This window comes from Pseudomonas alliivorans (assembly GCF_017826695.1).
Lineage (GTDB): Bacteria > Pseudomonadota > Gammaproteobacteria > Pseudomonadales > Pseudomonadaceae > Aquipseudomonas > Aquipseudomonas alliivorans.
In genome coordinates this window covers 285,621-343,291 of record NZ_JAFFZW010000002.1, presented here as the reverse complement: position 1 = coordinate 343,291, position 57,671 = coordinate 285,621, and the positions used below count along the sequence as shown (strand labels likewise).

Sequence of the window (57,671 nt, the reverse complement as noted above, 5' to 3'; positions counted from 1 at the left end):
TCCACCAGGTTGGCCAGCATCCGGTGTTCCACCATGACGCCCTTGGGTTGGCCGGTGGAGCCTGAGGTGTAAATCACATAGGCCAGATGGCTGCTGCGCAGCGAAACAATGTTGGGCTTGATGTTGGAACCACGGTCTTCATGGCAGTGGTCCAGCTCGATCACCGGTTGGGTCAGTGTCGGTAGACGCTCGCGCAGATTCGCCCGCGTGAGCACCACCGACGGCGCGCTGTCGCTGAGCAGATAGGCCAGTCGCTCGCGAGGATGCGCGGGATCGATGGGGACGTAAGCTGCACCGGCTTTCAGAATGGCCAACAGGCTGACCAGTGTGTCCAGTCCGCGACGCGAAACCACCGCGACCCGGTTGTCTGGCACGATGCCTGACTCGATCAAACGTCGCGCAAGGCTGTTGGCACTTCGGTTGAGTTGGCTATAAGTCAGGCGCTGTCCATCAAAAATCGCCGCCACCGCTTCCGGACAATTCCGGGCATGCTGTTCGATGCGCTGGTGAATCAGCGGTTGCCTGGCCGACACAGTGTCGGTGTCATTCCAACGGCTCATTTGTCGGCGTTCGGCAGGTGTCAGCACGTCGAACGCAATGGCCTGCAATGCAGGATTTTCCAGCGCCTGCTCGATCACTTGCAGCAGCCGCTCGCCGATTGCACGGGCTTCGGCGTCATCGAACCAGGCGCGGTGATAGACCACGTGCAGCGAGGCCTGATCGCTGAAGTGGTTGGTGCGCATGTGCAAGGCCAGAGGCGTCGGCTCATAGCCATTGGAGACTTTCACGGCCTGCGCCTGAATATCACCGAAACGGTAGTCGTGGTTGTCTTGCTCGTAGGACACCGAGACTTCGAACAGCTGTGCCCGGTCTTCACGGGACACGCCCAGGGTGCGGTTGAGTTCGCTCAACGGAAAACGCTGGTGACGGAAATCGCGCTTGAGGCTGTCACGCACTTCGGTGACCAGCGCCGAAAAATCGAGGTCTTGCGCGAAGGCCATGCGCACGGCGCTGACCTGAGCGAAATGCCCCAGTGTCGCCTTGAAGCGTGCGCCCGTGCGGTTGAGCAATGGCAAGCCGACCACCCAATCGTCGCGCTGTGCCGTGCGGGTGAGGTAGACGTGCAGCGCAGCCAGCAGCACATGAAACGCCGAGGCACCGCAGCGCTCGGCAAACTGGTTCATGCGCGTGTGCAGCGCGGCCGGGAACGCCAGTACACAACTATGAGACGGCGCCGGGTCGGTGGACCTGCGGTTGTGGTAACGGGACACCAGCAGCGGCTCCGGCAGATCCCGGTACTTGTCCAGCCAGTAGGCCTTGTCCCGTTCATAACGGCTTGAATCGTGATAGCGCGCATCATCGTTGATAAAGTCGCTGTAGGACGGTCCCTGAAGATCGAGGCTTGTGCCCTCAGCGAGCGCGGTGTACTGCTCGGCCAGCGACTTGAGCAACTGTCCGAACCCCCAGCCATCGAGAATCAGGTGATGCGCCTGAATGCCCAGCCAGTATTGACCCTCATTCGTAAGCACCAGGCAGAAGCGAAACAGCGGACTGCCATCCAGGGCATAAGGGCGCTGCATCTGCTCGCGTATCAACGTCTCTGCGGCAGTGGTTCGAGGATCGTCGCGAAGGTCGTGTAGCGGCAGGGACACAGGGATGAAGTCGGCGTAGCGCTGCATCGGCAAACCGTCGGCACCGGCCCCCGGCAACAGGACCGTACGCAAGCCCTCATGCGCCGCCATAAGCTGCTCGAACGCACGCTGCAACAGGGTCAGATCGACATGGCCGACCAGCTTGACGTAGCCGCCAACGTTATACAGAGGCGAGTCGCCACGGCTGATCTGGTCCAGCCAGATGTCACGCTGGGCAGCGGTCAGAGGGAACAAATCAGTGGCCGACATGTCTCAAGGTCCTTCCTGGAAATTTAGTCGGGAATTGAAGCACTGGCCTGTTGACACTGTATGTCCCGCTTAACCCGGACGCTGGCTTATAGCCACCACCGAACCTCCCAACGTAGACGCCCCGGCCCCTGCGCGGCATGATGCTGTGTCCATCGATTCGTGACCTTGTCTGCCCCGTGTGCGAAATGGGGTGGCGAGCCTGTCCCTGTTTTCTGCTACAGACGTCGGATGGATCCTTCGGTTGAATACGCCGAATCATCCGCTGTATCTGCCGTCACCCTGTCGGAGGTCAATCGCAGGGCGGCGCTGATGCACGGACAGAGTCAAGGAGGCTAAAAGATGAAATCGACACGCTCGCCGAATGCCAGCCACGACCCGCGCTTCTATCAGGAACTGGGGCAGCTGGTTTCGAGCACTGGCAACGACTCATTTGCCGGGAAAATGCTGGAACTGGTCGACACGCTGGTCTCGGTTCAGGGGATTGTTCTGTGCGAGTGGGCACTTGATGCGGCTCAGTCAGGTGTGGAGCGCATTACCCGTCTGGGTGGTGCAGGCGTACAGCACGATATCTGCGCATCTGAAGCCCTCCAGCAATCTTTGCTGCAGAGCATCGTGCACATGGACGCCTCTCTGCTGGTCCAGACCCGAGTGCCTGTGGGCCAGAAATCGGCACGCCGTGACATTCAGGTCTGCAGCCTGGTGTCCAGCAGCGGCGAACTGCGACGCATCATTTGCTTCTATCGACTTGCCGGTTCCAAAGCCTTCTCGTTGAGCGAGCTGTCATTGCTCAAAAGCCTCTCAGACACGCTGTTGCCCCTGGTCGAGCACCACTCGCAACTGTTGGTGCAATCCGCTGCGGAAAAAATCGAATTCGAGCCAGGCTCGATCGATGAAGCGTTCAGCGGACGGCTGGCGCAGGACGCAATCACGCTGTCGGCGCGCGAGCAGGAAGTGTGCATCGGTCTGCTGACTGGCGGCTCGGTCGCAGAGATGGCGCGACGCCTGAACGTCAAGAACAGTTCGGTGGAAACCTACCTGAAACGCGCGACTGCAAAGCTCGGGGTCAGTGGTCGGCACAGTCTGGCGAGATGGATGGCCGGACCGTAAGTCCTGCGCTGTCTACTGTGTAGGAAAAAAGGGCCATGACGCGTCAGCGCATGGCCCTTTTTGATAATGACTGTTGAGAACGCTCCTGCGGAAGGCCTCACCCTGTTTTCGACGCAACGCTGTCGCGCGGCAAGTGCCCTCTCACATCCTCATGTCAGTTCAAACGAAACGCCATTACACTGTCGCCCAGCGTCGTGCCCAGGGAACCGTGTCCGCCTGCGGAAATGATCACGTACTGCTTGCCGTCGCTCCCGGTATAGGTTGAAGGCGTCGCCTGCCCGCCTGCTGGCAATTCGTACTGCCAGAGCACCTCGCCGGTGTTCACGTCGTAGGCGCGGATGAAATTGTCAGCCGTCGCCCCGTGGAAAATCAAACCACCTGCCGTCAACAATGGCCCCCCATGCGCCACCATGCCCATCGGGAAGCCGACGGGAAAACGATCTTCCATGAAGCTGGTCTTGAGATTTTTGGTGGTGCCGACCCGGCGTTTCCATTCGGTCTTGCCAGTATTCAGGTCCACGCCGACCATGCTGCCCCAAGGCGGCGCCGTGCAAGGGATTCCCAGACCTGACGCCAGTCGCGAGATACGGATCGCGTAATCGCCGTTGAAGTTTTCGTTCCAGTACGGCTTGCCATCTTTGGTGAACAGGCGTTTTTCCTGATCCTGCTCGGGACGCTTGATCAGGTTATAGATGTAGGCCAGGCGCACAGGCGTCGCTACAAGGATCTGCCGGTCGGGGTCGACCGCCACGGAGCCCCAATTGAATACGCCGATGTTTCCTGGATAAATCAGCGAACCGGACTCGGTGGCTGGCGTCCATGGGTTGCCATCGTAGCGCAGCGTGTTGAAGGTGGTGCGGCAGGCCATCTGATCAAACGGCGTGACGCCCCACATCGACCTCTCGGTCAGCGGCGGCGGAATGAAGTTGAGTCTTGAAACCGGCTGCGTCGGCGCAAAGCGTTCACCCGGCACGCCACCGCCTGTCTGCACCCTGGCCTGATCGACTGGCGTGATCGGCTCACCGGTCAGGCGATTGAGCACAAAGATGTTCCCCACCTTGGTCGGCAACAGCAGCGCGGGCTGTTTGCTGCCTTCCTTGCCCAGATCAAGCAACGAAGGTTGCGACGGGTTATCGCGATCCCACAGGTCATTGTGGGAGGTCTGGAATTTCCATTTGAACGCGCCGGTTTTCAGATCCAGCGCCACCAGTGCATCACGAAATTTTTCGGTATTGCTGTTCGGGTCGCGACGCGTGCCGGTTTCGTCAGGCGATGCGTTGCCGAACGGCACGTAAACCAGGCCGTTTTTCAGGTCGGCACTCAGCGTGGCCCACGCTACAGGGGTGTCCTGCGGATAGTTCTGCTCCGCCGAAACAGGCGCGGTGTTTTGCGGATTTTCGGGATCGAAATTCCAGACCAGATTGCCGGTGATGACGTTGTAGGCGCGAATCACACCGGACGGATTGCCTTGGTCATAACCATTGTCCATCACCGAGCCACCGAGCACGATGAGATCACCTGCCACCAGTGGCGCGGCGGTCTGCATCAAGGCGTGTGGACGGACGTTGCCCATGTTGTCGTGCAGATCGACTACACCATTGCTGCCAAAATCGCTGCAGAGCTTGCCGGTGTCGGCATCGAGCGCAACCAGCCTGGCGTCTGCCGTGGCCATGATGACGCGTTTTTCGCACTGCGCTGCCGGCGCATTCTGAGCCGTCGGCACCGCGTAGTAACTCACGCCACGGCAGGTCTGGTGCTGTTGCAAGTAAGAGCGGGTCTTCTCAGGGGTGTATTTCCAGTCCAGCTTCCCGCTTTCCGGATTCAGAGCGTGTACCTCGTTATGAGGTGTGCACACATACACGCGGTTGTTGACCTTCAATGGCGTCGCTTCGAAGGTGTATTCGCCCGCATCCTTGTCTGCGTCACGCAGATCACCGGTGTGGTATTCCCAGGCCACCGACAGCTTATCGATGGTCTGCGGATTGATCTGATCCAGACTCGAAAAACGCTGACCACTTTGAGTGCCGCCATAGGCCACCCACTCATTGCCTGCGACCTCGGTGGTGCGTGATGCGGCCGAGGAGCCGATCTGGCCTTTCACCGCATAGGGATCGTAGAACATGAGCGCAATCACGATTAGCGCCATGACGGCGACGGTGCTGCCCAGAAAAGGGTGGAACCCACGAGTGCTGCTGCCAGTCTGATTGCGCAGCAGCGGGCGTACCACCCAGGGCATTGCCAGCCAGAAACCGATCAGCGCGAACAGGTCGCCGCGTGGAATCCACTGCCATTTATCAAAGCCGACTTCGTAGATGATCCACAGAAGAATCCCCCACATCAGCAGCGCGTACAGCGTCAACGCCGATTTCTTCTTCAGGAACACCAGTACGGCCGTTGCCAGCACGCCCAGGGCAATCACCGAATAGGCCGCAGAGCCGCCAACTGCTACCAGTTGCGCCCCCATATAAAGCAGCGCAATGCTCAGTATCGCCATCACGATACCTGTCGCTCTTAAAATCATCGTCCTTGTCCTGTCTTGTTATGTGATGAAGCCGTGTGTGGCGCGCGTGTTTTTTTCAAGCGACTGCTGACGCCATCGCCGACAGGTCGATGCTTGTCAAACAACGCATGGCCTGCTGAAGAAACGCTGCTTTTCTGTGGGGAGCGGAGTGCTGGCGATAAAAGATGATGCGATGTTCCTGGCTTGCCGCGTCGACTGAATCGCCAGCAAGCCGCCTCCCTTCGTCCAGTGTTCACCGAGCGACAGCACTACATCGAAGACGTGATGGTGCCCTCCACAAGACCGCATTTATTCAGACGAACAGTTGTCTGACGACATACCTGTTTGGCACTGAAACGCAGTAAAGCGGTTTATGGACGTGTTGGCAAGGCGGCGACCCGCTCGGTCGTCATACTTTGCGCGTCGCGTCATCCAGCGCCAGGATCGTGTGCGCGTTGGTCACCGTTGTAGCGAGGGTGTTGATCACGCCGGAACGCAAGGCACCCAGCGTCGCTGCCGCCTTGGTATTTTCGCTGGCGATGGCCACCACATCCGGGATGCGAAAAAGCTCCTGCACCGTCAACCCGATCACCCTGCCCTGAATGGCGTTGACCGCGGGCTGACCGTGGATGTCGATGAAGTCGTAGCCCATCATGTCGCCCACTGTGCCGGACAACCGTGCCTGGGCGATTTCCTGAGGCGAGAACCAGCCCATGCGCACCATGTTGCTGTTCTCACTCATGTCCCCGATACCGATCAGAGCAATATCGGCACGTCGCGCCCGATCCAGCGTCGAGCGCACGGTGTCGTTATTGATCAGCACGCCGCGCAGTTCCGGGTTGGCGACCAGCGCCGGGGCGTACAGGCTTTCGCTTTCGCCACCAAAACGCAGCGCCAGACGGCGGCAGATGTGATCGGGGTTCATGTACTCGCCTGCCTTGAGAGAACCGCCAATGGCGCAGACAAAGGTGCAATTGCGAGTCACGGGCAGAAACACGTTGTCCGCCACTGCGCCTACATTGCGGCCCATACCGACGGCGACGATCATGCCGTCACTCAGCGTTTTGTTCAGGTAGTTGGCCACCAGGCTGGCCACCGCCGAGCGCTGGGTGTCGGGGTCGCTGTGATCGACCGCAATCAGCGCGCGATCCAGTTGAAAGCGCTCGACCAGCGCCTGCTCCAGTTCGTTGTTCATCGCAGGATGCTGCAGCACACGCACTTCAACGATACCTTCGTCGCGCGCGCGTTTGAGCAATCGACTGACCTTTGCACGGGACAGGTCAAAGCGTTTGGCGATGGCTTCCTGAGTGACGTTCTCAAGGTAATAAAGCATCGCGACCTCAGTCATCAGATCGATGTCACTGGCCATGCGCTGGTTACTGTCACTCATGTGGACGGGCTTCCGTTTCGACGTCAAAGGCGCATTCTCCCTACTCCCGGCCCTCTGCGTCCACTACTGATGCCCGTCGCGCTCGATGGCACTGATGCGGTCGACCTTGGCGCCCGAGCGCGCCGCTTCGAACTCCGACTCCAGGAACGACTTGACGATGCTTTTCGCCAGCTCCGCGCCGATCACTCGCGCACCGATGGACAGGATCTGCGCATCGTTGCTCTTGCGCGCCCGCTCTGCCGAGTAGGTGTCGTGGGCCTGAGCTGCACGAATGCCCAACACCTTGTTGGCCGAGATCGCCATGCCGATTCCCGTTCCGCACACCAGGATGCCCAGCCGCTGTTGCCCGGCACTGATGGCGGTGGCCACGGCAAGGGCAATGTCCGGATAGAGCACCGGAGCGGTTGAGTGGGTGCCGAAGTCGGTGACTGGATGCCCCAGCGTCTCGATATGCCGCTTCAACAACTCTTTGAGCTCATAACCTGCTTCATCGCATCCGATAGCCACCGGGAAAAGTGTGTTCATGGCGTTTGGCTCCACTGCCGGGGTCACATATCACTGACCAAATGTTCAATCGGTGAAATTCCGATCAGTTATTTCTCGGGCATTAACGGCGTAGTGTCAAGCAGGATATGGATCGAGATTCAAACGATCGCTTAAAAACCCATGCAACGCTGGTATCCTGCCTGATTTGAAATTTATCGAGGAAAGAGATTGACTGCACAGAATTTCATTTGATACACATATGCTCACTACGCCACACCAGTGCACCTAATAAGAATTCACAGCACGAGGACACGCCGATGGCCATGCCATTACTGCTCCAGGCTGAACATGTCGCCAAGGCCTATGCAGGCATCCCCGCCCTGCGTGACGGCCGATTGTCACTGCGCGCAGGCAGTGTTCATGCACTGTGCGGCGGCAACGGCGCTGGCAAATCGACCTTTCTCAGTATCCTGATGGGGATCACCCAGCGTGACGCGGGGACCATCCTGCTCAACGGCAATCCGGTGCAGTTCAATCGTCCAGGCGATGCACTGGCTGCGGGGATCGCGATGATCACTCAGGAACTTGAGCCCATCCCATACATGACCGTTGCCGAAAACATCTGGCTGGGCCGCGAGCCACGCCGTGCCGGCTGCATTGTCGATGCCCGAGAACTCAACAGGCGCACTCGCGAACTGCTGGAAAGCCTGGAATTCGAGGTCGAGGCCACCAGCCCCATGCATTGCCTCAGCGTGGCGCAGATTCAACTGGTGGAAATTGCCAAGGCCTTCAGTCACGACTGCGAAGTCATGATCATGGACGAGCCCACCTCGGCCATTGGCGAGCGCGAAGCACAGACGCTGTTCAAGGCCATTCGCCGCCTGACCGCGCGAGGTGCCGGTATCGTCTATGTGTCCCATCGACTCAGTGAACTGGCGCAGATCGCCGATGACTACACCGTCTTCCGTGATGGGGCTTTCGTCGAAACCGGGCGTATGGCGGACATTGATCGGGCGCATCTGGTGCGCAGCATCGTCGGTCAGGAACTGACGCGCATCGACCACAAGGTCGGTCGCGAATGCGCTGCCGAATGCTGCCTGAATGTTGATGGACTGAGTCGCAACGGTGAATTCCACGACATCAGCCTGCAGTTGCGTCAGGGCGAGATTCTTGGCATCTACGGCCTGATGGGCTCGGGACGCAGTGAGTTTCTCAACTGCATCTACGGGCTGACCACCCCGGACTCAGGCACCGTTACTCTTCAGGGCAAGCCCATGCCGGTCGGCCTGCCCAAGGCGACGATACGCGCCGGCATGTCGCTGGTCACCGAAGACCGCAAGGACAGTGGCCTGGTGCTGAGCAGCAGCATTCTCTCCAACATTGCCCTGTCGGCTTACAAGCGTCTGTCGACCTGGTCGCTGATCGACGCACGCAAGGAAACCCGTCTGGCCGAAGACATGGTCAGGCGCCTGCAGATCAAGACCACCTCACTGGACCTTCCCGTCTCCTCAATGAGTGGCGGCAATCAACAGAAAGTGGTGCTAGCGAAGTGCTTGTCCACCGAGCCCGTTTGCCTGCTGTGCGATGAGCCGACCCGGGGCATCGACGAAGGGGCCAAGCAGGAGATCTACCACCTGCTTGACCAGTTCGTGCGCGCTGGCGGTGCCGCCATCGTGGTGTCTTCAGAAGCGCCGGAACTGTTGCGCCTGAGTGACCGAATCGCCGTATTCAAGGCCGGAAAGCTGGTGACCATCAGCAGCGACACCGACCTTTCCCAGGAAGCCCTGCTGAGTCTTGCCTCATGAATGCCAAAACCGTGACCGCGCCCGTTACTGCCACACCCCGAAGCCGCCTGCGTCTGTCCCTGGACCGTTTCGGCCTGCCGCTGGTGTTCATCGTGCTGTGTATCGTGATGGCGTTTTCCAGCGAGTACTTCATGACCTGGCGCAACTGGATGGACATCCTGCGCCAGACCTCCATCAACGGCATTCTTGCAGTCGGCATGACGTACGTGATCCTGACCAAGGGCATCGACCTGTCGGTCGGCTCGATTCTGGCGTTTGCCGGACTGTGCAGTGCGCTGGTCGCGACTCAGGGCTACGGCCTGCTGGCGGCGGTCAGTGCCGGGATGTTTGCCGGGGCGATGCTGGGCGTGGTCAATGGTTTCATGGTCGCCAACCTGTCGATTCCTCCATTTGTCGCCACCCTCGGTATGCTCAGCATCGCCCGCGGCATGACCTTCATCCTCAACGACGGCAGCCCGGTGACCGACCTGCCCGAGACCTATCTGGCGCTGGGCACCGGGCGAGTCGGGCCGATTGGCGTGCCCATCATCATTTTCGCCGTGGTGGCGCTGATTTTCTGGATGGTGCTGCGTTACACCACTTATGGCCGTTACGTATATGCCGTGGGCGGCAACGAGAAAAGCGCCCGCACCTCAGGCATCGGCGTGCGCAAGGTGACGTTCTCGGTGTACGTGGTCTCCGGATTGCTGGCGGGGCTGGCCGGTGTCGTGCTGTCCGCCCGCACCACGTCCGCCCTGCCCCAGGCCGGCATGTCGTATGAACTGGACGCCATCGCAGCCGTGGTCATCGGCGGCACCAGCCTGTCGGGCGGCACCGGCAGTATCGTCGGCACCCTGTTCGGCGCGTTGTTGATCGGTGTGATCAACAACGGTCTGAACCTGCTCGGCGTGTCCTCTTATTACCAACAGGTCGCCAAGGGCCTGATCATCGTGTTCGCAGTACTGATCGACGTGTGGCGCAAGAAAAAACGCTAATCGCTTTTCCTCTGAATGAACGACTGACTACAACAATAACGGAGTTCTCATCATGAAATTCGGCACATCCCTGGCCGCTGTCGCGGCGCTCACCCTGCTCGCCAGTAGCATTTCCCTGGCTGCTGACGGCAAGACCTACAAGATCGGCGCAGCCGTTTACGGCCTCAAGGGCCAGTTCATGCAGAACTGGGTGCGAGAGCTGAAACAGCACCCGGCAGTCAAGGATGGCACCGTACAGATCACCGTGTTCGATGGTAACTATGACGCGCTGACTCAGAACAACCAGATCGAAACCATGATCACCCAGCACTACGATGCGATCATCTTCGTGCCTATCGACACCAAGGCCGGCGTCGGCACCGTGGCTCGCGCCATGGAGAATGATATTCCGGTCATCGCGTCCAACACCCGGGTGGCAGGAACCAAAGTGCCCTATGTCGGCAACGATGACGTCGAGGGTGGACGCCTGCAGGCTCAGGCCATGGTCGACAAGATCAAGGGCAAGGGTAACGTGGTGATCATCCAAGGGCCGATTGGCCAGTCTGCCCAGATCGATCGCGAGAAAGGCGAGATGGAAGTCCTGAAGAAACACCCGGACATCAAGATCATCGAAATGAAGACCGCCAACTGGTCACGCGCCGAAGCGCTGGCCCTGACCGAAGACTGGCTCAACGCCCATCCCAATGGCGGCATTTCCGGGATCATCGCGCAAAACGACGACATGGCGCTCGGCGCCTTGCAAGCCGTCAAATCCCGCGGGCTGACGCCTGCCGAGGTGCCCGTCACCTCCATCGACGGCATGCCGGATGCCATTCAGGCAGCCAAGAAAAACGAAGTCACCACCTTCCTGCAAGATGCCCAGGCCCAGTCCCAGGGCGCGCTGGACGTCGCACTGCGTGCCCTGTCCGGCAAGGATTACAAGCCGCAGTCAGTGATCTGGGAGCGTTACGCCAAAGACGTGAAATGGGGAGATGGCACTGACAAGAACTACATCCTGCCATGGGTGCCGGTGACCGACGCCAATGCCGATGCGCTGTATCAGCAGGTAAGCGGCGGGAAGTAGCTTCCCTGATGGCGGCCAAAACCTGAGTGCCTGACTGGATGCACAACCTGCGGGAGGCGGCTTGCCGGCGATGGCGTCAGCCCAGTCTCTGATGTGCAGCATCAAAAAACGCATCGCCGGCAAGCCGCCTCCCACAGTCCGTTGGCTGCGACACGATGTGGGTCTAGCAATGAGTAGTCGGTGTGGCAACGCGCACAGGCAGATAAAACCCTTTACACAGGAGTCATGTTCATGTCTGGATTCTGGAATCAGGCTTTCGACCTTAGCGGCAAATGCGCCGTCATCACGGGCGGCGCGGCCGGAATCGGTTTGGCCTGTGCCAGCTTGCTGGTCGAGCGCGGTGCGCGGGTTGCGTTGCTTGATCGTGACCCTGCGGTGGTTGAAGTCGCCGCAAGCCTGGGCGATGGCCATCTCGGTATCGCCGTCGACCTGCGTCAGCTCGATCAGGTGCAACGCAGCGTAGACAACGCCTTTGAGCACTTCAATCGTCTCGATTACCTGATCAACAGTGCAGGCGTTGCCCTGTTGGACAAGGCCGTCGATGTCAGCGAGGACGCATGGGACACCACGCTGGATATCAATCTCAAGGCCAGCTTCTTCGTTGCCCAGGCCTGCGCCCGACACATGCTCGCCCAAGGCAGCGGGCGCATCGTCAATCTGGCGTCACAGGCTGCTGTCATCGGTCTGGACCGTCATGTCGCGTACTGCGCCAGCAAGGCTGCGGTGGTCGGCATGACCAAGGTACTGGCCATGGAGTGGGCGCCGCACATCAACGTCAATGCCATCTCCCCCACCATCGTCGAAACCGCGCTGGGCAAGAAAGCCTGGGCAGGCGAGCTGGGTGAAAAGGCCAAATTGCAGATTCCGGCGGGCCGCTTCGCTCAGCCGGAAGAAATTGCCGGGCTGGCGCTGTACCTGCTCAGCGACGTCGCCGCCATGATCACCGGAGAGAACGTGGTGATCGACGGTGGCTACAGCATTCAGTAACCCCATTTCTGTCGTGAGGTTTTCGTCATGTCCACCGCTACCGAACGCACCGCCGAACAACTTTCTCCCGTGATTCCCGCCACCATGCAGGCGGTGGTCTGTCATGGCCCGGAGGATTACCGGCTTGAAACGGTCGACGTCCCGACGCCTGGCCCGGACGAGATCCTGACCAAGGTCGAGCTGTGCGGAATCTGCATGGGCGACATTAAAACCTATCGAGGCGCACCATCGTTCTGGGGCGATGCCGAGCAGCCGCGCTACGTCAAACCGCCGATGATTCCCGGTCACGAGTTCGTCTGTCGCGTGGTTGCCCTCGGCCCGGGTGCGGAAAAGCGCGGTGTGAAGATCGGCGACAGAGTGATTTCCGAACAGATCGTGCCGTGCTGGGGCTGCCGCTTCTGCAACCACGGGCAGTACTGGATGTGTCAGAAGCATGACCTTTACGGCTTCCAGAATAATGTTCAGGGCGCCATGGCCCAGTACATGATCTTTACCAGGGAAGGCATCATTCACAAAGTGCCGGACTCCATTGCACCGGACGAAGCCATTCTGATCGAGCCGCTGGCCTGCTCGCTGCATGCGGCGGAGCGCGCCAATGTCGATTTCGATGACGTGGTGGTGGTTGCCGGGGCCGGAACGCTGGGTCTGGGCATCATCGGCGCGGTGCGCATGCGCAACCCGAAAAAGCTCATCGTTCTGGACATGAAACCCGAGCGCGCCGCCCTCGCCCTGCGCATGGGCGCGGATGAAGTATGGAACCCGGCCGAGGTCGATGTACTGGCAAAGATCAGGGACATCACCGAAGGCTACGGCTGCGACATCTATATAGAAGCCACCGGGCACCATAAAGCCGTCAATCAGGGCCTGGCGATGCTGCGCAAACTGGGTCGTTTCGTTGAATTCAGTGTGTTCAACGACGAGGCCACGGTAGATTGGTCAATCATCGGCGACCGCAAGGAACTGGACGTGCTGGGCTCACATCTGGGTCCCTACATGTACCCACGCGCCATCGATTTCATTGGCAATCGCAAGATCGACATGCGAGACGTGGTCACCCACAAATTCCCCCTCGCCGATTTCAAGGAAGCCTTCGCCGTGATGGAACGCGGCGACAAGTCGCTGAAAGTGGTGCTGGAACCGTAACACGTACGCTCCTTATAAAAAGAACACAGGAAACCGCGTTATGAATCGAGTCATCAACGATCCCGACCAAGTGGTCGAGGACATGCTGCGCGGCATTCTGGCCGCGCATTCCGAGCTGTCCCAAGGCACCAGCAACCCCAGGGTCATCAGCAAAACCACGCCTTCACCCCACGGCCGGGTCGGCATCGTCACCGGCGGAGGTTCGGGTCACGAGCCGGCTTTTCTCGGCTATGTCGGCCCCGGCCTTGTCGATGCCGTGGCAGTCGGCGAGATTTTCTCTTCTCCGACGGCCAAGAGTTTCTTCGATGCCTTCCGCGCAGCGGATCGCGGCGCTGGCGTGGCCTGCCTGTATGGCAACTACGCCGGCGACAACATGAACGTAAAGCTGGCGATGAAAATGGCGGCCAGCAAGGATCTGCAGATTCGCACCGTGGTTGCCAACGACGACGTGGCCTCGGCCCCCAAAGCCGACATTGCCAAGCGTCGCGGCGTGGCCGGGGAAATCTTCATGTGGAAGACCGGCGGCGCTGCCGCAGCGCTGGGCTACGACCTGGACGGCGTGATCCGTGTGGCTCAGAAAGCCGTCGATCAGTGCCGCTCCATCGGTATCGGCCTTACGCCCTGTACCATCGCGGCAGTCGGCAAGCCCAACTTCCAGATTCCGGACGGCCAGATGGAGCTGGGTATCGGCCACCACGGCGAACCCGGCATTGAAGTCATCCCCATCGAATCCGCCGCAGCCATGGCCGAGCGCATGCTGGCACCGATTCTCGCTGACCGGGATTTCAATCAGGACGACAGCGTTGTGGTGCTGGTCTCGGGACTTGGCGCAACGCCGGTCATGGAGCTGTACATTTTCTACGCAGAAGTCGAGCGCCAGCTCAAGGCGCGGGGCTTGAACATTCATCGCTGCTACGTCGGCAATTACTTCACGTCTCTGGAAATGATGGGCGTGACTCTGACCCTGCTGGGCCTGGACGCCGAGCTGAAAACCCTGATCGACCACCCTTGCCGCTCCATCGGCATGACCCAGGCGGAGTGAACCATGAGCCAGCATTTTTCCTCTCGTGACGGCAGCGCCATCGTCACCGATCTGGTCGCGGTGATCGTGGCCAACCGTGAATACCTCAGTGAAGTCGACGGTGCCATCGGTGACGGCGACCACGGCATCAACATGGCCAAGGGCTTTGCCCATTGCGGACGCAGCATCGAGGGTCGACAACTGACCCTCGCCGAAGCACTCGACGAGCTTACGCTAAGCCTGATGGAAGGCATCGGCGGCTCCATGGGCCCGCTGTACGGCAGCCTGTTCATTGGCATGGCCGATGAAGTACGCGGCAGCGAGCAGATCGACGCAGCGACGTTCGCTCACCTGCTGCGCGGCGGGCTGACCTCCTTGCAGGACATCACTGAAGCCGGTGTAGGCGACAAGTGTCTGATGGACACCTTGATTCCAGCGGTCGAAGCTTTCGAACAGGCCCATGCCTCGGGCGCTTCGTTCAACGACGCGCTGGAAGCCATGAAACGCGCGGCTTCACAGGGACGCGACTCGACCAGGGACCTGATGGCAAAAATCGGCCGCGCCAGCCGCCTGGGCGAACGCTCGATTGGCGTGCTGGATGCAGGCGCGGTGTCGTGTTGCCTGATCCTGACCCGGCTGGCGGATTCGGTGCAGCCCAGGCTGGTGTAGTTCCGGCGCCGGAACAAGCCCCGGCGCATCGCTGCAACGGGTCAGGCAGAGGCATGATGAGGCTGGGTTATCAGCCTTCTGAACGCGCCTCGGGATAAACCGGCTCCCCCAGATTCAGCATCAACCGATTGGCCCAGGCAAAAATCGAAATCGCGTGAATCAGGTCCAGCAGCTGCGCATCGTCCAGCCCTTGCTCACGCAACGCTTGAATGTGGCCAGCATTGAGCGACTCAGGCTCAAGCGTCAAGTCGATGGCGAACTGGACGATAGCGCGCTCACGATCAGTGGTGCCTGCCGTCGCCGGGTCGGCGAATACCTGGGCGATGACGTCGTTACGCTTGGCAAGTTGCTCGAAGCGTTGTGCGTGCACAGAAGCGCAGTACACACAGCGATTGATCCGCGACACCACGGTGCTGGCCAGCTCGCGCTCGGCGCGGGACAGGCCGCCCGGCGCGTACATGATGGCGTTGAACGCCTGGGAGCGCTGGCGAAGAATGGCGGGATGATGGGCCAGGGTCAGGTAGTAATCCGAGGTCTTGGCCTGCGGATGGCTTTCTTCAAGCACGGCGAGCTGTTCCGGCGTTGCGCCGTTCAGCTCGACTGTAGGCAGCCAGGCTTTCCAGCCCAGCACCTGATTGGTGAAACCATTGCTTTCGATAAGCTCGCTCATTGGGCTGCTCCGGCAGAGTGCAGCGCGCCGAGACCTGCGGCCAGACGCACTTGATAGGACATGAATGCAATCAACTGCGCGAGCACGACGATTTCGGCGGTGCTCAGCCCTTCGTGCTGCAACGTCAGCAGCGCAGCCTGATCGCCATGCACCGGCGACTCGATCAAAGTACGGGTGAAACGCAGAATCGCCGCGAGCCGCGCATCATCCAGCACATCAATGGCCCCCGCATCGATGTCGGCCAGTACCGGGGCTTTTATTCCCAGCGCCTGCAATTGCTTCAGATAATGCGTGCTCAGATTGGCCTGTTCGCCAAGCTTTGCGGCGTAATAGGCCACCCACAGGCGCTCGCCCAGTGACAGGTCGTTATCCAGTGCCGGGTCGAAAAACAGGTCCTGACTGCCCTGGGTGGCCGAAGCGACTTTGTCGCGGGCATGGCGAACCTTGTGCAAATGGCTGCCTGGCTCGATGTTCAACAGGCTGTCGAGCAGGTCAGGCTGAGGGGTGGTGTCAGTCGTCAGGATCATGGGCATTCTCAACGTCGGTATGGCCTTCGCATCGCGATTGAAATAGCGACGCGAAGGCGTGAAAAATCAGGGTTGTTCGGTGACCATGGTGGCGGCCGTGCGGTCGCTGACCAGTGGCTCGACTTTCAGCCCTTTGCGCGCCGCCCAGATGTTCTGGTAATGGAACAGCGGAATGATCCCCACGTCATCGCTGACCACCTTGACCGAGTCCTGAAGAATCTTGCGGCGTCTGGCTTCATCGAATTCGGCGGTCGAATCTGCAAGCGCCTTGTCCACGACCGGGTTGCTGTAATGGCCCCAGTTGGACGCGCCCTGCCCCTTGGCGCTGTCGACGGTGGTCAGGATATTGGTCAGCGCATAAGCCGCCTCACCCGTGCCGTTTCCCCAGGCGATCACACTGATCGCCAGCTCGTTCTTGTTGGCCTTGCCGGCATAAACCGCCCATGGCAGCACTTCCAGCTGGACCTTGACGCCGATGCGCGACCAGAACTGCGCGACGGCCTGCATGACCTCCGGCGCCTGCGGGTAGCGGTCACCGGGGACATGGACAGTCAACTGAAAGCCTTCGGGAAAGCCCGCCTGCGCCAGCAGATCCTTGGCCTGCTTCGGGTCATACGGGATGTTCTTCACGTCCGGGTTATAGCCGAAGGTATTGGCTGGCATCCACTGATTGGCCTCGGTCACAGTGCCTTGCATGATGCGTTCGTTGATGGCCTGACGGTTGATGGCCAGTGACAGCGCCCTGCGCACACGAACGTCCAGCAACGGGTTTTCGGGCAGCGGCTTGCCCGCGTTGTCACGAATGAACTCATTGGGACCGGCGCGAAAACTTGGCTGAATCAGCAGCGCACGCAAGCCCTGATCGGCATAAACCTTGACCGTCGGCGTCTGGCGCAGACGCTCCACATCCGTTGGCGAGACCTTGTCGATCACATCCACGTCGCCTGCCAGCAATGCCGCGGTGCGGTTGGCCGCATTGGCGATGAAACGGTAGTCGACCTTGTCCCAGATCGGCTTCGGGCCCCAGTAGGCATCGTTGCGCTCGAAAACCGTCCGGTCGCCAGGCACAAAGGACACGAAGCGATAAGGCCCGGTCCCGATCATGGCCTTGCCGGAGTTGTAGTCGGCGCTGCTGGCGTTGGCGCCTGCGTGGCGGCTGACGATGTAGATCGAATCGACGTCCGGCAGCAGGTTGGCGTTGGGCAGGCGGGTCTTGATGATCAGCGTGTGATCGTCCTTGGCAGTAACGGAAGCGACGGTGCGCGTCGCCCCGGCGTAAGACGCCACGCTGCCCGGCACATTGCGGGCGCGCTCGAACGAGAACACCAGATCGTCAGCGGTCAGCGGCTGACCGTCCTGCCATTTGACGTCGTCACGCAGGTCGAACTCCCACGTGGTGTCATCGACCACTTTCCAGCTTTTCGCCAGCCCCGGCAGGGTCTTGTCATCGCGGCGGCTGACCAGCGACTCAAACGCATGCAGGGCAACCGAACGGTCTCCAGCGTAGTTGTTCAGTTGTGGATCAAGGGATGAAATCGGGTCGGCATAGCCGATACGCAGCCCCTGCGCGACCGCACTGCCTGCGGCCAGAACAAGGGCTGAAGCTAACAGGGAACGAACAAGTGGTTTCATGAGAATTCCTGATACGCAATCATTGGCAAGAGGGAACACGAGCAACTGCGCGCCCGTTCAGAGGTTGTCGTTGAGGTGACACGCGCTCCGGTGGTTCGGCGAAACCTCCCTCAGCGCTGGAACTTCTTCGCGGCAGCGCGCCATGGCGTGCGGGCAACGAGGATGGAAATGACACCCGGCGGGCGGGTTCAGCGGGCTGGGGATTTCCCCTTTGATCGCGTCATATCGGGTACTGCGAATATCGAAACGCGGGATCTGCGCCAGCAGTGCCTGGGTGTACGGATGATTGGCACGGGCGAAAAGGTCATCGACCGATGCAGTCTCGACCACACGGCCCAAGTACATCACCACGACCCGGTCACACAGGTGTTCAACGACACCCAGGTCATGACTGATGAACAGATAGGTCAGGCCCAGCTCATCGCGCAGGTCCATGAACAGGTTGAGAATCTGCGCCTGAATCGAAACATCCAGCGCGGCGACCGACTCATCGCACACCAGCAGTTCAGGCTGCACGGCCAGCGCCCTGGCAATACCGATACGCTGGCGCTGGCCGCCACTGAACTGGTGCGGGTAACGCTGGCGCAGTTGCGGACTGAGACCGGCGCGCTGCAACTGCGCACTGACGTAATCGTCCATGCCTTTGCTGTCGGTCAGGCCATGCAACAGCGCACCTTCGCCGACGATACGGTCGACCCGCAGGCGCGGATTGAGACTCGATGACGGGTCCTGAAAGATCATCTGCACCTTGAGACGCAGCGCCTTGCGCTCGCTGGCGGTCAGGTTGTCGATGGGTTTTCCGTCTACCGAGACAGAGCCTGACGACACCGGCAGCAAGCCGGCAACCATGCGCCCGAGTGTCGACTTGCCACAGCCTGACTCCCCGACCAGCCCGACCACCTCACCACGGGCGATGCGCAGGTCCACGGCATCGACCGCATGGGTGACAGGTCTGGGTCGCGTCAGGTGCAGACGCTGCAGAACGCCCTGGACCGAACGTTGAGCTACCGGTTTGCCGAAGGTTTTGCTGACCCGATGCAGCTCGATCAGGGGAATCAGTTCACTGGACATCGGCAGCTCCCGGATGAAAACAACGAACCGTCTGGCCAGGCGCGATTTCGCGAGGTGCAGGTTCCTGTGCACAGACCGACGACGCCCTTGGGCAACGGGCGGCAAACGCACAGCCTTGCGGCATCGACGACAGATCCGGCGCCATGCCGGGAATCTGCCGCAGGCGCTGCCCTCGCCGGTTACGACTGGGCAGGCTGTCGATCAGCCCCTGGGTGTAAGGGTGTTGCGGGCGGTCCAGCACATCGGCGACCGAACCCTGCTCGACGATGCGTCCGGCGTACATCACCGCCACGTCATCGGCCAGCCCGGCCACCACAGAAAGATCATGGGTGATCCAGATCAGCGATGTGCCCTGCTCCCGGACCAGCCTCTGCACTTCGCTGAGAATCTGCGCCTGAATGGTCACGTCCAGCGCGGTGGTCGGCTCATCGGCAATGATCAGGTCCGGGGCGTGCAACAACGCAATGGCAATCGCCACCCGTTGACGCATGCCGCCGGACAATTGATGCGGATAGGCGCGCAGGCGTTCTTCAGGGCTGGCAATGCCCATCTGTGCCAGCGTGCGGCTGGCGTGCTCACGTGCTTCGCGTCTGCTGACCGAACGGTGCGCACGGACGGCCTCGACCATCTGCGTGTCGACCCGCAGGACAGGATTGAGGGTCATCATCGGGTCCTGAAAGATCATTGCAACCCGATTGCCCTGCACATCGCGCAGCTGCGAGGCCGTGAGTTTCGTCAGGTCACGCCCCTTGAACAGCACCTGGCCTGCACTGATGCGGCCCGGCTCGTCGACCAGTCCGAGAATAGAAAACCCCGTCACGGACTTGCCCGATCCGGATTCACCCACCAGGCCGAGAATCCGTCCTGGTTGCACACTCAATGACACATCACGCACGGCAGGCAACACGCCTGCGCGGGTATGGAACGAGGTGCACAGGCCGCGCACGTCAAGGGTCGGCTGATCAGCCATCGGCGTTGCTTCAAGCTGGCTCATCGCTGCAACCTCGGGTTCAGCACATCGCGCAGACGGTCGCCCACCAGATTGATCGCGACGATGGTGATCAACAGCGCCAGCCCCGGAAACAGGCTGATCCAGTATTCGTTGCTGAGCATGTACTGGAAGCCGTTGGCAATCAGCAGCCCCAGCGACGGCTCGGTGACCGGCACGCCCAGACCGAGAAACGACAGGGTCGCCTCCAGCGTGATGGCACGGGCAATCTGCAATGCGCCGATCACGATCAGTGGCGGCAGGCAGTTGGGCAGAATATGACCGATCACGATGCGCCACGGGCCAATGCCCTGCCCGCGCGCCGCATCGACGTATTCGCGACGGCTTTCAGTCAGGGCCTGGCCCCTTGCAGTGCGGGCGTAATAAGCCCATTCCAGCAACACCAGGGTAAGCATCACATTACCGACGCCCTTGCCCAGCCAGGCGAGGATCATCAAGGCCATGAGGATCACCGGAAATGACAGCAGCAGGTCCACCAGACGCATCAACAGCGCATCGACCCAGCCGCCTGCATATGCAGAGACCAGTCCCAGCAACGTGCCGATCACGGCAGCGATCAGCGCCGAACCAATGCCGACCCACAGGCTGATGCGCAAGCCGTAAATGATCGCCGATACCAGATCGCGCCCTTGTCCGTCCGTGCCCAGCCAATAGGTGTAACCGGTGTCCATGTTCGGACTGCCGGGCGCCATGCGGGCATCCATGACATTCAGTTGCATCAGATCGTAGGGGTTCTGGACCACGATCCAGGGCGCCAGCGCGGCGACCAGAATGATGATCATCAGAATCACCAGCCCCACCAGGGCAGACGGCGACCGAGTGAACTCGACCGCCACGCGCCGCCACGGCGACTGTGCTTGCAGGCCGACACTGACGGTCGACGCCTTGGGAATGGCATTCATCGGGAAGCCTCGACGCGTACGCGTGGATCGAGCAGGTAATACAGGCCGTCGACGATCAGGTTGAGCACCACGAAAATCACCACGACGACCATCAGGTAAGCGACCACCACCGGGCGATCCAGCATGTTGATGCTGTCCAGAATCAGCTTGCCTGCACCGGGCCAGGCAAAGATGCTTTCGGTGACCACCGCGTAGGCAATGGTCGAACCCAGTTCCATGGCCAAGACAGTCACGACGGGGATCATGGTGTTGCGCATGACGTGCATGCACATCACGCGCAACGGCGACAGACCCTTGGCCCGGGCAAATTTGACGAACTCCTGGGGCAGCACCTCGCGTACACCGGCACGAGTCAGCCGCAACACCAGCGAAATCTTGAACAGCGCCAGATTCAACGCGGGCAACAGCAAGTGCTGCAGGCCGTCCAGTGTCAGCCATGACCACTGCACACCCAGCCACTCACGGGTCTCGCCGCGCCCACTGGCGGGCAGCCAGCCCAACGTGATCGAGAACAGCATGATCATCATCAAGGCCACCCAGAACGCCGGCAGCGAGAAGCCGACAATACTGCCCGCCATCAGCAGCCTGGAAACCGGATGATCCGGCCAGGTCCCGGCAAACATGCCCAGCGGCACGCCGATCACCACCGCCAGAAACAGCGCGCTGAAGGCCAGTTCGAAGGTTGCTGGCAGGCGTTGCAGAATCAGGCGCATGGCGTCTTCGTGGTAAACGAAGCTTTGGCCGAGATTGCCGTGCACCGCCCCCTTGAGAAAGATCAGGTATTGCTGCCACAGCGGCTTGTCCAGCCCCAGATGCGCAATCGCCTGCAGACGCTCGGCCTGATTGAGGTCTTCACCCACCAGGATGTCCATCGGATTGCCAATCGCATTAAGGCCGACGAACACCACCAGGGTCATCAGCAGAATCACCAACAGCGACTGTGTCAGCCGACGCAATGCCCAGCCGATCATGAGCGTAACTCGTCGGCATTCGGCTGACTGGCAACCCATTCGTCGCCCAACAGTTCAGGATCGGCATAGTCGCGCATGGCCTGAAAATGCAGCGCCACGTCTTCATTGAACAACTGCCCTACCAGTGCGTGCGCCAGGCGCTTGGAGCCTTCGCTGATGGCCGGAATATCGCCGGACACCGCGCCGTAGCTCAATGCTGCGGGGTAGCTGAAACAATGGATGTGTTCGATTCCGGGGCAGGCACCCGGCTTTTTCTCCTGAAATTCGAAACAGTTGCCCAGATCCGGCAATTGAGCCAGTTCCGCATCCTGTTCATCAGGGCACGCGTTGAATCGGTCCTGCCAGACACGAATGTGCGCTGAAAACGGTGCGAACTCCGGCCTCTGCTCGAAGTCGGTACGAAAGCCTGTGGCAAACACCACGAAATCCGCTTCGATTCGTGCCGAAGGTGTATCCAGCCACACGCCGCCCGCAGGGTTCTGCTCGACACCCACCAGCGGACAACCGAGCAGAAACCGCGCCTTGCCCGAGCTGGAGACCCGCAACGTACTGCCGCGTGGCGGCGGAACCTGTTGGGTGTTGAGGTAATGACGGATTCGCCACTTCCACTCATCCGGCAGGCGCCAGTAGCCATGGACCATACCCGGATTGCCTGCGCCCTTGCCCTTGTTGATGCGCGGCAGCACAGCACGACGAATAAGCAGATCCACCCCCGTCGCGCCCGCTTCCAGCGCAGTCGCGGCGCTGTCCATGGCCGAGGCGCCGCCACCGATCACGGCGACGCGTTTGCCTTCGAACCAGTTGTCCTGCAGGCCGTCAGCGGAGTGAGCCCATAAATGCCTGGGGAGCGACTTCGCGAATTCGGGCACCCACGGACCGCCCAGTCCGTCACGGCCGGTCGCCAGCACTACATGGCGCGCGACAAAGAAAAGTGTCTGGGACGGTGTTTCGACATCCAGCGCAACCAGACCGTCCGATCTGGGCACGACCCGACTGACACGGTGTTCATTGCGCACGTCCAGGTTCAACACCTTGCGGTACCAGCGCAGGTAATCGGCCCATTGCAGGCGCGCAATCTTGTCCAGTGTCGCCCAGCCTTCGGCGCCATACTGCGCTTCGTACCAGGCACGGAAGGTGAGCGCGGGAAGACCGAGCGCCGGGCCGGTGAGCTGTTTGGGCGAGCGCAGGGTTTCCATGCGCGCAGTCGTCGCCCAGGGGCCTTCGTAGCCTGCGGGCGACTGATCGAATATCACGGCGGCCACGCCCAGATGGCGCAGCTCGGCCGCCAACGCAAGTCCCGCCATGCCACCGCCGATGATCGCGACGTCCAGCACGGCTCTGCCCTCACTCTCGCGTGGTTTGACCCACGGGTTGGCAGGCAGGTCCAGCCAGGCCAGGTCCTGACACAAGCGTGTTTCCAGTGCTTCAAGACCTGCGGGGGCATCTACATGGGGCATTGATCGGTACTCGGTAAATGATCGGGCAGACAGCCCGAGCCTTCATTCAACCTTTCAAAATCCATTCCAATAACGAAATAAATGAATTCTTTAAGGGTATGAATGCAAAAAACGAATACTAAAAGGCGTTTTTTATTCCCGCAACGCGAAAAAAAGCATATTGATATTCTTAAATGGCAGGTCGATACGATTTTGAGGGCCGGCTGACCGCTCTCATTCGGCGTAAATGCTCTGCAACAGAGCATCGTGAGCACTGGCTTCATGCATGACCATTTCAGGCAACAGCGCCTTCGCAGCCACGGCGATTTCATCGATCAGCGCAAGGGCCACATCGGAATGCGGGCTGGCGAAGGCCGAAATCAGACCGAAGAAGAACGGGATGTTGCAGGCGATCGGCCGCACCACTACCCCTTGAATCGGCACACCCATGGCCGTGAACGGATCGACCAATGCAATGCCCAGCCCGGCCCTGGCCATCTGCATGGCGATCAGTGACGTGTTGGTGTCGAGCATGTGCGGCAGCTCGCCGCCCGCCTCCTGAAACGCCTTGTCGATGCGTCGACGAAACCGATAGGGGTTGGCCATGGTAATCAGCGTCTGACGCGCCAGCACGTCCAGTGGCAGCACCTCATAGGTCGCCAGGTCGGATTCAGCTGGCAGGACAGCGACGCAAGGTGCCTCGCCGATCCAGTGAATCTCCAGCCCGCGATGCTCCAGCGGCAGGCTTACCGCCCCCAGGTCCGTGGTCTTGGACAGCACCGCCTGCACCACATTTTCCGGCGACATGCTCTGCAGCTGGATTTGCCTTGGCTTCAAGTGCTCCGGCAGCCTGGCCAGCGCGGCCGGCAGCAGCCCGGCGGCCAGCGCGGAAATCGCCACCAGTTTGATCTGATGATTTTCTTCCTCGGCGATGTGCTGCGCGCGCTGGCGAATGTTGCGGATACCCAGCAGCGCACTCTCCACCTCGCCATACATCATGAACGCCTTGTGCGTCGGCGTGACCTTCGGCCCGCTGCGCTCGAACAGCGCAAAACCCAGTTCCTGCTCAAGCTCCTGAATCACCCGGGTGACCGATGGCTGTGAGCGGCCGAGCATCTTGCCAGCGGCCGTGACACTGCCTGCCGACATCACTGCCGCAAAGGCTTCAAGCTGACGCAAATCCATAAACACCCTTGATCGATGCAGATAGTGGCTGGAGCGCATAATGCGCGGCTTTGCCGTTCGAGTGGCGAAAGTCTACACGCAGAGTAGAGCGCACGCGCCTGTGCAGGGTACGATTTGCAGTCCCTGGCGATACCGCCCGAGAGCCCGAACGAACGCCGCCCCGCTGCCACAGTCTCAACCCAGGCAACCCTGGAGGACAAAACGGATGATTTTCAACTCGCTGGTGTTTCTCGCCACGCTGATCGGCATGGAAGGCTTCGCGTTCCTGGCGCACAAGTACGTCATGCATGGCTGGGGATGGGGCTGGCATCGCTCGCACCATGAACCCCGGACCGGCTGGTTCGAGAAGAATGATCTGTATGCGGTGGTTTTCGCGGGCGTTGCGATCGTGCTGATTGCATTGGGCACCGGGGGTTATCACCCGCTGGAGTGGATCGGTGCCGGGATGACGGCCTATGGCCTGCTGTATTTCGTTGCCCACGATGGGCTGGTTCACCGACGTTGGCCGTTCAGCCTTGTGCCTCGCGCAGGCTATGCGAAGCGGCTCTATCAAGCGCACCTGATGCATCATGCGGTGTCCGGCAAGGAACGCTGCGTGTCATTCGGCTTCCTGTACGCGCCTTCAGTGGCAAAACTGAAGGCGCAACTGCGCGAACTGCATGGCGGTCCGCTCAATAGGCACGACGAGGGCGTTTCCAAAGGTCAGGCGGACGTGGAGGATAGCGCTTCCCGCGTGAAATAGTCGCCTGCCAGGCTCCTGCAGCCACCCGTCTGAGCTTGTCCAGTTTCGAGGTCGACTGGCGTGAGTCCCAGGCTTGCGCTCCGGCCTCGCGCACTTTTATTCCAATCTCGCGATAAACACCTCTGGCCGTGGCCACTGCCCAGGCAGAGCGCCACGGCAACCCGGCCAGTCCGGCCTGCGCGCTCTCATAGAAAGGCTCGGCCATGTCCACCAGCCGCCGGGCAAGCACGGCGATCCGCTGGCGATACTCAGGCGCGGCCAGACGGTCACGAGGGATGCCTATTTCAGCCAGCCAGTCGGCTGGCAGATAACAACGCCCAACCGAAGCGTCCTCGACGATGTCCCGGGCAATGTTGGTCAACTGAAACGCCATACCCAGATCGCAGGCCCGGTCCAGGGTCGCATCATCGCTGACGTTCATGACCTGCGCCATCATTAACCCGACGACCCCGGCGACGTGGTAGCAATACTCCAGCGTGTCCTCGATGCTGCGATAGTCCCGTTCATTCACGTCCATCGCAAAACCTGCGAGGTGATCCAGTGCGTAGTCCCGACGAATGCCGTGGCGGTAGACCACGTCCTTGAACGCAGCGAAGGCCGGTGTCTGCGCAGGGATGCCTGCGTAGACGTCATGCGTCCTGGCAATGAGTCCGGCCAGACGTTCACGTACTTCAGCGGGTGAGATGACGGTGGCGTCATGCCCCGCTTCCTGACCATCAATGACATCATCACAATGGCGGCACCATGCGTACAACATCACGGCGCTGCGGCGCGTCAACGGATCAAACAATTTCGAGGCGGCCGCAAAGCTCTTGGAACCCACGGCAATACTCTGTAACGCATGGTCTACAAGCTGCTGATCCTGTGTATCCGGTGCCATCATGCGTGGACGCCCTCCAGCATCAAGCCTGCGGTCGCCTTGGCCGAACCGATCACACCGGGAACCCCTGCGCCCGGATGCGTCCCGGCGCCAACCAGATACACATTGGCCAGATTCGCATCGCGGTTATGAGGCCGGAACCAGGCACTTTGCTGCAGGATCGGCTCCAGCGAGAAGGCCGACCCCAGATGCGCATTCAACTCATCGCGAAAGTCGTTGGGCGTGAAGATCCGGCTGGTCACAAGGTCTTCGCGCAGGCCTGGCATGTAGTACTTCTCCAGGTATTCAAAGATCCGGTCACGGTAGCGCGGCCCTTCGATTTCCCAATCGATAGGCGCATTGCCCAGGTGCGGAACCGGTGACAGCACGTAATGGCTGGAGCAGCCCGGCGGCGCAAGGCTCGGGTCGGTGATGCAGGGGGCGTGCAGGTACAGCGAGAAATCCTCGGCCAGCGCATCGCCCTTGAAGATTTCCTGAATCAGTTCGCGGTAGCGCGGCCCGAAGCAAACAGTGTGGTGCTGCAATTGGGGCTGGGGGCGCTTGAGGCCGAAATGGATCACGAACAGCGAGTTGCTGAACCGCTTGCGCTTGAGCCGGGCGCCCTCCTTCACCCCTCTAGGGTACTGGGCCAGAAGCTCGGCATAGGTGTGCACCACGTCGGCGTTCGAGGCCACGCAGTCGGCGCTTAACACACGCCCATCCCGCAACCGTACGCCAGTGGCGCGTGCGCCGCTGACTTCGATGCTGGCGACTTCGGCATTGAGCTCGATGCGCCCGCCGATGTCCTCGAACAACTTGACCAGACCCTGCACCAGCGCACCCGTGCCACCCTTCGGAAACCAGACGCCCCACTGGCGCTCCAGCGCATGAATCAGGGTGTAAATGGACGATGTGGCAAACGGGTTACCGCCCACCAGCAACGAATGAAACGAGAACGCCTGACGCAGTTTCTCGTCTTCGATGAACTCCGACACTTTGGAGTACACGCTGCGCCAGGCCTGAAGACGCGCCAGTTGCGGACCGGCCTGAATCATGTCGCGAAACGACAGGAACGGCACCGCCCCCAGCTTCAGGTACCCCTCGTTGAACACGGCTTTCGAATACGCCAGAAACCGCTGATAGCCCGCGACGTCCCTGGGGTTGAGCGCGCCGATCTGGCGATCCAGAGAAGCCTGATCGTTTGCGTAATCGAATTGCGTACCGTCCTCCCAGCACAAACGGTAAAACGGCGAGACAGGCAACAGATCGACGTAATCCTTAATCGACTTGCCGGCCGCCGTGAACAGCTCTTCGATGGCCGATGGGTCGGTGATCACCGTAGGACCTGCATCGAAGGTGAAACCCTCGTCTTCATAGACGTAGGCCCTGCCGCCAGGCTTGTCACGCTTTTCAAGCAAGGTCGTCTGCACGCCTGCGGCCTGAAGCCGGATCGCCAGTGCCAGGCCGCCGAAACCGGCGCCGATCACCACGGCGTTTTTTGCTGGGGTCATAAAGAACTCTCGTAATGTCTGGGCAGATAACGTACTGCGGCACGCATGGCTTCGGCGACCGGCACAGGGGGCTTGCCGACCAGCACCCGGACCTTGTCGCGGGCGAGCGTGTCACCGGCGTAAAAGCGGCGAATCAGGTTGTCGGGCAACCCGTAAAAGCGTTGCATCACTTGCCAGCGATCCTGAGGTCGGCCAGCCAGAAAAAGCATGCGGTTGAGCAGCCGGTAGAAACGCTGGCGCTGCCACTGGCTCTGCGCAAACGCGCGAATACCTGCTGCCAGCGACTCGGCATCAAAGTTGTTCTGACGAGTGATCCACTCGGCCAGCCTGACGGCCAATGGCAGCGAGTAGCCTGTGGTGCAGTGAAACAGGCCTGCGCGCAGACCGGAACGCGGCTGACCTGGCTTTTCGTTCCAGAACGCGTTGAAATCCCCGGCCAGCGTAATGGGCAGTACGCCCTGCTCCTCGCGAAGGCAGGACTGAATCGTCCAGCCGTGCTGACGCGCATAATCGGCGATGTGCCGACGCAATTCATCCGGTGAAGACAATTGCCGGTCCACGTAATGGGTGTCCTCGATCAGCAGCGTGTCCCTGGAAAACGGCAATACGTAAACGAAGCGATACCCGCTTTCCTGAGGTACACGGGCATCCATGATGATCGGCATGTCCAGACCGTGGGGGTGCTTCAACTGCAGCAACTGGCCCAGAAATGCCTGTTGTCCGAGCACCAGATGCGGGCTGGGCTGTACGCCACGGCCATCGATCACGGCGCACGCCTGCAGACGTTCGCCGTTGTCGAGCAGTACCGAGTTCGGGCTGACGTCGACAATGCGCGTTCCCGTCATCAGGCTATCGCCCAGCGCAGGCTCGATGACCTGAGCAAACCGCTCGGAAGTCACACTTGCGTAGCCGCTTTCCATCCGCCGCGAGCGCTCTGGGAAATAGACGTCGTAAGCAGGCCAGGTCTTGACCACCAATGGGCGCAACCATTGATGTTGCTCCTGACTCAGGTCGCCGTCATGAAAGGACCAGGTGTGATTGCCGCCCAGTTGCGGCTGCTCCTCGATACAGAGGATCTTCAGCTCGGGCCGACGTTGCTTGAGACGCCAGGCAATCAGCCCGTTGGCCAATCCGCCGCCGGCCAGAATCAGGTCATATGGCATGAACGCCCCCTGCGAATACCGGCTGGCGCGTGCGAAGCACATCTTCGATGATATTCGCGGCCTTGAAGGTTCCGCCTGCCGAATCCAGTTCAGTCGCCAACTGGCGCAGCGGTTTGTCGGAGTGCACGAGCAGATGTTCCAACTGAGCCTGGATTTTTGCCGCTCGGGCGCGACGAGGCAGCTGCTTGCCTAGCCTGTGATAACAGACCCTGGCCGCTACCCCAGGCTGATCGAAAGCAATCGGCATGACGAGCATCGGCGTGCAGGCGGCAATCGCATCCATCACGGTGTTAAGGCCGCCGTGGGTAATCACGACATCGGCCTGCTCCAGCACCCATTGTTGAGGCGCGAATGCCGTGACGCGGACGTCACCCATTTGCCTGAGCGCCTGTTCCTGAGCGGCATCGAGGCCGCCACAGTGAGCGATCAGCAACTGCGCGTTCAGACGCTGACAGGCGATCACCATCTGTTTGAACATCCCCAGCCGCCCTCCCTGCAATGTACCCAGGCTGGCGAAAATGAAGGGCCGATTCGGATCGATGGACCACTCGCCCTGCACCGTCTGAGGCGCAGTTCTCAGCGGGCCTACCGTATGAAAATGCGCAGGCCGGTTTTCACGCGGGAAATCGAAACCGTCCAGCGTCTGGCTGATCTGCGCAAACGGCGACAGGTATTCGTGCATGCCATTACGCGGTGTCACGCCCAACCGATGGGACGCATCGTGCAAGACCTTGCGCAACGGTCGCATCATCCAGTCGTAGACCCGAGTGCTTGCCTCATAGAGGCGTCTGCTGCGTGCATCCGTGCCATAGGCAAACGGCATCACCGGCAACGGCAACTGCGGTTCACGGTTGATCGGCAGTGCGCAGGCCACGGAAACGAATGGCAGACCCAGTGCCTCAGCCACCAGACCGCTGCCCGCTTCCATCTGGTCGCACAGCAGAGCGTCGATGGCTTCGTGCGCCAGTGCGGCAGGCAGTTCGGTACAGAACATGGCCGTTGTCGCGCTCAGATCTCTAATCACCCGGCGCAAGCCCAGCGGGCCGTGCGGTGCGGCGGCCCGGCGCAACGTTCTGGCGAGACTGCCGGGCGGGTGGCTGATGGCGCCCAGGGTATAAAAGCCAATGCGTGGATCGGTCAGCCAGCGATGTGCATCGGCCTGATGGAAAAACGTGACCCGGTGACCGCGCTCGATCAATTCCAGCGCCAGAGCCTGAAACGCCTGAAAATGGCTGTAGAACGCGGGGGCCACTACGCCGAAATGACTCATGAAATGCGCTCGCTCAACGGGAGTGGGTCAAGCAGCCGCGCGCCACGCAATGCGGCCAGATCCCGCGACCCCGTACAGAAGCAGACGATACGCAGCTGGCGAATTATTGTTTCAAAATGTTCAACCACGGCGGAATCCGATTCCAACGCTTCGGTAAGCACACCGGCAGCCTGTCCAACCAGATCGGCTCCCAGACGAATGGCCCGAGCAGCATCGATACCATTACGAATGCCACCGGAAGCGATCAGCGTCGTGTGGGGCAGTGCCTGTCGGACGTTGATCAGGCTTGCGGCCGTCGGTATACCCCAATCCGCAAAGGCCATCGCCACGTCACGATCCGCCGAACGGGTGGCGCGCTCGCCCTCGACCGCAGCCCAACTCGTCCCGCCCTTGCCCGCCACATCCAGCACCTGAACACCATTGGCAACCAGCGAACGCGCGACAGGAACCGACAACCCGGCACCGACCTCCTTGACGATGACCGGCACGCCGACGCTTTCGACCGTACGCCCAATCGCATCCAGTACCCCGCGCCAGTCCTTGTCGCCTTCCGCCTGGACAGCTTCCTGCAAGGGGTTCAGGTGAATAATCAAGGCATTGGCCTGCAACGCATCCACTGCCCGGCGCGCCAGGTCAAGGCCGTCCGCTTCAAGCAACTGCGCAGCGCCGATGTTGCTCAACAGCGGGATATCCGGGGCCAGACGCCTGAGTTCGCGGGTCAGCCCCTGATCGTTGGGGCTGCGCAATCCGACCCGTTGCGACCCGACGCCCATGGCGATCCCCAGCCGCTGCGCGGCCCGGGCCAGATGCCGATTGATCGCTGTGGAGCGCTCGGCACCGCCGGTCATCGAGCTGATCAACAGCGGTGCGCGCAGGGGAATACCCAACAGACTGCTGCTTAAATCAATGTCGCCAAGGTTCAGTTCCGGCAGTGCGCAATGTTCGAAGCGCACTGCGTCAAGGCCTGTATCAGAGCCCGCGCAGCGCTGTTGAAGGACGATATCGAGGTGATCATCCTTGCGTCGACTGAGGTCGATTTTATCCATGACAGCTCCGATTTAGCTGGATCATTTTTCCGAGCGTGTGGTCTCTAGATTCTTGAGGCACTCAGGAGCGGAGGTCGTTCCGTTTGTTTGAAAGTCAGGAAGTGAGCCTGAGACGAGGCAGTTGGACTGTCGAGCCTATATAGCCAGAGTAGAAGCAATGACAAAAATGGAAATGGATGCCTCCCTCCATAATGGCCTGATCGAGCAACTGGCAGACATGCGTGCGCGCATCGAGAAACGCCTGGACGAGTTGTTGCCGCAGGAAGGGAATGAGCGCGACCTGGTCGCGCTGGCGATGCGCGAAGGTACGCTGGCACCCGGTAAACGCGTGCGCCCCATGCTGCTGATGCTGGCCGCCGAGGGGCTGGAGCACTCCGACCGCCAGTCTGGCGATGCATCGCTGGATCTGGGCTGTGCCGTGGAGATGATCCACGCCGCGTCTCTGGTGCTGGATGACATGCCGTGCATGGATAACGCACAGCTGAGGCGTGGACGCCCTACCGTCCACCTGAAATTCGGTCAGGACGTGGCAATCCTCGCAGCGATTGCGCTGCTGAGCCGGGCATTTGGCGTGGTTGCCGCGATCAATGAGGTGCCACCCTCGAACCGTACCCGGATCGTTGAAATTCTCGCCGATACAGTCGGCATGCAAGGGTTGGTTCGCGGACAGTATCAGGACCTGCGTGAAGGTCAGCGCAGCCGCTGTGCCGAGGAGATTGCCCTGACCAATCGACTCAAGACCGGCGTTCTGTTCGGCGCCATCATGGACATGGCGTGGCTGATCAGCAGCGCTGACGAGTCTGTACGGTTTGAGTTGCAGGGTTTTGCCACGGAGCTGGGTCACGCCTTCCAGTTGTACGACGATCTACAGGACGAGGCGCTCGACAACGCCAAGGATCAAGGCAAGGACAAGGGCAAGTCCACGTTCGTGTCACTTTATGGTCAGCAGAAAGTGGCCGAGCAGCTTCATGCCCATCTGTCGATGGCAGAAAAACACCTCGACAAGGCCTACGGGGGGGCGCAAACCATCAGCGCCTACCTCAAGCTGGTCTTTCTGAAGGCGCTGTAACACACATCACCTGTTCGGCCGTCATCACTCGATTTCGGCCCTGCTCCTTTCCCTGATACAGCAATGCATCCGCGCGATTGAGCGCAACCTGAAAAGCCTCGCCCGGATGGATCACCGCTGTCGCCAGCGTCGCCGTCACGTCCAGCCTGCGGGTATCGATGTGCCCTGCTTCCTCTCTGATGCGCGCCCAGATACGTTCGGCCACCTTATGCGTGTCGGCCAGTGAGGTATCGGGCATAAGCACCAGAAATTCTTCGCCGCCCCAGCGGGCAGCCATGTCGTCGTGACGCACACACGCGCTGATGATGCCAGCAACGCGTTGCAGGATGAGGTCGCCGGACTCGTGGCCATGAAGGTCGTTGATCTGCTTGAAATGATCGATGTCGAGCAATATCAGCGAAGCAGAAAGCCCTTCGCGTTGCGATTCCATCTGCCGCACGCGATGCAGGATTCTTCGGCGCGTGTAAAGATTGGTGAGGCTGTCCCGATTGGCAATATGGAACAGGCTCAGTTGCATCGAAGAGGTAAAGCGAACCGACAATGCCGTCGCATAGATCGACAGCGACGTTGCGATCAGTACATTTGCGATGCCGAAAATGTCCAGAACCTCTCTGCTCAGCCCGGACGAGAGCCCCATGTAGCGGCGAAATGCGAAGCAGCCGACAGCCGCCATCAGGATCGACAGGCTGTAGACCAACCGCCTGAACGTGGCCAGTTGAAAGGTAAAGGCGATGATCGGCACGACGCAGAACAGGTAGAAGCTGAAATTGCTGTCCCAGCCCAACACCCAGGTTGCCAGAATGGCGTGACCGATGATCTCAAGGCTCATCCACTGACCTGCCTGCCGGTAACGGCGACGCCGTATCAGGTACAGGCAATTGATGTAGATCAGCGTGCTCAGCAGGTTGGCGCCCCAGAGAATGGTGACGTTCAGAGCGATGAACAGGCCGAACAGAACAAAATGGATCAGAAGCGCGACGTACACGATAGGGATGATGTGTTTCCAGAACTGGACAGCAGTCTCCTTGAAGAGCTGGGAACGGTCATCGGCGGAGAGGATCATCACGTTATCTCGAAAGTGCAGGTTGAATACGACCGTGGTGTATCAAGACGTGATTCATGTCGTATTGTCGGCATGAACACGCTGCGCTTGATGCGTACAGCAACAAAAATTGTCGTTGCAACCGGCCTGTGAGGCTCTTGTTTGAAGGCGTTGCCCCCGGAAAGTGCCCCTGGCGACCACAGGACAATTCGACCGGGCGCTTTGACATGGAGCGTTGTGCAGGTGAAACGCCTCATCCCGGCCAAACACTGCTTTAATGGAGCGCTGCTGACCCAGCGTATGGCTGGCCTCGAATGATTGATAAGGAAGGGTACGGATGGAACGTCTCACAGCGAAAGACTTTGCCCCTGAACTGCTCGAACTTTACGACTACTACGCCCATGGCAGGATCAACCGGCGCGAATTTCTCGACCGCGCGGCAGTGTTCACCCTGGGCGGTCTTACCGCAAGCGCCCTGCTCGCTTCCCTGAGTCCCGACTATGCGCTGGCCGAGCAGGTGGAGTTCACCGACCCGGACATCATCGCCGAGTACGTGAATTACCCCTCGCCCAAGGGCCATGGTCAGGTGCGAGGCTATCTGGTGCGTCCCGCCAGGGCGACCGGTAAAGTTGCCGCGATTGTCGTGGCGCATGAAAACCGGGGTCTGAACCCGTATATCGAAGACGTTGCCCGTCGCGTGGCCAAAGCCGGCTTCATTGCCCTGGCACCGGACGGGCTGTCATCGGTCGGCGGATACCCGGGCAACGATGACAAAGGTCGCGAGCTTCAGCAGAAGGTCGATCCCGAAAAGCTGATGAATGATTTCTTCGCGGCCATCGAATGGCTGATGAAGCATGACGCGACCACGGGCAAAGTCGGTATCACCGGGTTCTGCTACGGCGGCGGCGTCACCAACGCAGCAGCGGTGGCGTATCCGGAGCTGGGTGCGGCGGTGTCGTTTTATGGACGTCAGCCGAAATCAGAGGATGTGGTGAAGATCAAGGCACCGATCATGATCCACTACGGCGAACTGGACACGCGTATCAACGAAGGCTGGCCTGCTTACGAACAGGCTCTGAAAGCCGCTGGCACGACTTACGAAGCCTACATTTATCCGGGTGCCAATCATGGCTTCCACAACGACTCGACCCCGCGCTACGACGAAGCCGCCGCCAGACTGGCCTGGGACCGGACGCTGGGATGGTTCCGGAAGTATCTGGTTTAAGCATGGGCGCGGTGCTTTCACCCTGCTGATCAAACCAATGCTCCGCATTGGCGTGCAGCCCGGGACGCTCTGCGTCCCATCAGGTGCGATCCCACCGATCATTCGGTCGTGCGGGATCATGCAGCCCGCAGCCGCTCCAACAGCACTTGCAACGGATGCCTGATCACCTTGCCATCCTGACGCTTGACCTGGCTCCTGCACGAATAACCATCGGCAACCAGTCGGTCGTCACCGCCATGACGTGCCACCAGCGGCTGCCAGGACTGGCTGTAGATGGTCTCACTGGTCTTCGCGTTGCGCGTTTCGTGGCCGTAGGTGCCGGACATGCCACAGCAGCCGCTCGGCAATACCTGCAGCGTCAGGCCATAGCGGGCGAAAGCTTTCTGCCAGAGGCCTACGCTGCCCGGTTCGTTGGTTTTTTCGGTGCAGTGCGGCAGAAAGTAATACGTTTCGCTTTCGGCTTCCGAACCCTGCTCGACCAGCGCCGAGGCCAGCCATTCCTGAGGCAGCATCACGCTCGGAACGTTCTCGCTGCCCAGGGTCTTGCTGTATTCCTGGCGATAAACCAGTGTCATTGCCGGGTCGAGGCCGATCAATGGGATGCCGGATTCCTGCAGCTTGCGCAGTGACTGGCTGTTGAAACTCGCCGCCTTTTCGAACGCCGCCATGAAGCCCTGAACCTGCAAGGGCTTGCCGTTGGGGGCGAACGGCGCAAGGTAGACCTGGTAACCCATGCGCGAGATCAGCTCCAGCCAGTCGGCCGCCAGCGGGGTTTCGAAGTAACGGGTGAATGCGTCCTGCACCAGCACCACTGTGCGCTGGCGCTCCTGCTCAGTCAGCGCCGCGAGACGCTCAGGCGTCGCAATGCCGACGTTCCAGCGCGCGCAGGCTGCGCGGAAGTCCATCAGGCTCAGCAACGGGCTGTCGACCATGCCAGCCACGTGCTCAAGCAGATAGCGGACCGGCTTTGCCCCCATCACGCCGTTGTACAGCTTGGGAAAGCGCGCCAGATGCGGGATGCTGAACTCAAGCGAGCCAATCAGATAATCCTTGAGCGGACGCAGGTAGCGGCTGTGGTACAGCTCCAGAAAGCGCGAACGAAACTCCGGGACATTGACCTTGACCGGGCACTGGCCTGCGCAGGATTTGCAGGCCAGGCAACCTGCCATGGCGTCATAGACGTCATGAGAAAAATCCTTCTGCCCGGCGACGCGGGCGACGCTGTTGACGGTGCGCTCGGCCAGGCTTTTCACAACGTTGGCAGTACGCGCCCTGGCGCTGGCGGTCAGCACGTTCACATCCTGCCCGCCCTGCAGACGCAGCCATTCCCGGACCAATGAAGCCCGGCCCTTCGGGGAGTGAACTCGGTCACGGGTAGCCTTCCACGACGGGCACATTGCATCGTCTGGGTCGTAGTTGTAACAGGCGCCGTTGCCATTGCAGTGCAACGCCGTGTCGTAGCTCTGCCAGACGCGCTCGTCGATGGTTCGGTCCAGATCACCGCGCAGCGTCACCTCGTCCACCAGGGTAAGACGCGCCTCAGGCACCGAAGCAGGCGTGGCAATCTTTCCGGGGTTGAGCTGGTTGAACGGGTCACAGGCCGCCTTCAACGCCTGAAGCGCGGGATACAGATCACCGAAGTACTCGGGCACGTACTGCGAGCGCAGGCCCTTGCCATGCTCGCCCCAGAGCAGACCGCCGTAGCGCTTGGTCAGCGCAGCGACGGCATCGGAAATCGGACGAATCAAGGCCGCCTGCGCCGGGTCTTTCATGTCCAGAATCGGCCGTACGTGCAGCACGCCGGCGTCCACATGACCGAACATTCCGTATTGCAGACCGTAACTGTCCAACAGCGCACGGAACTCCTGAATGTAATCGGCCAGGTTTTCCGGCGGCACGGCCGTGTCTTCCACAAACGGCTGCGGCCGCGCTTCGCCTTTGACGTTACCCAGCAGACCGACAGAACGTTTACGCATGGTATAGACGCGGTTGACCGCTGCACTGCCCGTCGCCAGCGTATGACCGAGACGCACCACCGAGGTGTCGGTCTGCAGGTGCGCGACAAACGCATGCACCCGCTGTTCGACTTCGTTCAGCTCGTCGCCACTGAACTCGATCAGGTTGATACCCAGCGTCGGCGTGGCCGGATCCTGAGGGAAATACTCGGCAACGCCGTGCCAGACGATGTCCTGCATCGCCAGCATCAGCACCTTGGAATCCACCGTTTCGATGGACAGCGGTTTGTGCGCCATCAACGCCTTGGCGTCGCGCAATGCGTCCATGAAGCCTGCGTACCGCACGTTGACCAGAATCGAATGCTTGGGAATCGGCAGTACGTTCAGTTTGGCTTCGACGATAAAACCCAGCGACCCCTCGGAACCGCACAGCACGCTGTTGAGGTTGAAGCGGCCGTCTTCCTCACGCAGGTGCGCCAGGTCATAGCCGGTCAGGCATCGATTGAGCGGCGGGAAAATGTCCTTGATCCGCTGTGCCTGGGTGTCGGCAATCTGCTGCGCGCAACGATAGACCTCGCCTGCACGGTCAACCCGCGCCTGTTCGCGCGTCAGTTGCGTGGCGTCCATGACTTGAGTGTTCACGTACGAGCCACCCAGCAACACGGTGGACAGCTCCAGCACATGGTCACGGGTCTTGCCGTAAGTGCAGCTGCCCTGCCCGCTTGCGTCGGTGTTGATCATGCCGCCCACCGTGGCGCGGTTTGAGGTGGACAGCTCCGGCGCGAAAAACAGGCCGTGCGGCTTGAGCGCTGCATTGAGCTGGTCCTTGACAACGCCGGTCTGGACCCGCACCCAGCGTTCCTCGACGTTGATCTCAAGAATAGTGTTCATGTGCCGCGACAGATCGACCACCACTCCATCGGTCAGCGACTGGCCATTGGTGCCGGTGCCGCCGCCTCGAGGTGTCAGGACGACCTGTCTGTGTTCAGGACGCGCAGCCAGTCGGGCGACGATGGCCACGTCATGGCTGTCCATCGGGAACACCGCGGCCTGTGGCAGGCGCTGGTAGATGGAGTTGTCGGTGGCCAGCACGGTGCGCGACCCCATGTCCTGGGCGATTTCCCCGCGAAAACCACCCTCGCTCAGGGCGTTGAGGAAACGGTCGTAGTGACCGACCTGTTCGGACGTGGGCTTTAACAGCGCAATCATGGTGGTGTTCCTGACGGGTTAGGCTTTTTATATGCAAAGCACGTATGCTTCGAATGGCTCGCAAGCATGACAATATCAACGGTTGGCTTGATTCTCCGGCCTGCGACGCCTCAGTGCAAACGTAAAACCTGCCGTTTTTCCATGAGCTTTATGAATGAACCCCAGAAGACTGACGCCTTCGATGTCGCTGCTGATCGCTTTCGAGGCAGCCGCCCGGCATGGCAGCTTTACCAAGGCCGCCGATGAACTGACGCTGACCCAGAGCGCGGTGAGCCGTCAGGTGCAAGCGCTGGAGGCCCAGCTCGAAGTCGAGCTGTTCAAACGCGATGGCCGGCGTATCGAGTTGACCACAGCAGGTGCGCTGTACCAGCACGAACTGGCTGCAGCCCTCGGTCGAATCCGCAGCGCGACCCTGCAGACGATCGCTCACAAGGCCGAGGGCGGCACCCTGCACCTCGCCGTGCTGCCTACGTTCGGCTCGAAATGGCTGCTGCCGCGCATGAATGACTTCTACGCGCGGCATCCGGGCTACGTAGTGCACGTGCATTCGCGCATCGTGCACGCCGACCTGACGCCAGCCGCCAGCGAAATGAACGCCATCATCTGCGCAGGCACCGGCAACTGGCCGGGTTACGTCGCCCACCCGCTGGTCAGCGAGAAGCTGGTCCTGATTGCCAGTCCCGGCGCGCTGAAAGGTTATGCATCCATGACCCCGGCACAGGTGGCGCAACACTCGCTGCTCAGCGTGGTATCGCGCCCCAATGCCTGGTCGGACTGGTTCGAACGCAACCGGCTGGACCACCACGTCATGCGCCCCGGCCCGAGTTTCGAGCTGACTTCACACCTCATCCAGGCGGTGTCAGCAGGCATCGGCATCGCGCTGGTGCCACGCATTCTGGTGCTGGACGAACTCGACAGTGGTGAGCTGGTGACGCTGTTCGAACCGCTGGACAGCGGCCGTAATTATTATCTGGCGTACGCCACACGCTTTCAGAACCTGCCGTCACTGTGCGTGTTCAGGGACTGGCTGCTGTCCATTCCGTTTCCCGACCGCCTCTGATCCGGAGCCTTCATGCGCATCGAACCGCTGCCACCCTTGCAGAACCTGATCGCTTTCGAGGCCACCGTGCGCCACGGCAGCTTTACCCGTGCCGCGATCGAACTGCACCTGACGCAAAGCGCAATCAGTCGGCAAGTGGCGCAATTGGAAGAATTTCTGGGCCGAGCGCTGTTTCGCCGCGAGCACAAGCGCATCCACCTGACCGTTGCCGGGCAGATTTACGCCGAACAGATTCATCGTGTGCTGACCCTGTGCGCAGAAGCCACGGCGCAGGTCATCACTCACAGCGGCGAGCAACAACTGACACTGGCCTGTTCCAGCGGCGTCGCGGCCTTATGGCTCGGTCCTTTGCTGGGTCGCTATCGCGATGAATTTCCCAGCGTCGATATCCGGCTGCGCGTCGTCGACGGGCTGGATTCCCTGATCCGTGCCGAATTCGATCTGGCCCTTTATTTTCTGCGTGAAAGCTCGCCTGCCGGGCTGGATAGCCGGTTACTGTTTGCCGAGTCGGTCAATGCCTACTGCTCGCCGGACTATCTGAACGGCCAATTGCTCGAACCCGCCCAACTGCTCGATCACTGCCTGTTGATGCTGGAAGACGGCCAGCGTCAGTGGCTGTCCTGGAATGACTGGTTCGGCCGTCAGGGCGTGGATGCCTCGCTGATCCGCAAGCGCATGACAGTCAACCTGTATCCGGTGCTGGTGGATCTGGCAATGTCAGGTCACGGCATCGTGCTTGGCTGGCAGCCCATGATTGACAGACATGTGCGTTCCGGCGCGCTGGTGCCTGCGTGCAGCACAAGCGTCGGCGCGGTGGGCGGCTATTACCTGCTGACACCCAGCGGCAAGATGCCGCGCCGCGCGGCGCGTGCCTTCGAGAAATGGCTGAGCGAAGAAATCAGTTCGACGGCCTGAATTTTCAAGGACTCAATTGCATGCGCGCTGCGCATGCAAACCTGCGTAAAGAGCGTTTTCTCCAAATCGGGTATGGGCCTACTCTCAACCATAACGGGCGCTAGACCTGATTCTGTTTCACCTTCCGACTCTGCCCCCTTATCAATGCAGGGTCGTTCCCTGCGTGTATTGCATGCAGGAGCTAAAAAGTGAGCACACTACAACAATCCCTCACACATCCGCAGAACAGGCAGGCGCGCCGCGCCATCACCGCCACAGTCATCGGCAACGGCCTGGAGTGGTTCGACTTCACGGTCTATAGCTTTTTCTCAGTCATTATCGCCAAGGTCTTCTTTCCCACCGGCAGCGAACTCACGTCCTACCTGCTGGCACTGGCCACCTTTGGCGTGGGCTTCTTCATGCGTCCGGTGGGCGGCATCGTGCTGGGCATCTACGGCGACAAGCATGGGCGCAAGGCGGCATTGTCGCTGACCATCCTGCTCATGGCATTCGGGACGTTGATCATTGCCCTCACGCCGAGCTTCGCGCAGATCGGCTACCTGGCCCCGGTACTGATCGTACTGGCGCGCCTGCTGCAGGGTTTTTCCGCTGGCGGCGAGATGGGCAGCGCCACGGCGTTTCTGACCGAACATGCGCCGGCGGGCCGCAAGGCGTTCTACTCCAGCTGGATTCAGGCCAGTATCGGCGTCGCCGTGCTGCTCGGCTCGGCGCTGGGTGCAATTCTGTCCAGCTACCTGACCCAGGCACAACTGGAAAGCTGGGGCTGGCGCGTACCGTTCCTGATCGGCACGCTGATCGGCCCGGTGGGTTTCTACATTCGCAGCCGGGTAGACGAAACACCTGCCTACACCGCCAGCAAGCCGGTCGATTCACCGCTTCGTGAAGTCATCAAGACCTACCCGCGCCAGACCCTGATCAGTTTTTCGCTGGTGGTGCTCTGGACCGTCTGCACCTACGCAATCCTGTTCTACATTCCCTCCTACGCCCAGCGCGTGCTTGGCCTGCCCTCATGGATGGGCTTCAGCGCAGGCATGATGGGTGGCGCGGTATTGATCGTTGCCACACCACTGGTGGGCGCCATGGCGGATCGCAGCGGCAACCGCTCCTGGCTGCTGGGCTCGGCCATCGCGATCTTTTTCAGTGCCTATCCGATGTTCCTGTTCATCAACCAGATGCCTGGCCTGTTCTCGCTGCTGATTTTCGAGCTGGTGCTGGGTCTGCTGATTTCCGGCTACATCGGCTCGATTCTCGCTGCGTTCGGTGAGTTGCTGCCGACCCACGTTCTGTCCACCGGCCTGTCGGTTGCCTACAACTTCGCGGTGACCCTTTTCGGCGGTTTCGCCACCTTCACCATCACCTGGCTGATTGCCTCGACCGGCAGCAATCTCGCGCCGGCCTTCTACCTCATGTTCGCGGCAATTGTCAGCGGCATCGGCGCGATGCTTTATCGCGACCCTGCGCCGGCTGCCAAAAATCGCCCACTGACTGGAGCCTATCAATGAGTACTGCTGAATCCCCACGTCTGATCCTGCGCAACGGCCGCATTCTGGACCTCGAACTGGGACAACTGATTTCGGATCAGGAAATCGTGATACAGGGCGAGCGCATCGTCGATGTGCGCGCCGAAGGAGGGCCTGCCGGTCCTAACGATCAGGTGATCGATCTGGGCGGCAAGACCCTGATGCCGGGCCTGATTGACTGCCACGTCCACGTGCTGGCCTCGAACGCCAACCTGGGCATGAATGCGCTGCAGCCCAACGCAATCATCATGTACCGCGCGCTGCCGATTCTGTCTGCGATGCTGGACCGCGGCTTCACTACCGTGCGTGATGCAGGCGGCGCTGACTGGGCGCTGGCACGTTCCATTCAGATGGGGCTGATTCCGGGACCGAGAATCTTCGCCTCGGGCAAGGCGCTGTCCCAGACGGGCGGCCATGGCGACATGCGCGCGCGTGGTGAACTGTTGCTCAACGAGCCCTGTTCATGCTGCTTCCGGGCCGGTGCGATTGCCCGAGTGGTAGACGGTGTCGACAACGTGCGACTGGCTGTGCGCGAAGAGCTGCAGCAGGGGGCTAACCAGATAAAGATCATGGCCTCGGGTGGTGTGTCTTCGCCTACAGACCCGATTGCCAACACCCAGTACAGCGAGGCTGAAATTCGCGCGATTGTCGACGAAGCGGCAGCGGCCAACACCTATGTAATGGCCCACGCTTATACCGCCCGCGCCATTCGCCGGGCCATCGAGTGTGGCGTGCGGACCATTGAACACGGCAATCTGGTGGACGCTGATACAGCACGACTGATGGCTGAAAAAGGCGCGTTTGCCGTTCCGACCCAGGTCACTTACGAAATGCTCGCCGAATACGGCGAACGCTTCGGTCTGCCGCCGGATTCGGTGGCCAAGATCGAGGACGTCCGTCAGGCCGGGCGCAATGCGCTGGTGCTGTTCGCCGAGGCCGGTGTGCCGATGGGCTATGGCTCGGATCTGCTGGGCGAAATGCATGAGTACCAGACCCACGAACTGAAGATCCGCGCCGAAGTGCTGGGCAACCTGGCTGCATTGCGCAGCGCAACCCATGTGGCAGCACAGATTCTTCAGCGTGAGGGCGAACTGGGGTGCATCGCAAAGGGCGCGATGGCTGACGTACTGGTAGTGGACGGCGATCCATTGACCGACATTCACTGCCTGGTCGGTCAGGGCGAACGACTGGCGATGATTGTTCAGGGTGGCAAGGTGCGCAAGAACACGCTGGTCTGAATTGCAATGCTGGCTCGGCCCTTGATGCAAGGGCCGAACGCCTTTCTCAAACACCCCTCAAGCCACTAAGACGCACGATTTCTTCTGTAGTTGCTGCCGGACAGCGCTGAGTCAGAGACGAAGAGGTCTCTGACCCGGAGGGATACCGACAATGGCTCAGTCAGCGTTGTGATCCCAGATCCAGTTCCACAGGCCCGGCAGCTTCACTGGTTCGTCCGCGTCCTTGACGGTGCGCGCCATCGCGGCGCGCTGCAACTGCACGCTGTCGTCGTAGAACGGTTTGGCAGACAGTCGCACGCCAGTCTGGTTGGCGCTGTCGACCAGAATCTGCAGGTACTCACGCGCATGCCGCGCCGTGTAGCGGTTCAGGTCATGAAAGGTCACCACCACCGGAATCACGCCATCGACTGCGGGCAACTCGCCCGCAGCGATGCGCTCGCGCACCTCCGACAGCTGGCTGACCATGTTCGAGCGGCGTCTGAGGCTGAAGTTGTAACCCCAGATTTTGCCGTCATTGGCGCTCAGATCTGTCAGCAGCACATGCAGGCCGTGCTGCTGATAAATGCCGAAGGTGCGTTTGTCATAGTTCCAGAACGGCGGGCGCAGCAGGATGGTCGGCGTCTCGGTGATCGACTCGATGATCTCGCTGCCCTGGGTCAGCGACTGATGAAGCGCTTCTGACGTCAGCGAGCGATGGTTGGTGTGGTGCGGGGTTGCGGTGTGAAAGCCCAGCACATGACCTTCCGCCTGTTCACGGTGCATCAGCGCCCTGCCCTCATCACTGTTGCCCGCCCCGGTTGCGCCGGTCTGCACGAAAAACACTGCTTTGATGTTCGGTTCCAGCGGGTTGTCGGCCAGGCTGTCGAGCACGGTTGCGGTGGGGTTGTAGAAGGTCGTTGCGCTGGGGCCGTCGTCGAATGACAGCAGGAAACGCACTGGCGGTTGCTGACGAAGCCGCTCGGCGGTCTCTGTCGTCAGCGGCACAGGCGCGCTGATGCAGGCCGATAAACTCAGGACAATGATCGAGGTCCACAAGGTGGCAAAAACGGTTTTCATGAGTGCGTAATCCGAATGAACAGCCAATGGACCTTCGCCAGTGCTGCGGCGCACACACTAGCCTCGCGTCAGGATTAAAGCCACAGCGGTTCATGAAACCTGCACATCATCAGTTTCGCCAACTGCCAAAGGATAAACGATCACTGCTGCCCGCAGCTTGTCAGTCCCAAAACAACTCATGCGATTGAAGTCAGCGTGGCTCACCGGCAAATGCTGACAATCGATGGCCTGACGGTGCAGGCTGTGATCGATATCCGGGTCATGCAGGTAGACGAAATCGGCGTCGCAGTCAGTCACCATCACCCAATGCGGAGCCTTGGAGCGCGTCAGGCGATAGCTGCTGATCAGCACCAGCGGTCTGCCGCCTTCCGCCAGCACACGCGGCAGGTTCAAGGCATGATTGGCCAGCGTCTGGACGTCGGAAGCGTCGAGCTCGCGGCAGAACTGTTCGTGAACCAGGCGCACCACCTGTTTCTTGGTATCGTTTCGCACACCGTTCAGAAACAACGGCCCGGCTATCGACACCAGCAGCTTCACGGCGAAGCCTCGCCGCCAGGCTGCCAGCGCCAGCCCTTGTGGACTGCAGCCGCCGTGGCCCGAGGTCATGAAAACGGTGGTTGCCTCACGCCATATCTGCAACTCCTCGGCACGCAGCATCGAGCGCTCGGGCTGCAAGGCTTTCATGGCCATCAACAGGCAAGCCGGGCCACAGGTGAAGTCGAGTGTCTGCTGGTAGTAAGGCACTGAGCGGCCATTATGCCGGGCATGCTCGACAATGCGTTTTTCATAACGCAGCGCCGGGGCATGATCCTGATAGTAATCGTCGACCTGAGCAAAGCGTCGATAGCCGCTGCGCTCATAAAGACCGATGGCTGCAAGGTTGTCGGGGCGCACTTCCAGACGCAGATAGGCGCAATCGCGCTCTACTGCCCGTTGTTCGGCATGCTGCAACAGCTGCCTGCCCAGTCCCAGTCCTCGTGCCGCCTCGGCAATGGCCAGCGAGTACAGACGGCCCAGTGATGTTCCCCGATGAAACAGCACCAGCGCGTAACCGGTAAGCTGGCCGGCCCGCTCGGCGACGATCAGACAAGCGTTGGCCCGACGGATCATCCAGTTGAAGCTGCGTGCCGTCAGCCGGTCCCCTTCGAAGCACCGGCTCTCCAGAAACAGCAAATCCTCGACATCGGATTCCACTGCATTGCGAAATATAAAGTCCATCTTCACCGCCGTAAAAGTTGCGTAACGAAACGGGACATTTCAATAAGCCCATGCTTAATAGAAAGGACTGTTTCCCATCGGATCGATTACACATGTCAGCGGCGCAGGTGAAGATGAACGAAGTATCGGCTCAACGTGCAGTTTCAGCAACAACGAAACGTGCCTATCCCGCAGTCCCGTTTGCAGTACAAAGCCAAGTGGTCATTATTGTCGAGCGCCTGGAAGACTGGGCGTCTTACTTCCCCAGCGAAAACCTGATGACCGCGCAGAATTATCTGGAAAACCCGCTGGAAGCTACAGTTGGCAAGCGCGTGCAGGTCATCAATCTATGCCGCAGCTATAAGTACCTGGGCCACGGTTATTACTGTTCGCTGCTGGCCGAAGCGCGTCAGCACTCTGTCATTCCTTCCGTGCGCACCATCAGCGAACTGACACGAAAATCATTGTATGGACTGGCACTGGATGATTTGGATAAAGTGTTGGAAACCGCACTTCAGGATCATCCGTATGACGATACCGAAGGCTTTACCCTGACGCTTTACTTCGGTCAGACAACACGTGCGCCCTTGAACGATCTGGCGCGCCAGTTATTCGAAGCGTTTCCTTGTCCGATCCTGCTGGTTGAATTCCGCAAGCGCGAAAACTGGCACATCGCAGGCATCAAGTCAGGTGCCCTGCCCCGTTTGCGTGATGATCAGCAGGACGAGTTCGCGCTTGCGCTGGATGGCTTCAGTCGCAAAGTCTGGCGTCAGCCCGGTTCACGCCGTCTGGCCCGTTACGACCTGGCGATCCTGCATGACCCGCAGGAGCAACTGCCACCTTCCAACGCAGCGGCCCTGAACAATTTCATTCGCGTCGGCCAACGCCTGGGGATCGATGTCGAGTTGATCGAGAAGAAGGATTACGCGCGACTCGCCGAATACGACGCGCTGCTGATCCGCGAGACCACCAGTGTCGACAACCACACCTATCGTTTCTCCAAGAAGGCTGAAAGCGAGGGGCTGGTGGTCATGGACGATTCGACGTCCATTCTGCGCTGCACCAACAAGGTGTACCTGTCCGACCTGCTCAAAAGCCATGGCCTGGGCATGCCGCGTACCGAAATTCTCTACAAGGACCGCCCTGAAGAACTTGAGAACGTCGCCCGATGGCTGGGCTTCCCGTTGGTACTGAAGATTCCTGACGGCTGTTTTTCGCGTGGCGTGATCAAAGTCGGCACAGCCGAAGAAATGCATACAGCCACTGCACAACTTTTCGAACATTCGGTACTGCTGCTGGCACAGGAATTCTTCTATACCGAGTACGACTGGCGCATCGGCATCCTCAACCGCAAGCCGATCTTTGCCTGCCAGTACTTCATGTCCAAGGGGCACTGGCAGATTTACAACCACAAGGCCGTCGGTGCGCAAATCAACGGCGAATGCCGCACCCTGGCGGTTCATGAAGCGCCGAAAACGGTGGTTGAACTCGCACTCAAGACCGCCAACCTGATTGGCGACGGACTGTACGGTGTTGACCTGAAACAGTCTGGCGACAAAGTGGTGGTGATTGAGGTCAACGATAACCCCAACCTGGACGCCGGTATTGAAGATGCCTACCTGCAGGACGATTTGTACGGTCTGATACTGGAAGAGTTCATTCGGCGCCTGGATATAAAACGTCTTGGCCAGGCCTGGTAGTTGCCAATGATAAAAGGCCTGAAACTCGACGCCAACCGCCTGCAAGCCTGCGACCCACTGACGGCACACGTGCTGTGGTTCAGCAAGCCCGATGCCAGCGAACGCACGCTGTTGGCCGAGCGTTTTCACCTGGATGAACATGCCGTGGCATCGGCACTGGACCCGGACGAAATTTCCCGTATCGAGTTTCATCCCGATGCGCTGTTTCTGATCTGGAAACGGCCCGAAAACTATTCGGGCAAGGACAGTTTTTCGTTCGATGTCTCGTCATTCGGCGTTTTGCTCAAGCAGGATCAATTGTTGCTGATCTGCGACGACGATCAACCGCTGACGTCACTGTTGACGCAGCGCCCACTTGAGCAGCCCTTGGATATTCTGCTGGAGATGCTGTTCAACAACATCCATCACTATCTGGGCCATCTGAAAGTGATCAAGATGGTGGCTCGCGAACTGCAACAGAAATTCAATTCGTCATTGGAAAATCGCCATCTGCTGCAGATGTTCAACCTCAGCGAAAGCCTGGTGTATTACATCAACGCGATTCACAGCAACGGCGCTGTCCTGACCCGTCTGCGCAATCATGCGCAAGGCAAACCGTATGGCAACGCCAGCCTGGCGCTGATCGACGACATGATTATCGAGAATGACCAGTGCTACAAACAGGCGGAGATCTATTCAACGGTCTTTGCCGGGCTGATGGATGCGCGAGGCAATTTGGTCAACAACAGCACCAACAACCTGCTGCGCAAGCTCACCCTGATCAATGTGGTGTTTCTGCCGCTGAACCTGATTGCCGGGATTGGTGGCATGTCGGAATTCAGCATGATGACCGCCCCGCTCAACTGGTGGGTCAGCTATCCCGCGTTGCTGGTGGCCATGCTCGGCATGGGGGCGGCGATGATCTGGGGGTTGCGCAGGATGGCGCGCTCGGCGTGATGAAATGTCGCCGAGCGCGGCATGCCGGTTACCTGCAGGTCGTTTGATGGATCGCCTCGCCGGCAAGCCGCCTCCCACAAGCTCTCGATCCATCATCAGAGGGGCGTGTGATCAGACAGGACGCCGCCCAGGATGCCAGAAATCTAGATTTCCCACTCGGCCTTGGCGATCTGCAGGCCATGCAGCCCGTTATACGCTGCGCGCTGCGGCGGTTGCCAGCCCTCCAGCAGCGACGCTTCCAACGCATAGATCTCGACACCCAACGGCCTGCACACACTTAAAGGATCCTGAGCGTCCGGCCCCCACATCGGCAGCGACAGATCGCCGCCCGGACACGTCGACAATGCACACAGCAGGTCGATTTCGGCAAAGAATTCCAGGTAATCACCCTTCTGTGCCGGGCAGGCTTTCATGAAGTACATGTCGTCATGGTTGAGCCCGGTGCATTGAAAGATGTTCAGCACGTCGTGCACATCGAACTCGGTCAGGCCGTGTGGCAAGACCGCCCGCGTCAGGTTCGAATGGCAATGGTGATGAAAGTCCTCGCCAGTCAGCATCTTGTTGACGTATGGGTCGCAACGCGTGCCCAGCAGGTCGTGCAGGCGTCCACCATGCTCGTCGATGCCGTAACTGGCCAGGCTGTCGTCGGTGATGGTGACCATCGGCCGCAGAAATGGCAGATTCGACCAGAGCCGGTCGCGGGTGCTGACGTGCGCGCCTTGCAGCTGACGGGTTCTCGCGGCCCACATGCGCTCCCGGGGATCATCCGCATTCCAGACGTTGAAATCCCCCACCTGCGGGCCGACCGGTGTGGTGACGCGAAACACCTGCCCTGCCTTGACCTTCCAGGCTCGTCCTGTGCGGATCGGTATTTCGAACTGCTCGATCAGCGTGCGCTGCTGCATATTGGCGCGTATGCGCTCGTAAAAGGCCGTATCCACTTGCAGCGCGGCACCTTTGCTCACCTGATAGGCAGCGGGATAGTCTTTGTACATGCAGGACCTCTCGTGGACAGTCTGAAAAGGCGTTCAACACTGCAAGTTGCGCGCCCGCTTGCGTCTTGCGCTCACTGGAAATCCCGGCTGCGCACATCCAGCCCGGTCAGCAGGGGCGTCAGATCATAGAGGCGCCGGGCGATCAGATGTCGCACGCCGCTCTTGGACTCCAGACGCCCGAACACCTGCAGCAACTGTGAACCGACCAGCACTTTGCGTTGCCGTTCGGCCAGATCGCGCCAGACCACGACGTTGACCATTCCGAATTCATCCTCCAGCGTCACGAAGGTCACACCACTGGCCGTGCCGGGGCGTTGCCTGCCAATGACCAGCCCCGCCACGCTGAGGGTCCGGTCATTTTCCAGTGTGAGCAGGTCCCGCGAGCTGCGAAAGCGCTTGGCCGCCAACTGCCGACGCAACAAGGCCAGCGGATGCGGCCCCAGCGTCGTACCCATCGTGGCGTAGTCGGCGACCAGGTCCTCGGCCACGGTGGGTAACGGCAGTGTGACCTGATGTTCCTCGCTGGGCAGATCATCGAACAACGGTCGCTGCGCCTCCACACCCGCCACTTCCCAGCGCGCCCGATGTCGATGACCGATCAGCCCGCGCAACGCACCGGAATCGGCCAGCGACTCGGCAGCACGGTTGTCCAGTCCGGCACGAATCGTCAGGTCGGTGGCATCGCAGAATGCACGCGTCGCTCTGGCGCGTTCGATACGCAGCGCATCGTCTTCCCGAAAACCGCGCACCATGCGCATGCCCAGACGGATCGCCAGATTACGTCTGTAGTCAGGGTGTTCGACAGGTTCAAGCGAGCAATCCCAGTCACTGTAACGCACGTCCACCGGACGGATTTCGATGTGGTGGCGGCGCGCGTCCTGCAACAGTTGATCGGGGCTGTAAAACCCCATCGGCCAACTGTTGATCAGCGCACAGGTAAAGGCTGCCGGCTCATGGCACTTGAGCCAGCAACTGGCGTAAGTCAGCAAGGCGAAGCTGGCGGCATGGGACTCGGGAAAGCCGTAACTGCCGAAGCCCTTGATCTGCTCAAAGATACGGTCGGCAAAGTCTTGCTCGTAGCCGTTCTTCAACATGCCCTTGGTCAGACGCTCGCGATGCGGCTCAAGCCCGCCGTGGCGCTTCCAGGCTGCCATTGAGCGACGCAACTGGTCGGCCTCGCCAGGCGTGTAGTCCGCGGCGATGATTGCCACTTCCATGACCTGCTCCTGAAACAGCGGCACGCCGAGGGTACGTTCGAACACGTTTTTCAATTTTGGCGGATAGGTAATCTCCTCTTCCCGGTTACGCCTGCGCAGGTACGGGTGAACCATGTCGCCTTGAATAGGCCCCGGCCGGACGATGGCCACTTCGATCACCAGATCGTAGAACTTCTCGGGTCTCAGGCGCGGCAGCATGGCCATCTGCGCACGCGACTCGATCTGGAACACACCGATGGTGTCGGCACGGCTGATCATCTCGTAGGTCGGGCGGTCATCAGCTTCCATGGTCGCCAACGTCCACTGTTTACCCCTGTGCAAATGCACCAGATCAAACGTTCTGCGCAGCGCGCTGAGCATGCCCAGAGCCAGAATATCGACCTTCAGCAGACCCACCAGATCCAGATCATCCTTGTCCCACTGAATGATAGTGCGCTCGGCCATGGCGGCGTTCTCGACCGGTACCAAGGTGTCCAGCGGGTGCTCGGAAATCACGAACCCGCCCGGATGCTGGGACAAATGCCGGGGAAAGCCGATCAGTTCTTCACTCAAGGCCAGCACCCGTTTGAGCATCGGGGCTTCGGGGTCCAAGCCGTATTCGCGCAGCCGCTCGGGGGATGGCAGCGTATCGCTCCAGCGGCTGAAGGCATCGGCCAGTGCGTTAATCTGATCCGGCGGCAAGCCCAGCACGCGGGCCACATCACGCATCGCGCCGGAACCGTGATAAGTACTGGCCACGGCAGTGAGTGCCGCCCTGCCCCGACCATAGCGCCGGAACACGTACTGAATGACTTCTTCGCGGCGGTCGTGCTCGAAATCCACGTCAATGTCGGGCGGTTCGTTGCGCTCTCTGGAGATAAAGCGCTCGAACAGCAGGTTGCTTTTCTCCGGATTCAGCTCGGTAATCCCCAATGCGTAACACACCACCGAGTTGGCCGCCGATCCGCGTCCCTGGCAGAGAATGTGCTGGCTGCGGGCAAATTCGACGATGTCATGCACGGTGAGGAAGTAGCTGTCGAACTTCATTTCTGCGATCAGGGCCAGTTCCTTCTCGACCTGCTCGCGGGTTGTCGGACGCACACCATCGGGCCAGCGTTTGCGCACGCCACGCTCGGTCAGTTCACGCAGCCAGGACGACGGTGTCTGGCCCTTGGGTACCAGCTCATGGGGGTATTCGTAATTCAAATCGCCAAGATCGAATATGCAGCGGCGAGCAATGCGTACCGATTCGGCCAACAGCCAGTCGGGGTATAGCTCGGCAAGCGCATCCGGTGTGCGTAAATGGCGCTCGCCATTGGCGAACAGCAAATGGCCCGCCTCGGCCACCGTTGTGTGGTGACGGATGGCGGTCATGGTGTCCTGCAACGCACGTCGTCCCCGCGCGTGCATGTGCACATCACCGCTGGCCACCGCCGGAATGCTCAGGGACTGCGCCAATGCCAGCAGATCCGCAAGCCGCTGTTCGTCATCAGGTCCGCGATGCAGCTCGACGCCGAGCCACAGGCGCTCGGCAAACCGGTCACGTAACCAGTTGCCCTGAGCCAGACAGGCTTGCGCATCACTTTCGATGTCCGGCAACCAGATCACCAGCAAACCGTTGAACGGCATCTCGAAGTCATCGCGCAACAGCCGGTACTCGCCCTTTTTGGCGCGACGCCGGGCCAAGGTGATGATCCGGCACAGCGTCTGATAGCCGATCAGGTCTTCCACCAGCAGGACGATCTTCGGCCCGTTTTCGATCTGCATCTCGCTGCCGACGATCAGTGGCAGGCCGCTGTCCTTCGAGGCCTGCCACGCCCTTACAATCCCGGCCAGCGTGCATTCGTCGGTGATCGCCAGCGCCGCGTAACCATGCCGTTTCGCGCGCTGAAACAACTCCTGGGCACTGGACGCGCCACGCTGGAAGCTGAAGTTCGACAGGCAATGCAGCTCGGCGTAATCCATGCTCACGCGAACCAGCCGTGCAGCAGCAGCTCGCCGTTTTCACCCACCCTTCGGTAGGCCCAGGCGCGCTGGCCGTTGAGGGTTTCCACCAAATAATAATCGCGTCGCACATCGCCGCCGTCCCACCAGCCTGACTCGATGCGCTCAGGTCCGGCCACGATGCGGGTGGTATGCGCGGGCAATGGTTGTGGCTGGTGCAGCAACCAGCCCGGACGCGGATGACTGAGGACTTGCGCACTCACCCTGCTTTCCGTCGCTGGCCGCCAGGCGCACTCGGGGCGATGATCGGCAAGCGCCCTCAGGCCGCTGACCGACTCGTCGCCCAACCGTGCCCGCAGGCGCTCGCGCAACTGCTCCCAGGGCAGCGTCTGTTGCTCGCGCTCATCGAACAGGGTTCGGTGCGTCGGGACGAAATCGGGCAAGTCCTGCGCCAGCAAGCGCACCGCCCGCACCGGAGACCCCACCAGCACCTGCTCCAGCCTGCCGCGGGCCAGTTCGAACAGCATCGAGGCATCACGTTCGGCGCTGAGCAAGCCGACTTGCATGACCGTGTCCGGTCCGTCGACATGCTCCAGATGCAGGGCAAATCGTTGTACGCCACTGTCGCGACCGGTCAGAAACATGGCCAGATCGGCAATCAGGCGTTTGAGCGGAAACAGAAGCGCCTGATGCGATTCGACGTCGAAATTCAATTCGATGCGCAGGTCGAAAAAGTCCGGCGGCATATAGCACTCAAGAGCGACCGGCCGCTCGCCCAGCAGCGTATCGATATGCTGCAACACGCTGGCAGGAAAACGCCTTGCCAGGGTGTCACGCGGCAGAGCCAGCACCTGCCGGACATTTCGCAGCCCCATGCGGGCCAAAGCGGTTGCCACCTCACGACCGAGACCGATGCGGTCCACGGGCATCTGCTCCAGCGTGCGACGCAGATCATGCGGGCAATCGATGCTCAACCCGTCGTGCATGTTGGCCAGCATGCGGGCCGCAATCGGGTTGGGGGCCACGACTATACGATGACGAAAGCCGAGCCCGGTCAGTTCTTCGCGCAACCTGGCCTCGAACACTGGCCACGGCCCGAACAGCTTCAGGCTGGACTCGATTTCCATCAGCAGAACGCGTGGGTATTTGAGGCTGACGTTGGAGCTGAAACCGTAGGCCCAGGCTGCCAGCAGTTGCTGCAAGCGCTCGGTTTCAGACGGATCATGAGGGACCATGACGAAACCTGACGCCAATGCCTGCGCCGCACTGAGCGACTGACCGGGTCGCAGGCCCAATGCCCGCGCGGCCGGGTTGACGGCCTGCAGCACCCGACGCTGGGCACTGCCGCTGATCAGGGCCAGCGGTTCATCCGGATCGGTATGGCGGCGCATGACGCCGTCGAGTGCCAGTTGCGGCAGCAAGACACAGGCCCACAGCATAAGAACCTCAAGCGTCGGTCGGGAAAGGTATCGGCAAGGCGGGAGCAAGCCCGCCGCGGCATTTGAGCACCCGCAATTGTGCGGGACGGATATCGACAGCAATACGCAACGCAGCGGGCGACGGGTTGGCAGCGGCCTGTTGGGGCCGACAGGCGAAAGCCAGGGTCTGCCCGGTTTCGGCAGCCACCTGCAGGCGACGCAACGCACGGTCGTCGACCATGCCGGGCCAGCACACCACTGCGCCACAGCTGCCGGAACGCAAACATTGTTCAGCGGCCCACAAGGCATCTTTGGCGCTGGCCTCGATCAGGGTCATCTGCCGCAAATCGACTCCGGCAGCCAGCCAGGCCTGCGGATACGGCAGATAAGGCGGCGCAACCAGCACGATACGCTCCCCCATGCCGGAGAGCCGCGCCAGACTGGGCCACAACAGACGCAACTCGCCACTGCCATTGGCCGGAATCAGGACTTCAGTCAGTGCCGAGGGCGGCCAGCCGCCAGTGGGCAGCACGCTGTCGAGCAAGGCATGGCCGCTGGGCTGCGGACTGACCTGCGGCGCAGACTGCTGACGCCCCTTCCAGACCCTGCGTTCGTCCAGCAGGCTGTCCAGGCTGACGACAGCGCCCATCATTCGCGCCGGACCAGACCGCAGAACACGCCTTCGATTGCGAAGTCCTGATCCGGCGTAACAATGATGGGGTTGTAGGCAGGATTGCGCGGCAGCAACTGAAGTCCGTCGGCACTGTGCCGCAGACGCTTGATGGTGACTTCGCCGTCCAGTCGGGCGACAACGATCTGACCGTCGCTGGCCTGCGGGTTGCGGTGCACGCCGACCAGATCACCGTCGAGAATGCCGTCCTCGATCATGGAGTCGCCCTGCACTCGCAGCAGGTAGTCGGGCACACGGGTAAAGGTGCCGCGATCCAGATGTAATGTGGCGTGAATGTCGAGATCAGGCCCGATGGGGGCACCGGCAGCGACACGTCCCAGCACAGGGATTTCCAGCAGCTCTGGTCGGGATTGATTCTGCACCAGACGAATGCCGCGAGCCTGATGCGGCATGACTTCAATCAGTCCGGCTTCGGTCAGGGCCACAATGTGTTTGCGCGCCACGCTGCGTGAAGCAAACCCGAAGGCCTCGGAGATTTCCGCCAGGCTCGGTGATTGCCCTTGCTGCGCGATGCGATCGCGGATGAAGGTAAGGATGGCGCTGCGACGGGGAGATAATGTGCTCATGGAGTACATTTGTACTCTTTTGCGTTTTTTCTGGCTAGTGCGTTTTGTCGGATCAGCCATGTCGCCGGGTCATGGTTGCCGTGCTTGCAGGCGGTATTGCGCCTTGGATTGTTTAGATAAAACGAACAGTTAAATCAGAAACAGCCGGTTTATTGCGCAATGCGAAGAGCACACACTTGATCTGTCTTTTCATTCCAGGGAGAAAACATCGTGATCACACGTCAACTCGGCCATCAAGGCCCGCAGGTTTCAGCGATTGGTCTTGGCTGCATGGGCATGTCGGACTTCTACACCACGGGCTTCGACGAGCAGGAATCCATTGCGACACTGCATCGCGCTCTTGAATTGGGTGTCAGCTTTTTCGACACCGCCGACATGTACGGCCCGCACACCAACGAAGCCCTTCTCGGCCGTGCGCTGCAGGGCAAGCGCGACAGCCTTTATCTGGCCAGCAAGTTCGGCATTGTGCGCAGCGACGATCCCCACGCCCGCGGTGTCGATGGCCGTCCCGAGTATGTACGTCAGGCCATCGATGGCAGCCTCAGGCGCTTGAACACTGACTATCTGGACCTGTATTACCAGCACCGCGTCGATCCGAATGTGCCGATCGAGGAAACCATTGGCGTCATGGCCGAGCTGGTCAAGGCCGGCAAAGTGCGTCACATCGGTATTTGCGAAGCCAGCGCACACACCATCGAGCGCGCCCACAAGGTTCATCCACTGGCGGCTGTGCAAAGCGAGTATTCGCTATGGTCGCGCGATCCGGAGCAGGACGACGTGCTTGCCACCTGCCGTCGTCTGGGCATCGCGTTCGTGGCTTACAGCCCGCTGGGGCGAGGCTTTCTGACTGGCGAACTGCGCACCCCGGACGATTTTGCAGCAGACGACTACCGCCGTTTCAGCCCGCGCTTTCAGGGTGAGAACTTCAACCGCAATCTGGAACTGGTGGAAAAGGTCAAAGCCATCGCAGCCGCCAAGGGCGTCAGCGCTTCGCAATTGGCCCTGGCCTGGGTTCTGGCCCAGGGCGACGACATCATCCCGATTCCCGGTACCAAACAGCGCAAGTACCTGGAAAGCAACGTGGCGGCGGCTTCGGTGGCGTTGAGCAAAGACGAACTGGCGCAGCTGGATGCGATCTTTCCGGCCGAAGGTGCCGTGGCCGGTGAGCGCTACGGGGCGGAGTCGATGAAGTTTATCAACGGTTGATCCGACAAGTCTGATCAGCGTGATCGAACATCGACTGACTGACTGAAGAGACACGCTATGTGGGAGACCTCACCCACGTCTTCGACGTCGCGCTGTCGCGCAGCAAAGACCGAACCGTGGGAGGTTGCTGGCAGGCGATGCAGTCGACACGGCGTGTCAGGAAATCGCGTCATTGTTCATCGTCGGCCAGCAGCCTGATCCGATGTGTTCAGCAACTTGCCGACGACGTTCTCACGTTGATTGCGGGCACGCTTCGGCTCCGTTGTTCAGGCCCTGTTTGTGGTTCTGATATTCCAGCGTGGCCTTGCCATCTACCCATTTCAGGGTCACGACAACCACTGAGTCGAAATCGTCGCCTTCCCAGTCATTGACCAGCTTCACGTCCTTGCCGGACGCTTCCTTGGCCACCTTGTTGATCAGTTCTGGCAGATAGCCGTGGGACCAGGCGGTGTAAATGATCGCGTTGTGGTACTTGTCGTGCATCAGTTCGTCAGCCAGATCGCTGGTGTCGTTGGCACCAAAATCGATGTTGATCGGCAGGCCAAGCTTGATCGCGCTCGGGCCAACCGTCATGAGGGGGCGGACGTAGCTGTAGGAAAGGTCGCCATCACCCTCTTCCACGTGCCGACTTGGATTGGCCGCGAAAATGAAGTCGGCCTTGCCAAACTCCTTGGGCAACAGTTCGGACAATTCGATTGCCCGGTTGAGACCCTGACAATTCAACTGGCCCAGTCCCATGGAAGGCTTTTCGGCATGACGCAGGAAAACCAGCGTCTGGGTGCCGTTTTTCGGATCGGCGTACACGCCTTTGCCCATGGAAAACAGCAGCACGGCTGAAACCATCAGAACGGAAGGAAAAGTAATCCAGGCAATACGCCGCTGAAGTCGGCTGCTCAAAGAGAGTTTGGGAATATTCATTATTGTCTGAGTCCGGTACGCGGTTAAGGGAAAAGTCAGCGTGTCGCTGCTGCGAAGGCGCTTGCCATAGCGGGTTCGCCACCCTTTTCTGTCCCTGCGGATCAGTCGAATACGTGTCCCTTGATCACGGATTAAGACTAGTACTGCAATGTTGCGGAATGAAGAATACGGACGATAGGAGTCCAAAAATCCCTTTCTGTTGCATTTGAGGCCAAAAATAGGCTGATTTTCTGCAAAAACTTAAGCAAGGCAGTACCGCGCAACCACTTTCGACTGTGGGTGGGGCAACAGCTTGCGAACAGTACTGCACGCTGGACAACAGCACCTGCCACCCGGGATCACTTCAAAACAGGCTGAGTTGAACCGCTTCAGGTCTGGCACAGAGCCTGCATATTCCTTTTTAAGCATATTAAATCTATGCAACTGCTGAATTGGAAATAACAGAATCGGTACTGCCACCTCATCCCTGACCTTGGACGCCCACCATGCCATCATTTCGCTCTGCGTTTCGCTTGAAGACCTCCCGTTTACTCGCCAAAGGGTTGCTAGTGAGTATGGCTCTGGTCTTTGCGCAGCAGCCGGTCGCTCAAGCGGCTGAAACAGTTCCTGCGCAAATCCATCTGGATTACGCCTACTACTCACCCGTGAGTCTTGTGCTCAAACATTTCGGCTGGCTGGAGCAGGCGCTGCCGCAATCAAAGGTGACCTGGGTCCTGAGCCAGGGCAGCAACCGGTCACTGGAATACCTCAACAGCGGCAGTGTCGACTTCGCCTCTTCGGCCAGTCTGTCGGCAGTCCTGGCTCGTGCCAATGGCAGCCCGATCAAGTCGGTGTATGTCTACAGCCGAGCGGAATGGACTGCGTTCGTGGTGCGCAAGGATTCGCCTCTGCAAACAGTGGCTGACCTCAAAGGCAAGAAAATCGCCGCCACCAAAGGCACCGACCCTTACCTGTTCACCCTGCGCGCGTTGCAACAGGCTGGCCTGAAGAAAGACGACGTGGAACTGCTGCACCTGCAACACCCGGATGGCCGCATCGCGCTGGAAAAAGGCGATGTGGACGCTTGGGCAGGTCTTGACCCGCACATGGCCGCCAGCGAAATCCAGGCAGGCTCACGCCTGCTGTATCGCAACAAGGACTTCAACAGCTATGGCGTGCTGAGCGTCACCGAGACGTACGCCAAGGAACATCCGGAGGCCATAAAAACGGTCATGACGGCATACGAGAAAGCGCGTGAGTGGGCAGTCGAGCACCCGGATGAACTGGCCAGATTGCTGGCCCAGGAGTCGGGGCTGCCGCTGGAAGTGGCCCGCCTGCAATTGTCACGGACTGACCTGAGCGCGCCGCAACTAAGCGCAAAGGATGTTGAGTCCTCCAAAGCCGCAGCGCCGATTCTGGTTTCCGAAGAACTGGTGCGCAAAGGTGTGAACGTCGAACAGGTCGTCGATCAATTGATCACGCCTGACTTTTCGGCTTCCGTGATTGCTCGCCAATGAACAGCGCTGGAAAAACGCTGCCGGGCGCGCAGCCTGCCCTGTCGACTCGGGTGAAACGCGGAGTATGGGAAAGGTATAA

48 protein-coding genes (2 of these 48 cut by a window edge) are annotated in these 57,671 nt (G+C 60.3%); 20 read left to right on the top strand and 28 right to left on the bottom strand.

All coding sequences use genetic code 11. From position 1 onward, the window contains the following. Positions 1–1,901 carry the start of a non-ribosomal peptide synthetase gene (locus JTJ32_RS06230; protein ID WP_210041430.1) on the bottom strand. The gene continues 7,591 nt to the left of window position 1, outside the view, so the window shows 1,901 of its 9,492 coding nt (coding positions 1–1,901); the start codon lies at positions 1,899–1,901; its stop codon lies off the left edge, out of view. Positions 1,902–2,240: 339 nt separating this feature from the next. Between JTJ32_RS06230 and JTJ32_RS06225 the strand changes: the two genes are divergently transcribed. After that, on the top strand, positions 2,241–3,008 hold the full coding sequence (locus JTJ32_RS06225; protein ID WP_099230627.1) for a helix-turn-helix transcriptional regulator: 768 nt from the start codon (positions 2,241–2,243) through the stop codon (positions 3,006–3,008). Positions 3,009–3,162: 154 nt separating this feature from the next. Here JTJ32_RS06225 and JTJ32_RS06220 read toward each other — a convergent pair whose 3' ends face one another. The 3 genes from JTJ32_RS06220 to rpiB form a co-directional block, all read right to left on the bottom strand. After that, positions 3,163–5,529: a membrane-bound PQQ-dependent dehydrogenase, glucose/quinate/shikimate family gene (locus tag JTJ32_RS06220; protein WP_210041428.1), complete on the bottom strand. Its 2,367-nt coding sequence runs from the start codon at positions 5,527–5,529 to the stop codon at positions 3,163–3,165. A 388-nt stretch (positions 5,530–5,917) separates the two neighbouring features. Beyond that, positions 5,918–6,898 (bottom strand): sugar-binding transcriptional regulator, encoded by a 981-nt coding sequence (locus JTJ32_RS06215; protein WP_004885472.1) that lies wholly within the window; start codon positions 6,896–6,898, stop codon positions 5,918–5,920. Positions 6,899–6,961: 63 nt separating this feature from the next. After that, complete coding sequence (gene rpiB / locus JTJ32_RS06210) at positions 6,962–7,423, bottom strand: ribose 5-phosphate isomerase B (RefSeq protein WP_184322763.1); 462 nt, start codon at positions 7,421–7,423, stop codon at positions 6,962–6,964. A gap of 278 nt (positions 7,424–7,701) precedes the next feature. Here rpiB and JTJ32_RS06205 point away from each other — a divergent pair, with 278 nt between their 5' ends. From JTJ32_RS06205 to dhaL, 7 genes are all read left to right on the top strand, one after another. Continuing rightward, on the top strand, positions 7,702–9,189 hold the full coding sequence (locus JTJ32_RS06205; RefSeq protein WP_099230621.1) for a sugar ABC transporter ATP-binding protein: 1,488 nt from the start codon (positions 7,702–7,704) through the stop codon (positions 9,187–9,189). After that, positions 9,186–10,163 carry an ABC transporter permease gene (locus JTJ32_RS06200; RefSeq protein WP_210041427.1) on the top strand — a complete coding sequence of 326 codons (978 nt, stop codon included), beginning with the start codon at positions 9,186–9,188 and terminating at the stop codon, positions 10,161–10,163. The genes JTJ32_RS06205 and JTJ32_RS06200 overlap by 4 nt, the downstream gene beginning before the upstream one ends. A gap of 52 nt (positions 10,164–10,215) precedes the next feature. Further along, a complete protein-coding gene (locus JTJ32_RS06195; RefSeq protein WP_099230617.1) occupies positions 10,216–11,226 on the top strand; it encodes a substrate-binding domain-containing protein in 1,011 nt (336 codons plus the stop codon). Between the two features lie 231 nt (positions 11,227–11,457). Beyond that, complete coding sequence (locus JTJ32_RS06190; RefSeq protein ID WP_099230614.1) at positions 11,458–12,213, top strand: SDR family oxidoreductase; 756 nt, start codon at positions 11,458–11,460, stop codon at positions 12,211–12,213. Positions 12,214–12,240: 27 nt separating this feature from the next. Continuing rightward, entirely contained in the window at positions 12,241–13,356 is a 1,116-nt protein-coding gene (locus tag JTJ32_RS06185; RefSeq protein ID WP_099230612.1) for an MDR/zinc-dependent alcohol dehydrogenase-like family protein, read from the top strand. A 40-nt stretch (positions 13,357–13,396) separates the two neighbouring features. Beyond that, a complete protein-coding gene (locus JTJ32_RS06180) occupies positions 13,397–14,398 on the top strand; it encodes a dihydroxyacetone kinase subunit DhaK (RefSeq protein ID WP_099230610.1) in 1,002 nt (333 codons plus the stop codon). 3 nt (positions 14,399–14,401) lie between these two features. After that, on the top strand, positions 14,402–15,046 hold the full coding sequence (gene dhaL / locus JTJ32_RS06175; RefSeq protein WP_099230608.1) for a dihydroxyacetone kinase subunit DhaL: 645 nt from the start codon (positions 14,402–14,404) through the stop codon (positions 15,044–15,046). Between the two features lie 70 nt (positions 15,047–15,116). Here dhaL and JTJ32_RS06170 read toward each other — a convergent pair whose 3' ends face one another. The 9 genes from JTJ32_RS06170 to JTJ32_RS06130 form a co-directional block, all read right to left on the bottom strand. Next, on the bottom strand, positions 15,117–15,716 hold the full coding sequence (locus JTJ32_RS06170) for a peroxidase-related enzyme (protein ID WP_210041426.1): 600 nt from the start codon (positions 15,714–15,716) through the stop codon (positions 15,117–15,119). After that, positions 15,713–16,243, bottom strand: a complete 531-nt coding sequence (locus tag JTJ32_RS06165; protein ID WP_408004576.1) for a CMD domain-containing protein — start codon at positions 16,241–16,243, stop codon at positions 15,713–15,715. The genes JTJ32_RS06170 and JTJ32_RS06165 overlap by 4 nt, the downstream gene beginning before the upstream one ends. A 66-nt stretch (positions 16,244–16,309) precedes the next feature. Beyond that, positions 16,310–17,875 (bottom strand): ABC transporter substrate-binding protein, encoded by a 1,566-nt coding sequence (locus JTJ32_RS06160; RefSeq protein ID WP_210041425.1) that lies wholly within the window; start codon positions 17,873–17,875, stop codon positions 16,310–16,312. Between the two features lie 57 nt (positions 17,876–17,932). Then, a complete protein-coding gene (locus JTJ32_RS06155; RefSeq protein ID WP_184322770.1) occupies positions 17,933–18,946 on the bottom strand; it encodes an ABC transporter ATP-binding protein in 1,014 nt (337 codons plus the stop codon). Beyond that, entirely contained in the window at positions 18,936–19,940 is a 1,005-nt protein-coding gene (locus tag JTJ32_RS06150) for an ABC transporter ATP-binding protein (RefSeq protein ID WP_210041424.1), read from the bottom strand. The genes JTJ32_RS06155 and JTJ32_RS06150 overlap by 11 nt, the downstream gene beginning before the upstream one ends. Further along, positions 19,937–20,857 carry an ABC transporter permease gene (locus JTJ32_RS06145; protein WP_210041423.1) on the bottom strand — a complete coding sequence of 307 codons (921 nt, stop codon included), beginning with the start codon at positions 20,855–20,857 and terminating at the stop codon, positions 19,937–19,939. The genes JTJ32_RS06150 and JTJ32_RS06145 overlap by 4 nt, the downstream gene beginning before the upstream one ends. Continuing rightward, positions 20,854–21,828, bottom strand: coding sequence for an ABC transporter permease (locus JTJ32_RS06140; protein ID WP_210041422.1), 975 nt, complete (start codon positions 21,826–21,828; stop codon positions 20,854–20,856). The genes JTJ32_RS06145 and JTJ32_RS06140 overlap by 4 nt, the downstream gene beginning before the upstream one ends. Next, positions 21,825–23,285 (bottom strand): SidA/IucD/PvdA family monooxygenase, encoded by a 1,461-nt coding sequence (locus JTJ32_RS06135; protein ID WP_184322774.1) that lies wholly within the window; start codon positions 23,283–23,285, stop codon positions 21,825–21,827. Before JTJ32_RS06135 ends, JTJ32_RS06140 begins: the two co-directional genes overlap by 4 nt. 213 nt (positions 23,286–23,498) lie before the next feature. Further along, a complete protein-coding gene (locus tag JTJ32_RS06130; protein WP_210041421.1) occupies positions 23,499–24,449 on the bottom strand; it encodes a LysR family transcriptional regulator in 951 nt (316 codons plus the stop codon). Between the two features lie 205 nt (positions 24,450–24,654). On the opposite strand from JTJ32_RS06130, the gene JTJ32_RS06125 reads away from it, so the two are divergent. After that, a complete protein-coding gene (locus JTJ32_RS06125) occupies positions 24,655–25,191 on the top strand; it encodes a sterol desaturase family protein (RefSeq protein ID WP_184322776.1) in 537 nt (178 codons plus the stop codon). On the opposite strand, the gene crtB is transcribed toward JTJ32_RS06125, so the two are convergent. The 5 genes from crtB to fni are packed head-to-tail and all read right to left on the bottom strand — an operon-like array spanning position 25,121 to position 31,040. Then, a complete protein-coding gene (gene crtB, locus JTJ32_RS06120) occupies positions 25,121–26,074 on the bottom strand; it encodes a 15-cis-phytoene synthase CrtB (protein WP_210041420.1) in 954 nt (317 codons plus the stop codon). The genes JTJ32_RS06125 and crtB overlap by 71 nt on opposite strands. Then, positions 26,071–27,561, bottom strand: coding sequence for a phytoene desaturase (locus tag JTJ32_RS06115; RefSeq protein ID WP_099230584.1), 1,491 nt, complete (start codon positions 27,559–27,561; stop codon positions 26,071–26,073). The genes crtB and JTJ32_RS06115 overlap by 4 nt, the downstream gene beginning before the upstream one ends. Beyond that, positions 27,558–28,724 carry a lycopene beta-cyclase CrtY gene (gene crtY, locus JTJ32_RS06110; RefSeq protein WP_099230582.1) on the bottom strand — a complete coding sequence of 389 codons (1,167 nt, stop codon included), beginning with the start codon at positions 28,722–28,724 and terminating at the stop codon, positions 27,558–27,560. The genes JTJ32_RS06115 and crtY overlap by 4 nt, the downstream gene beginning before the upstream one ends. Beyond that, complete coding sequence (locus tag JTJ32_RS06105) at positions 28,714–29,994, bottom strand: glycosyltransferase (protein ID WP_099230580.1); 1,281 nt, start codon at positions 29,992–29,994, stop codon at positions 28,714–28,716. The genes crtY and JTJ32_RS06105 overlap by 11 nt, the downstream gene beginning before the upstream one ends. Continuing rightward, entirely contained in the window at positions 29,991–31,040 is a 1,050-nt protein-coding gene (fni, locus tag JTJ32_RS06100) for a type 2 isopentenyl-diphosphate Delta-isomerase (protein ID WP_210041419.1), read from the bottom strand. Before fni ends, JTJ32_RS06105 begins: the two co-directional genes overlap by 4 nt. A gap of 172 nt (positions 31,041–31,212) precedes the next feature. Between fni and JTJ32_RS06095 the strand changes: the two genes are divergently transcribed. Then, the gene (locus JTJ32_RS06095; protein ID WP_236059202.1) at positions 31,213–32,109 is read left to right on the top strand and encodes a polyprenyl synthetase family protein; all 897 of its coding nucleotides are present in this window, start codon (positions 31,213–31,215) and stop codon (positions 32,107–32,109) included. Here the strand turns inward: JTJ32_RS06095 and JTJ32_RS06090 are convergent. Continuing rightward, positions 32,081–33,172: a GGDEF domain-containing protein gene (locus JTJ32_RS06090; protein WP_210041418.1), complete on the bottom strand. Its 1,092-nt coding sequence runs from the start codon at positions 33,170–33,172 to the stop codon at positions 32,081–32,083. The genes JTJ32_RS06095 and JTJ32_RS06090 overlap by 29 nt on opposite strands. 316 nt (positions 33,173–33,488) lie before the next feature. On the opposite strand from JTJ32_RS06090, the gene yghX reads away from it, so the two are divergent. Continuing rightward, positions 33,489–34,376 carry a YghX family hydrolase gene (yghX, locus tag JTJ32_RS06085; protein ID WP_099230572.1) on the top strand — a complete coding sequence of 296 codons (888 nt, stop codon included), beginning with the start codon at positions 33,489–33,491 and terminating at the stop codon, positions 34,374–34,376. A gap of 116 nt (positions 34,377–34,492) precedes the next feature. On the opposite strand, the gene ydiJ is transcribed toward yghX, so the two are convergent. Then, positions 34,493–37,540 (bottom strand): D-2-hydroxyglutarate dehydrogenase YdiJ, encoded by a 3,048-nt coding sequence (ydiJ, locus tag JTJ32_RS06080; protein WP_210041417.1) that lies wholly within the window; start codon positions 37,538–37,540, stop codon positions 34,493–34,495. A 154-nt stretch (positions 37,541–37,694) separates the two neighbouring features. On the opposite strand from ydiJ, the gene JTJ32_RS06075 reads away from it, so the two are divergent. The 4 genes from JTJ32_RS06075 (at position 37,695) to JTJ32_RS06060 (ending at position 42,273) form a co-directional block, all read left to right on the top strand. Then, positions 37,695–38,600 (top strand): LysR substrate-binding domain-containing protein, encoded by a 906-nt coding sequence (locus JTJ32_RS06075; protein ID WP_184322783.1) that lies wholly within the window; start codon positions 37,695–37,697, stop codon positions 38,598–38,600. Positions 38,601–38,612: 12 nt separating this feature from the next. Continuing rightward, positions 38,613–39,515, top strand: a complete 903-nt coding sequence (locus JTJ32_RS06070) for a LysR substrate-binding domain-containing protein (protein ID WP_210041416.1) — start codon at positions 38,613–38,615, stop codon at positions 39,513–39,515. 188 nt (positions 39,516–39,703) lie between these two features. After that, complete coding sequence (locus JTJ32_RS06065; protein WP_210041415.1) at positions 39,704–41,017, top strand: MFS transporter; 1,314 nt, start codon at positions 39,704–39,706, stop codon at positions 41,015–41,017. Then, positions 41,014–42,273: a metal-dependent hydrolase family protein gene (locus tag JTJ32_RS06060; protein ID WP_210041414.1), complete on the top strand. Its 1,260-nt coding sequence runs from the start codon at positions 41,014–41,016 to the stop codon at positions 42,271–42,273. The genes JTJ32_RS06065 and JTJ32_RS06060 overlap by 4 nt, the downstream gene beginning before the upstream one ends. Positions 42,274–42,429: 156 nt before the next feature. On the opposite strand, the gene JTJ32_RS06055 is transcribed toward JTJ32_RS06060, so the two are convergent. Continuing rightward, the gene (locus JTJ32_RS06055) at positions 42,430–43,329 is read right to left on the bottom strand and encodes a polysaccharide deacetylase family protein (RefSeq protein ID WP_210041413.1); all 900 of its coding nucleotides are present in this window, start codon (positions 43,327–43,329) and stop codon (positions 42,430–42,432) included. Between the two features lie 90 nt (positions 43,330–43,419). Next, complete coding sequence (locus JTJ32_RS06050) at positions 43,420–44,547, bottom strand: GNAT family N-acetyltransferase/peptidase C39 family protein (protein ID WP_210041412.1); 1,128 nt, start codon at positions 44,545–44,547, stop codon at positions 43,420–43,422. A gap of 92 nt (positions 44,548–44,639) precedes the next feature. Between JTJ32_RS06050 and JTJ32_RS06045 the strand changes: the two genes are divergently transcribed. Both JTJ32_RS06045 and JTJ32_RS06040 read left to right on the top strand, forming a co-directional pair. After that, complete coding sequence (locus tag JTJ32_RS06045; protein ID WP_210041411.1) at positions 44,640–46,226, top strand: RimK family ATP-grasp domain-containing protein; 1,587 nt, start codon at positions 44,640–44,642, stop codon at positions 46,224–46,226. A gap of 6 nt (positions 46,227–46,232) precedes the next feature. Then, entirely contained in the window at positions 46,233–47,162 is a 930-nt protein-coding gene (locus JTJ32_RS06040) for a magnesium transporter CorA family protein (protein ID WP_210041410.1), read from the top strand. Positions 47,163–47,305: 143 nt separating this feature from the next. Here JTJ32_RS06040 and JTJ32_RS06035 read toward each other — a convergent pair whose 3' ends face one another. From JTJ32_RS06035 to lexA, 5 genes are all read right to left on the bottom strand, one after another. Further along, positions 47,306–48,157: an urea carboxylase-associated family protein gene (locus JTJ32_RS06035; RefSeq protein ID WP_210041408.1), complete on the bottom strand. Its 852-nt coding sequence runs from the start codon at positions 48,155–48,157 to the stop codon at positions 47,306–47,308. 71 nt (positions 48,158–48,228) lie between these two features. Then, positions 48,229–51,318: an error-prone DNA polymerase gene (locus JTJ32_RS06030; RefSeq protein ID WP_210041406.1), complete on the bottom strand. Its 3,090-nt coding sequence runs from the start codon at positions 51,316–51,318 to the stop codon at positions 48,229–48,231. A gap of 2 nt (positions 51,319–51,320) precedes the next feature. Beyond that, complete coding sequence (locus JTJ32_RS06025; protein WP_210041404.1) at positions 51,321–52,736, bottom strand: Y-family DNA polymerase; 1,416 nt, start codon at positions 52,734–52,736, stop codon at positions 51,321–51,323. Between the two features lie 7 nt (positions 52,737–52,743). Continuing rightward, a complete protein-coding gene (gene imuA, locus JTJ32_RS06020; RefSeq protein ID WP_180274437.1) occupies positions 52,744–53,364 on the bottom strand; it encodes a translesion DNA synthesis-associated protein ImuA in 621 nt (206 codons plus the stop codon). Further along, on the bottom strand, positions 53,364–53,981 hold the full coding sequence (gene lexA / locus JTJ32_RS06015; protein ID WP_184322794.1) for a transcriptional repressor LexA: 618 nt from the start codon (positions 53,979–53,981) through the stop codon (positions 53,364–53,366). The genes imuA and lexA overlap by 1 nt, the downstream gene beginning before the upstream one ends. 201 nt (positions 53,982–54,182) lie before the next feature. Between lexA and JTJ32_RS06010 the strand changes: the two genes are divergently transcribed. After that, positions 54,183–55,178, top strand: coding sequence for an aldo/keto reductase (locus JTJ32_RS06010; protein WP_210041402.1), 996 nt, complete (start codon positions 54,183–54,185; stop codon positions 55,176–55,178). A gap of 231 nt (positions 55,179–55,409) precedes the next feature. Here the strand turns inward: JTJ32_RS06010 and JTJ32_RS06005 are convergent, their stop codons facing one another. Next, positions 55,410–56,096, bottom strand: coding sequence for a hypothetical protein (locus tag JTJ32_RS06005; RefSeq protein WP_210041400.1), 687 nt, complete (start codon positions 56,094–56,096; stop codon positions 55,410–55,412). 485 nt (positions 56,097–56,581) lie between these two features. On the opposite strand from JTJ32_RS06005, the gene JTJ32_RS06000 reads away from it, so the two are divergent. Then, positions 56,582–57,592 (top strand): aliphatic sulfonate ABC transporter substrate-binding protein, encoded by a 1,011-nt coding sequence (locus tag JTJ32_RS06000; RefSeq protein ID WP_210041398.1) that lies wholly within the window; start codon positions 56,582–56,584, stop codon positions 57,590–57,592. Next, positions 57,589–57,671: the 5' end (the start) of an ABC transporter permease gene (locus JTJ32_RS05995; RefSeq protein ID WP_210041396.1), read on the top strand. The gene runs 763 nt beyond the window's last position; only the first 83 of its 846 coding nucleotides appear in the window; it begins with the start codon at positions 57,589–57,591; its stop codon lies beyond the right edge, outside the window. Before JTJ32_RS06000 ends, JTJ32_RS05995 begins: the two co-directional genes overlap by 4 nt.

Coding starts and splice junctions, on each gene's coding strand:
- JTJ32_RS06225 (WP_099230627.1), top strand. CDS start 2,241: ATGAAATCGACACGCTCGCCGAATGCCAGCCACGACCCGCGCTTCTAT.
- imuA (WP_180274437.1), bottom strand. CDS start 53,364: ATGGGCGCTGTCGTCAGCCTGGACAGCCTGCTGGACGAACGCAGGGTC.
- JTJ32_RS06195 (WP_099230617.1), top strand. CDS start 10,216: ATGAAATTCGGCACATCCCTGGCCGCTGTCGCGGCGCTCACCCTGCTC.
- JTJ32_RS06005 (WP_210041400.1), bottom strand. CDS start 56,096: ATGAATATTCCCAAACTCTCTTTGAGCAGCCGACTTCAGCGGCGTATT.
- JTJ32_RS06025 (WP_210041404.1), bottom strand. CDS start 52,736: ATGCTGTGGGCCTGTGTCTTGCTGCCGCAACTGGCACTCGACGGCGTC.
- JTJ32_RS06155 (WP_184322770.1), bottom strand. CDS start 18,946: ATGTCCAGTGAACTGATTCCCCTGATCGAGCTGCATCGGGTCAGCAAA.
- JTJ32_RS06150 (WP_210041424.1), bottom strand. CDS start 19,940: ATGAGCCAGCTTGAAGCAACGCCGATGGCTGATCAGCCGACCCTTGAC.
- JTJ32_RS06205 (WP_099230621.1), top strand. CDS start 7,702: ATGGCCATGCCATTACTGCTCCAGGCTGAACATGTCGCCAAGGCCTAT.
- JTJ32_RS06105 (WP_099230580.1), bottom strand. CDS start 29,994: ATGAGTCATTTCGGCGTAGTGGCCCCCGCGTTCTACAGCCATTTTCAG.
- JTJ32_RS06190 (WP_099230614.1), top strand. CDS start 11,458: ATGTCTGGATTCTGGAATCAGGCTTTCGACCTTAGCGGCAAATGCGCC.
- JTJ32_RS06220 (WP_210041428.1), bottom strand. CDS start 5,529: ATGATTTTAAGAGCGACAGGTATCGTGATGGCGATACTGAGCATTGCG.
- lexA (WP_184322794.1), bottom strand. CDS start 53,981: ATGTACTCCATGAGCACATTATCTCCCCGTCGCAGCGCCATCCTTACC.
- JTJ32_RS06045 (WP_210041411.1), top strand. CDS start 44,640: ATGTCAGCGGCGCAGGTGAAGATGAACGAAGTATCGGCTCAACGTGCA.
- crtY (WP_099230582.1), bottom strand. CDS start 28,724: ATGCCATATGACCTGATTCTGGCCGGCGGCGGATTGGCCAACGGGCTG.
- rpiB (WP_184322763.1), bottom strand. CDS start 7,423: ATGAACACACTTTTCCCGGTGGCTATCGGATGCGATGAAGCAGGTTAT.
- JTJ32_RS06180 (WP_099230610.1), top strand. CDS start 13,397: ATGAATCGAGTCATCAACGATCCCGACCAAGTGGTCGAGGACATGCTG.
- JTJ32_RS06130 (WP_210041421.1), bottom strand. CDS start 24,449: ATGGATTTGCGTCAGCTTGAAGCCTTTGCGGCAGTGATGTCGGCAGGC.
- JTJ32_RS06000 (WP_210041398.1), top strand. CDS start 56,582: ATGCCATCATTTCGCTCTGCGTTTCGCTTGAAGACCTCCCGTTTACTC.
- JTJ32_RS06060 (WP_210041414.1), top strand. CDS start 41,014: ATGAGTACTGCTGAATCCCCACGTCTGATCCTGCGCAACGGCCGCATT.
- JTJ32_RS06090 (WP_210041418.1), bottom strand. CDS start 33,172: ATGATCCTCTCCGCCGATGACCGTTCCCAGCTCTTCAAGGAGACTGCT.
- JTJ32_RS06200 (WP_210041427.1), top strand. CDS start 9,186: ATGAATGCCAAAACCGTGACCGCGCCCGTTACTGCCACACCCCGAAGC.
- JTJ32_RS06185 (WP_099230612.1), top strand. CDS start 12,241: ATGTCCACCGCTACCGAACGCACCGCCGAACAACTTTCTCCCGTGATT.
- dhaL (WP_099230608.1), top strand. CDS start 14,402: ATGAGCCAGCATTTTTCCTCTCGTGACGGCAGCGCCATCGTCACCGAT.
- JTJ32_RS06140 (WP_210041422.1), bottom strand. CDS start 21,828: ATGATCGGCTGGGCATTGCGTCGGCTGACACAGTCGCTGTTGGTGATT.
- JTJ32_RS06145 (WP_210041423.1), bottom strand. CDS start 20,857: ATGAATGCCATTCCCAAGGCGTCGACCGTCAGTGTCGGCCTGCAAGCA.
- JTJ32_RS06075 (WP_184322783.1), top strand. CDS start 37,695: ATGAACCCCAGAAGACTGACGCCTTCGATGTCGCTGCTGATCGCTTTC.
- yghX (WP_099230572.1), top strand. CDS start 33,489: ATGGAACGTCTCACAGCGAAAGACTTTGCCCCTGAACTGCTCGAACTT.
- JTJ32_RS06035 (WP_210041408.1), bottom strand. CDS start 48,157: ATGTACAAAGACTATCCCGCTGCCTATCAGGTGAGCAAAGGTGCCGCG.
- JTJ32_RS06040 (WP_210041410.1), top strand. CDS start 46,233: ATGATAAAAGGCCTGAAACTCGACGCCAACCGCCTGCAAGCCTGCGAC.
- crtB (WP_210041420.1), bottom strand. CDS start 26,074: ATGATGGCACCGGATACACAGGATCAGCAGCTTGTAGACCATGCGTTA.
- JTJ32_RS06115 (WP_099230584.1), bottom strand. CDS start 27,561: ATGACCCCAGCAAAAAACGCCGTGGTGATCGGCGCCGGTTTCGGCGGC.
- ydiJ (WP_210041417.1), bottom strand. CDS start 37,540: ATGATTGCGCTGTTAAAGCCCACGTCCGAACAGGTCGGTCACTACGAC.
- JTJ32_RS06160 (WP_210041425.1), bottom strand. CDS start 17,875: ATGAAACCACTTGTTCGTTCCCTGTTAGCTTCAGCCCTTGTTCTGGCC.
- JTJ32_RS06135 (WP_184322774.1), bottom strand. CDS start 23,285: ATGCCCCATGTAGATGCCCCCGCAGGTCTTGAAGCACTGGAAACACGC.
- JTJ32_RS06165 (WP_408004576.1), bottom strand. CDS start 16,243: ATGATCCTGACGACTGACACCACCCCTCAGCCTGACCTGCTCGACAGC.
- JTJ32_RS06215 (WP_004885472.1), bottom strand. CDS start 6,898: ATGAGTGACAGTAACCAGCGCATGGCCAGTGACATCGATCTGATGACT.
- JTJ32_RS06070 (WP_210041416.1), top strand. CDS start 38,613: ATGCGCATCGAACCGCTGCCACCCTTGCAGAACCTGATCGCTTTCGAG.
- JTJ32_RS06125 (WP_184322776.1), top strand. CDS start 24,655: ATGATTTTCAACTCGCTGGTGTTTCTCGCCACGCTGATCGGCATGGAA.
- JTJ32_RS06050 (WP_210041412.1), bottom strand. CDS start 44,547: ATGGACTTTATATTTCGCAATGCAGTGGAATCCGATGTCGAGGATTTG.
- JTJ32_RS06030 (WP_210041406.1), bottom strand. CDS start 51,318: ATGGATTACGCCGAGCTGCATTGCCTGTCGAACTTCAGCTTCCAGCGT.
- JTJ32_RS06055 (WP_210041413.1), bottom strand. CDS start 43,329: ATGAAAACCGTTTTTGCCACCTTGTGGACCTCGATCATTGTCCTGAGT.
- JTJ32_RS06095 (WP_236059202.1), top strand. CDS start 31,213: ATGGATGCCTCCCTCCATAATGGCCTGATCGAGCAACTGGCAGACATG.
- JTJ32_RS06170 (WP_210041426.1), bottom strand. CDS start 15,716: ATGAGCGAGCTTATCGAAAGCAATGGTTTCACCAATCAGGTGCTGGGC.
- fni (WP_210041419.1), bottom strand. CDS start 31,040: ATGGATAAAATCGACCTCAGTCGACGCAAGGATGATCACCTCGATATC.